The sequence below is a fragment of the Pseudomonas edaphica genome, assembly GCF_965277385.1.
Taxonomy (GTDB): domain Bacteria; phylum Pseudomonadota; class Gammaproteobacteria; order Pseudomonadales; family Pseudomonadaceae; genus Aquipseudomonas; species Aquipseudomonas edaphica.
Genome location: NZ_OZ255725.1, coordinates 6,475,154 through 6,532,824, shown reverse-complemented (window position 1 = coordinate 6,532,824; position 57,671 = coordinate 6,475,154). Strand labels below are relative to the sequence as shown.

The window sequence follows — 57,671 nt, the reverse complement described above, 5'->3', positions numbered from 1 at the left end:
AGGGCGCCAAGTTTCAGCTGTCTTTTAGTCATTTGTTCAATGTTCCTTGAAGCGTTTTGGCCACGGCGGATTGCAAGGCGGCCGCGAATGAATCGTCGAACAGGCTGGCCGCCGAATAGGACTTGACCAGGCCTTGGCTGGCAAAAAAGTCCACGGTCTTTTGCGCTTCCACCGGTGACTGGGCCGTGACCGGCTCAACCGTGGTGCGCGCGCGGGCAAACCAGGCGCGGGCGATGTCGGCATCGGCGCGGGTACGTTTGGCCCAGGCATCCGCATACGCATCGGCATTGGCCGGGCTTTGGCGTGTCCAGTCGCGGGCCTTCTTCAAGCGCTGCAGAAAGTCGCTGATGGGTGCGCGTTTGCTCTCCAAGGCCTTGGTGTTGGCGGCAATAAAGCTCTGCGCAGGTATCAACCCCTCAGCCGTTGCCAGCACCCGTGCGCCTTGGCGTTCCTGCTGGGTAACGTAGGGTTCCCAGGTGGCGATCACATCAACCGAGCCGCCTTCCAACGCATGGGAAGCATCCAGCGCGCTGAGGTACCGCAGCTCCAGCGAGTCATGTGGCACGCCGGCTTTGTCCAGCGCCGTCATCAGCAGTTGCTGGCTCCAGGAGCCTTTCCAGATGGCCGCACGCTTGCCGGCAAGGTCGGCAAGGCTGTGGATCGAGGAGTCTTTTCTAACCAGAATCGCCACGCCTTCGAGGTTCTGACGGCTGATGCCAATCACCTTGATCGGCGCGCCGAGTGCGCCCAGGAACAGCACCGGTGCATCCCCCGGCAGGCCGATGTCTAGGCTGTTGGCATTCAGCGCTTCGGCGACGGGCGAGCCGGCGGTGAATTGTTTCCATTCCAGGGTGTAGGGCAGGTCGTTGAGCACCCCCGCTGCTTCCATCACGGCCTGGGCGTTGTAGCTTTGGTCGCCTACCACCAGCGTTTGCGCGTGCGCAGTCAGGCATAGCAAGGCGGCGGTCATCCCGGCCGTCAGTGTTGTCAGGTAACGCACGTTTTTCTCCAGAAGCCTGTTTATAAGGAGGGAGAAGATGAGGGACTGATCATCCTGTGTAAAATACTGATTATGCATATCCTAATTCTACAAGAATGCGGAATATGCATTTTATAGCCATCAGTGCATCGGAAACTCAGGGGGCGACATTGCATAGCGCCCGGCACCACCTACACTGGTTTGAGTCCAGCGTCCCTGATGCACCTGCAGTCATTGCTCAACAAAAAAACAGTTAGCCAACTGATTAATAGAGTCAACATGAAAGAGCAGCCTCGGCAGCGTGTATCACACGTTCTCGCTCCGCTTAGCCTCCTGTGCCTGGCCCTCGCCGGCTGCACCGTCGGGCCGGATTTCGCCCGACCCGATGTGGCCGCGAACGCCGACTATTCAAAAGAAAAACTCACCACCACTGCCCACGCCGATATCGACACCGGTGGCGCCGCGCAGCGGCTGATCGCCGGGATGGATATTCCTGGCCAATGGTGGACGCTGTTTCGTTCGCCCGCCTTGAACGCATTGGTCGAAGAAGCCTTGAAGGCCAACCCGGATGTGAGCGCCGCGCAAGCCGCGTTGCGCCAGGCCAACGAGCTGATCTATGCCGATCAAGCTTCGTTGTTCCCGTCGGTGAGCGGCAATGTGCAGAAGGCCCGTGAGAAAGTCTCGGGGGTCACCTCCGGCGTGCCGCAATCGCCAATACTCACCGTCAGTTCAGCGTCGCTGAGCGTCTCCTATGCCCCGGATGTGTTTGGCGGTACGCGCCGGCAAATCGAGTCGACCACGGCGCAGGCCGAATACCAGCGCTTCCAACTGGAGGCGACTTACCTGACCCTGACTGCCAATGTGGTCAATACCGCCATCAGCCTCGCGTCTGTACGCGATCAAATCGCGTCTACCGAGGAAATCATTCGCCTGCAGGGCGGCCAGCTTGACCTGCTGCAAGCCCAGCGGCGTTTGGGGGCGATTGGCGATTCCGACGTGCTGACCCAGCAAACCGCACTGGCGCAAACCCGTGCGACCTTGCCGCCGTTGCAAAAGCAATTGGCGCAGACACGCAATCAGTTGATGGCCTACCTGGGGCGCTTTCCCAATCAGGACCAGGGCGAGCGCTTCAACCTGGCGTCCTTGCAGCTGCCCGAAGAACTGCCGGTGAGCCTGCCGTCGGCCATTGTGGGCCAGCGCCCGGATGTGCGTTCCGCCGAGGCTCAACTGCATCAGGCCAGCGCCAATATCGGCGTGGCTGTCGCCAACCAGTTGCCGCAGTTCAGCATTACCGGCTCGCTGGGCTCCACGGTGGCAAGCGGCACCAAGCTGTTTTCATCGGGCTCTGGCGTGTGGAGCCTGGCGGGTTCAATCACCCAGCCGATCTTTGACGCTGGCGCACTCGAACACCGCAAACGCGCAGCCGTGGCCGCTTACGACGAGTCGGCGGCGCGTTATCGCGGCACGGTGGTGACCGCCTTCCAGGACGTGGCCAACGCACTGCGGGCGCTGGAAGCCGACGCCGACGCGCTCAACCAGCAGGTCGTGGCCGAGCGCTCCGCGCAGGCCAACCTGGATCTGGTCCAGGCCCAGTTCCGTCTCGGCGCGGTGGCCTATATCAACCTGCTCACGGCCCAGCAGACCTATCAAAACACTGCACTGTCACGAGTGAAGGCCCAGGCCGCCCGCTACAGCGACACCACCGCCCTCTTCCAGGCGTTGGGTGGCGGCTGGTGGAACCGTACGGATGTGAACCCGGATACCAAGGGCAGCCCGGATCGCTTCGGCCTGCCGTCGTGGCAGGAAATCATGCCGGCCAAGAGCAAAGCCGCGCCGGCCGATGCCGCGCGGCTCAACTGAATCAACAGCGAGAAACCCCATGGCTGAAGTCACCCCTGTCTCTGCCCCACCACCGGCCCCCAATGGTCCGCGCAAGCGGCGACTGTGGCGGCCGATGCTGATCATGATCGTGGTGGTGCTGGTGATTGTCGCGATCATTGCCGGGGTGAAGTTCGTGCAGATCTCGGCGCTGATCGCCCAGTCCAAACAGCCCTTGCCTGCAGCGGTGGTGACGGCGATGCAAGTGCCATTCAGCGATTGGCAACCCAGCGTCTCGGCGGTGGGCTCGATGAAGGCAGTGCGCGGCGTGGATGTGACCACGGAAGTGGGCGGCATCGTGCGCACCATCGGGTTCAAACCCGGCCAGGATGTCGAAGCCCAGGCACTGCTGGTGCAGTTGAATGCCGACTCCGACATCGCGCAACTGCACTCGCTCGAGGCCACAGCCGACCTCGCCGTCATCGTGCTCAAGCGCGACAAGGCGCAACTGGCGGTCAACGCCATCTCCCAGGCCCAGGTCGACACCGATACCGCCGACTTGAAAGCCAAGCTCGCCGCCGCCGAGCAGCAGCGTGCGCTGGTGGCGAAAAAGACCATTCGCGCACCGTTTGCCGGGCGCATCGGTATCACCAGCGTCAACCCCGGCCAATACCTCAACCCCGGCGACAAGATCGCCACGTTGCAGACATTTGATCCTGTCTATATCGACTTCAGCGTACCGCAGACGCAGATGGAAGCTATCGCCATTGGCCAAAGCGTTGCGGTAACGGCTGACGGCCTGTCCAACCAGACGTTCAAGGGCCGCATCAGCACCATCGACACCCAGTTCGATGCCACCACGCGCAACATTACCGTTGAAGCAACCGTGGAGAACCCCAAGCAAAACCTGGTGCCCGGCATGTTTGCCCGTGCCGTGGTCAGCTCGGGCGCCACCCAACGCTACCTCACCGTGCCGCAAACGTCGGTGACCTACAACCCGTATGGCACCACGGTGTTCATTGCCACCTCGAGCAAGAATGACAAGGGTGACGAGGTGCTCACCGCGCAACAGACCTTTATCAAGACCGGGCCGACCCGTGGCGATCAGGTCGCGATCCTGTCCGGCGTCAAGGAAGGCGATCTGTTGATCACCAGCGGCCAGATGAAGCTCAAGAACGGCTCGCCGGTGAAGGTCGACAACAGCGCCGCGCCGCTGAACGACCCGGCGCCGACGCCCCAAGAACATTAAAGGTGTCCCATGAAGCTTACCGATACCTTTATCCAGCGACCGGTGTGGGCCATCGTCGTCTCGCTGTTCATTCTGATCCTGGGGCTGCGCTCGATTTTTGAACTGCCGGTGAATCAATGGCCGCGCACCGAAAATACCGTGGTCACCATCACCACCTCCTACTACGGCGCCGACGCCTCCACGGTCGCCGGTTTTATTACCCAACCGCTGGAATCGGCGATTGCCCAGGCCCAGGGCATCGACTACCTGGCTTCGTCGAGCATCACCGGCATCTCCACCATCACCGCCACGCTGCGGCTGAACTACGACGCCAGCAAAGCCCTTACCGAGATCAACACACAGGTCAATTCGGTCAAGAACCAGTTGCCGGCGCAAGCCCAGGAGCCGGTGCTGACCATTGCCGTGGGGCAGACCACCGACGCCATGTACCTGGGTTTTTACAGCGACACGCTGCCGACCAATAACATCACCGACTACCTGGTGCGGGTGGTCAAGCCCAAGCTGGACTCGATCCAGGGCGTGCAAACCGCCGAGATCCTCGGTGGGCGCCAGTTCGCCCTGCGCGCCTGGCTGGACCCGGACAAACTGGCGGCGCATAACGTCACCGCGCAGGACGTGTCCACGGCGCTGGCCAACAATAACTACCTGTCGGCCGTTGGTTCGACACGCGGACAAACCGTGACGGTCGACCTCACCGCCGGCACCGATTTGCACACAGTGGATGAGTTCAAGCGGCTGGTGATCAAGCAGAAAGGCGATGCGCTGGTGTACCTGGAGGATGTGGCCACCGTCACCCTTGGCGCCGAGAACTATGACAGCAGCGTGGCGTTTTCCGGCAAGCGCTCGGTGTTTATCGGCATCAAGGCGGCGCCCACCGCCAACATCCTCACCGTCGCCAGCAGCGTGCGCGAGGCATTCCCTGAGTTGCAATCGCAACTGCCGGCCGGCGTGCGCGGCGAAATTGTGTATGACTCCACCGCGTTTATTAACACCTCGATTTACGAGGTGGTGAAGACCCTGGTCGAGGCCATGATCATTGTGTCGGTGGTGATCTACCTGTTCCTCGGCTCGTTCCGCGCGGTGATCGTGCCGTTGGTGGCGATCCCGTTGTCGTTGGTCGGCACCTTCTTTGTGATGTACCTGCTGGGCTATTCGATCAACCTGCTGACCTTGCTCGCACTGGTATTGGCCATCGGCCTGGTGGTGGACGACGCGATTATCGTGGTGGAAAACGTCGACCGGCACATCAAGGAAGAAGGCAAAGGCGTGCTGGAGGCCGCGCTGGTGGCGGCGCGGGAGTTGGGCGGGCCGATCATCGCGATGACTGTGGTGCTGATTGCCGCCTATGTGCCGATCGGGCTGCGCAGCGGGCTGACGGGCGCATTGTTCAAGGAGTTCTGTTTCTCGCTGGCGGGCGCTGTGACCGTGTCGGCCGTGGTGGCGTTGACCCTTTCACCGATGATGACCTCCAAGTTGTTCAAACCAGGGCAGGAGGAAGGTCGTTTCGCGCGCAAGCTCGATGACTATTTTGATTGGTTGCGCAAGCGTTACCACCGCGTGCTGGCGGGCGGCCTGAATATCTGGCCGGTGCTGGTGACCTTTGGTTTTGTGCTGTTCTTGCTGGTGGCCGCCAGTGGCATGACGGCCAAGAGTGAACTGTCGCCCACCGAGGACCAAGGGCTGGTGTTTATGCAGATCAAAGGCCCACCCACCGCCTCACCGCAGCAGATGGAGCGGATTGCCGACCAGGCCTTCCAGATCGCCAATAAAGAGCCGGAATACGCGCAGATGTTCCAGCTCACCGGCCTGCCCGCGCTCAACCAGGGCCTGGGCGGCGTGTTGCTTAAAACCTGGGATGAGCGCACACGCTCCCAGGCCCAACTGATTCTGGATTTGCAGCAAAAGTGGAACCAGGTGCCGGGCGCCACCATTGCCGCCTTCCCGCTGCCCTCGCTGCCGGGCGCCCAAGGGCTGCCGGTGCAGTTTGTGATCACCACCACCGATTCGGTGGAAAACCTCAACGAAGTGGCGCAGGCGGTGATGGCCGAGGCACAGAAACAGCAGCTGTTCTGGTTCTCCGACATGGATTTGAAACTCGACAAACCTCAAGCCAAGCTGGTGGTGGACCGCGAAAAAATCGCCGCGCTGGGCATGACCCAAGCCGACGTGGGCGCGGCGCTGTCCGCAGCGCTGGGCGGCAATTATGTGAACTACTTCTCCACCGCTGGGCGCTCCTACAAAGTCATTCCCCAAGTATTGCAGGTGGATCGCCTCAACCCGGACCAGATCCTCGATTACTACATCCGTACGCCCTCGGGCAGCATGATCCAGGCGCGCACGGTGGCGCACATCGAGACCTCGACCCAGCCGGAATCGATCAACCACTTCCAGCAACTCAACTCGGCAACGCTATCGGGCGTCAGCGGCGTGGCCCAGGGCGAGTTGCTGGCCAAGCTCAATACCATCCTCACCAACGTGGCACCGTCGGGCTACACCTCGGATTTCTCCGGCGAGTCGCGCCAGTTCATTCAGGAGTCTGGCGGCTTCGTCGGGCTGCTGTTGTTTTCGATCCTGATCGTTTACCTGGCGCTGGCGTTCCAGTTCGAGAGCTTTCGCGACCCGGTGGTGATTCTGTTCTCGGTGCCGCCTGCCCTGTTCGGCGCCCTGGCCTTTATCACCATGGGCTACGCCTCGATCAACGTGTACACCCAGGTCGGTTTGGTGACGTTGCTGGGGCTGATCACCAAGCACGGCATCCTGATCGTGCAGTTTGCCAACGAATTGCAGCGCGCTGGTCACAGCAAGCGTGAGGCGATTGAAGAAGCGGCGGCGGTGCGGCTGCGGCCGATCCTGATGACCACCGCCGCCATGGTGTTGGGCGTGGTGCCCTTGGTGTGGGCGTCGGGCGCTGGCGCTGCGGGGCGGCATGATATGGGCCTGGTGATCTTCAGCGGGCTGTCGATTGGCACGTTGCTGACGCTGTTTATGGTGCCGGCGATGTATATGTTTATTGGTGAAACCCATCATAAGGACGTCGAACAACCGGGATCCGTGCCCGTGGCGGTGCCTGACCACAGCCGGTAACCTGAGCGCTCACCCACGCTGACCACCGAGGCGGCACTTGGATTATTTCGCTGCGCTAACCGCCTTTGTCGAGGCCGCCGAAGGCAATAATTTCTCCCGGGCGGCTGAGCGACTGGGCATCAAGGCCTCTACCGTCTCGCGCTATGTGAAGGATCTTGAGCAGGACTTGGGCATCGCCCTGTTCAACCGCTCGACACGCACGCTGCACCTGACCGAAGGCGGCCAGACGTTTCTGCTGCACGCCCGCCGTGTGCTGGATGAGCTGGAGCAAGCCAAGGCGGCGACCTCGGCGCTCAACCAGCAACCCCGTGGGGTGCTCAAGCTCAATTTGCCACCGGCGTTTGCCCGGCACCATATCCTGCCGGTCTTGAACGTATTCCTGGCGCGCTACCCGCAAATCAAGCTGGAATTGGTGCTGGATAACGCCCAAGTCAACCTGATTCATGCAGGCGTTGACCTGGCCATTCGGATTGGCGCCCTGCCCGACTCCACGCTCAAGGCGCGCAAGATCTGCGCGGGAAAGTACCTGCTGGTGGCCAGCCCGGGGTTTTGTGCGCAGCACGCGGCCCCGTCGACTCCGGCAGACCTGTCCGGCCTGCCCGCCATCCTGAGCACGCATGATGTTGCCTTCGAGGCCGGTGGTGAAGTCCTGCCGCAGGTATACGGCGACTGTATCCGCATCAACGACCTGGACGCGCAGTTGCTCGCTGCACGCCAAGGCCTGGGCTTTGCCTTGCTGCCTGATTGGCTGGTGAGCAAAAGCGTTGAGGCGGGTGAGTTGCGGGTCTGGTTGCCGCACTGGAGCATTCTGGGGGCTGAACAGGCGTTTGCGGTGTGGTTTGTCTACCCGCCCAAGCGGATCGTGTCGTCCAAGGTGCGCTGTTTTATCGACTTTGTCGTCGAGCAGCTGGGTGAAACGCCCTATTGGAAATAAGGCCGACCTGAGCGGCTGGCACTAAAGCAAAACCTGTGGGAGCTGGCTTGCCTGCGATGCAAGCACCTCGGTACATCAGGCATACCGAGTTGATGCAATCGCAGGCAAGCCAGCTCCCACATTTTGACCGAGTACTGTCAGCTGAAGCGGATATCCAGCGCCCGCAGGTAGGTTTGCAGCCCGGCGTCCTGGATCGGAATCAGGAATGCCTCGGTATCGGATTCGTTAAAATGCGCATGCCAGTAACCCGGCGGTGTCACGAACGCCAGCCCCGGCGACCAGTCCACCCGCACCGGATTACGGATCTGGCCATCAGCGTCCAGCTCAGTGCCCACCAATGAGTAACAGCCCTTGGGGCAGTCGATAATGAAGTCCAGCGCAATCGACTGGTGCCGGTGCGGTTTCTGGATCGAGCCCGCCGGCAGAATGCCGTACATGGCCCAGAGCACATGCGTGACGGTTCGGGTCTGGGGGAAATTGCGGTTGCCCAGCAAAATGCTGATGCGACTGCGGTCCTGGGCGCGCGGGTCATCCGCTGCTTCCCGCAGCTTCTGGTTGGCCAGCGCGGCGGGATACAACGTCGGCACGAAGCGATCAGTGCTGCGGGTCACGCCCAGGTAGCGCAACAGCGGTTCATCATGCACGTAGTACAGGCGTGCATCCTGTGAAGCGCTGAAACGCGCAGGCTGCAGGCCAGGCAGCGCGATAAAGCAACCGCTCGACCATTGGATCTCATGTTCGCCCTGCACCACGCGGCCTTCGCCTGCGATGACATAAAACACCTGTGAGGTCGCATTGGGGTGCAGGTCCAGGGCGTCACCGGCGTTCAAGCGGATAAAGTTGGCGCACAACCCTGGCCCGGTCGCCGGGCCTTCACAGCCCAGCGCTTGGCTGAGGTCCAGCGCGACCACCCGCGAGGCGCCGCTGTCGTAGAGCGAGGCCGGGAAGCTGTGGTAGGGAATCCGGGTAATCAGGTTGGCGCTGATCGGGTTGGCCGCCTTGCTGTACTCGAAGTACTCGGCGTCCACTTGCTCGTTTGGCACTGTATCGGTCAGGTCGGGTTTGAACTCGCTGTTCATGGTTCACCTCAGGCTTGGGCGGTTTTGAATCCACTATAGGCATTGCGCTTGCGGGGATTAAGCACTCCGCCGGCACAGCAGTTGTGCAGGATGGGGCGGCTTTGCCCCGCGACGGTGCAATCGGACTGTCCAGCGCCTGAGCGTGAACCGATGATCCATGTGTTCGGCGCCTGTCTCATGCTCAAACGTCATAATCCCAGGTACCTCTGCGTGGTAATCTTGGCGCCACCACGAATAGACATTGATCGTCACATGACGATGACCAAAGCCAGGAAAGAACATGCCAAAGATTTCTCACTCAGCGTTGCGCCGCAACTTCCGTGAACTGCTTGCAAAACAAATCTGCGTTGAAACCGCCTCCGTCTTCGACCCCATGTCCGCGCGCATCGCCGCCGACCTGGGGTTTGAAGTCGGTATCCTCGGTGGTTCGGTCGCCTCGTTGCAGGTACTTGCAGCCCCCGATTTTGCGTTGATCACACTGAGTGAGTTCGTTGAACAGGCCACCCGCATCGGCCGCGTCGCCCAACTACCGTTTATTGCCGACGCCGACCACGGTTACGGCAACGCCTTGAACGTGATGCGCACCGTCGAAGAGCTTGAGCGTGCCGGCGTGGCCGCGCTGACCATTGAAGACACGCTGTTGCCGGCGCAGTTCGGGCGCAAATCCACCGACCTGATTTCCGTCGAAGAAGGGATCGGCAAAGTGAAGGCGGCGCTTGAAGCGCGTGTCGACCCTGAACTGTCGATCATCGCGCGCACCAACGCCGGTGTGCTGCCGACCGAAGATGTGATCGCACGCACCAAGGCCTATGAGAAAGCCGGCGCCGACGGCATCTGCATGGTTGGCGTCAAAGACTTCGACCACCTTGAGCAGATCGCCGCCAACCTGACGGTGCCGTTGATGCTGGTGACCTACGGCAACCCGCAGCTCAATGACAGTGAGCGTCTGGCGGCCCTGGGCGTGCGCATCGTGGTGGCCGGCCACGGCGCCTACTTTGCGTCGATCAAGGCCACTTACGACAGCCTGCGCGCCCAGCGCAAGCTGACCAGCAGCACATCCAACCTCAGCGCTACGGAGCTGACCCATACCTACACGTTGCCGGAAAGCTATGTGGCGTGGGCTGAAGAGTTCATGGACGTTAAAGAGTAATTCCCGCAACGGTGCTGATTGTTGCAATCAGCACCGGATACTCACGGTGAGGGCTGCTTCAATCAATCCTCCAGCGTTCCCCGCGATTATTACCCGTGCCTTTGTAGCCGCCGTCTCCATCCGGCTCCCAGCCGCCCCCCGCATTCAAGCCGGTGCCGATAAAGCCACCGCGACCATCGGACTCAAGCCCCCTGCCCTCGTTCTTGCCGGTGCCTACATAGCCGCCCCGACCATCGGACTTGTACCCACGCTTGCGGTACTCGCCGGTGCCCTCATACCCGCCGTTGCCATCGGAGCGCCAGCTGGCGCCCGAGGCCTTGCCGTCGCCACGGAAATAGCCTTTGCCGTCAGACCGGTAATCCTCACCCGTGTTAAAACCTGTGCCCTTATAGCCGCCCGAGCCGTCCGGGCTGAAGCCTCGGCCATTGTTGTAGCCGATGCCCTTGAGGCCACCGTCATCGGCGGGAATATAGCCTTTGCCGATATTTTTACCGGTGCCCCTGAGTGATCCATCTTCTTGCAGCGCGTAGTCACCGCCCAGGTTTCCCCCGGTACCTCTAAGGCCGCCGTGGCCGTCTGGCTCATAACCGTTCCCTGTATTGATGCCGGTGCCAATAAAACCTTCGGCCGCCAGCGCTGAGGCACTAAGCCCCAATAAAACGGTAGCGAGCAGGATACATGACGCTTTTTTCATGAGGCCTCTGGTCCTTTCAGAGAGGATGATGGGCGCCATGATAGGGCATGGGTTCTGCGCCGCAACTGCAACCCAAGTAAAACAGGCAACCATTGTGGCGAGGGAGCTTGCTCCCGCTGGGGCGCGAAGCGTCCCTGAAAAACGGGCCTGCTGCGCAGTCCAGCGGGAGCAAGCTCCCTCGCCACAGTGATGGTGTTGCGCCTTGCGTCAGTAATTGGCGTTGGGATTTCCCACGTCCACCTTCTCGCAGTGTGTCTTTAACGCCACTCTGGGAAGGATTATTGGAGCGTAAGTGCACAAACAAATAATTAGACGCGCGCAAGCATATCGCCACTACTGATGGCGACTTAGAAGTATCAACATGGATATATATTTATTGATATCAGCTTAAAAAATCCGCCGCAGAGCCTGCGGCGGCAAACCAAAGGTTTTGTCGAAGCAGAGCGGCTAAGACCCTGTCAACGCTACACCCATGAGACATTAAAAGAGGTGAAGTTTAATTAATCGAGTTTAATCCTCGGCACCGCTGCTGCCCTCGAAAAATATGATAAAAATCAGCTTCGACAACCACGTCGAGCACAATAAAAACAGCATTACGCTCACCTGAAACATCTGCCATACAACCTTAAGCGCAATCCAAGCATGCGGTGTTTCTGTGCACGCGTTAATTATTCCGGGGAACTAACAACATGATCAAACAGTGGAGCCTGTTAACGCTGGCGGTGTGCGCCAGTATCAGCCAAGCGGCCCTCGCCGAGTCAGTCAGTGACCAGGCCGATTCCAAAGGTTTTATCGACGGCAGCAGCATTACCGGGTTATTGCGCAACTATTACTTTGACCGCGACCGCCAAAGTGGCAAGGCCGACAACCGCGACTGGACCCAAGGCGCGATGCTCAACTACGCCTCGGGCTTTACCCAGGGCACCATCGGTTTTGGCGTGGATGCCTACGCCTACGGCGCGATGAAACTCGACGCCACCCACGCCGATGCCGGCACCGGTGAATTACCGACCAACCGCAATGGCGACCCGGAAAATGGCTATGGCTCAGTGGGCGCTGCGGTAAAGATCAAGGTTTCCAAAACCCAGCTTAAATTCGGTGACATGCAACCCACCGCGCCGGTATTCGCCACCGGCGGCACGCGCATTCTGCCGCAGACCGCCACCGGGTTTGACCTGACCAGCAGCGAAATCGCAGGCCTGGACCTGGAAGCCGGGCACTTCACCAGCACCAACAGCGGCATGACCAGCAACCATGACCACGATATCTACGCGACCTACGCCAACGTGGCGGCCAACAGCGCAAGTTTTGTCGGCGGCAAATACACCTTCACCCCATCGTTGAGCGCGACCCTGTATGCGGGCGAACTGGAAGACATCTGGCGCCAGTACTACACCAACCTCAACTACGTGATCCCACTGGGGCACGACCAGTCACTCGCGCTGGACGGCAACCTGTACCGCACCCTCGACACCGGCAGCGCCAAGGCCGGGGCCATCAACAACACCACCTACTCGGTGGCGGCGGCCTACTCGTTCCTGGCGGCGCATACCCTGACGCTGTCGTTCCAGAAAGTCCACGGCGACACGCCGTTCGACTACATCGGCACCGGCAACAATGGCGCGGGCGAAGGCGGCGATTCGGTGTTCCTGGCCAACTCGATCCAGTGGGGCGACTTCAACGGGCCGGGCGAACAGTCGTGGGGCATCCGTTATGACCTGAACATGGCCAGTTACGGCGTACCGGGCCTGAGCTTCATGACCCGCTACGTCAACGGCTCGGACATCAATGGCACCCACACCCCGACCAACAGTGCCTACGCCGGCGACTATGGCGCCGACGGCGACCACCACGAGACCGATGTGGAAGCCAAATACGTGCTGCAAAGCGGCCCGGCGAAGAACCTGTCGTTTCGTGTGCGTGACGCCATGGTTTCATCCAACGCCGACCAACGCGATGGCAAGTTGAATGAGCTGCGGGTGATCGTCGACTATCCGTTTACCCTGTTGTAATCAACCCATTGCGCCGGCGAGCTCATGCGGCTCGCCGGCGCACTGACACTCATATTCTTTTCAAGAAACCCATCAGGGCATCACAACAAATCCACTGTATGCAGTGCAGGGTTGCATTTCGAAGTATGTATTCTTCGGGTTCATCGATGGCGCAGGCCCGTACAGAAACAGCTTTACCAGCTGATCGTTTGCAAAATGGGCAGCCGCAGGATGAGTGCTTTTGATAATTGCCCTGATGGGCTTGTTCTGTGTGTCGAACTTACGTCGTGTCACGAAACACGTCACGTTACTCAGCACTGAGGTTTTCGCCTCAATGTAGCTAATGAGTTGATGACATCCCAATGACTGAATACTTCTTTGGGTGTTGTTCACTTGAGCGAAGGCGTTGAAGTAAGTCAATGGCTGGCCTGCGACTGAAAGCGGGGCTTGCTGACGCTGACTCGGGGTCATTAAAGACCATGCTTCCACTACTTCAGCCAGGGTGCCGGGCTACACAACTGGTTTGACCTTTACCTTTGAAACCAGTGACTGCATCTGTATATCCGTCGGTTTAGTGCCCTTCCTTTTCAATTTATACATGCCCAGATGACTAGGGATGAACGGCGGTGGCACGTAGGCAGGTCGCGGGGTAGACGTACCAGACGCGTTAGCATTTGTAGAGGAAGCCTTTGCGTTTATGCAGCGTTGCAAGTGGGATTGGGGCGCTTTGAAAAAAAAGTTATCCAGTATCGACTTTGCCCCGACTACTCGAACAAAACATTCCGGGCAAAAGTAAAAGAAGCCTTTGGAATAATGATGGGCAAATTTCGCCGATACATTTTCTTCCGAGTCCCAGCACACTGCCGTTGTCATCAATTCAACTGTCATTCGATGTCCTTATCGCTTCTACAGGGGTATTTAAGCCGCCAGTGTAACTGTCGAGCAGGTTATCAGGTATTGAAGATCGCTGGCGTGACCTCCGATGCCCGCCTGTTTAGACTGTGCGCCCCTATTGATTTAATTTTTTACGAGAGCCCCATGGCCAACCACGACCTGTCCTTCACCCCCGACCCGGATGCCGACTCCATCTCCAGCGACGTCATCGGCTTCAATGGCATCCTGGTTTCCACCCAAATCCCGACGCACGCCGACGGCAGCCTGGAACTGGGCGATATCACCCTGCAAAGCGAATGCACCCTGCAAGCGCTGAAGGTCGCGCTGGAGAAAGCCGGCAGCTCCATGGACCGGGTGATGCACCTGACCATCTACCTCACCGACATGGCTGACCGCGCGGCATTCAACGAAGTCTACAAGCGCTTTTTCGCCAAGCCCTGGCCTGTGCGTGCAGCCGTTGGCGTGGCGGCTTTGGCGGTAGAAGGCATGCGTGTGGAAGTCACCGCGATGGCCGCCAAAGCCTGAGTTCCAAGCCTCAGCACACATCCACTGTGGGAGCTGGCTTGCCTGCGATGGCATCACCTCGGTATGCCTGATGTACCGGGTTGCCTGCATCGCAGGCAAGCCAGCTCCTACATGACAGCCCTGCGGTAGATGCCGGTCAGGCATTTCACAGCTACAATGCGCGCCTCAACCGTGACAAGCCTGACTAAAAAAACTATGTCCTTGCCCAAGCACCACCTGGAATTGCTCAGCCCTGCCCGTGATGTCGCCATCGCGCGCGAGGCTATCTTGCATGGCGCCGACGCCATCTACATTGGCGGCCCAAGCTTCGGCGCACGCCATAATGCGTGCAACGAGGTGAGCGATATCGCTCAACTGGTGGAATTCGCCCGCCGTTACCACGCCCGCGTGTTCACTACCATCAACACCATCCTGCATGACAACGAGCTGGAGCCTGCGCGCAAGCTGATCCATCAGCTCTACGACGCCGGTGTCGATGCCTTGATCGTGCAAGACCTGGGCGTGATGGAGCTGGATATTCCGCCCATCGAGCTGCACGCCAGCACCCAGACCGATATCCGCACCCTGGCCCGCGCCAAGTTTCTCGACCAGGCCGGTTTCTCGCAGTTGGTATTGGCCCGTGAGCTGAACCTGCAAGAGATCCGCGCCATCGCCGACGAGACCGATGCCGCCATCGAGTTCTTCATTCACGGTGCGCTGTGTGTGGCGTTCTCCGGGCAGTGCAATATCTCCCACGCACAAAATGGCCGCAGCGCCAACCGTGGCGACTGCTCCCAGGCCTGCCGCCTGCCGTACACCTTGAAAGATGACCAGGGCCGCGTCGTGGCCTTTGAAAAGCACCTGCTGTCGATGAAAGACAATAACCAGAGCGCCAACATCCGCGCCCTGGTCGAAGCCGGCGTGCGTTCGTTCAAGATCGAAGGTCGCTACAAAGACATGGGCTATGTGAAGAACATCACCGCCTATTACCGCCAGCGCCTTGATGATGTGCTCGAAGACCGCACGGACCTGGCCCGTGCCTCCAGCGGCCGTACCGCGCACTTCTTCCTGCCCGACCCGGAAAAAACCTTCCACCGTGGCAGCACCGACTATTTCGTCAGCGACCGCAAGATCGACATCGGCGCCTTCGACACCCCAACCTTTACCGGCCTGCCGGTGGGTGTGGTGGAAAAAGCCGGCAAGCGCGACTTGCAGGTGGTCACCCATGAGCCGCTGTCCAATGGCGACGGCCTCAATGTGCTGGTCAAGCGTGAAGTGGTGGGCTTCCGTGCCAACATCGCCGAAGCCAAGGGCGAGTTCGAGGAAGACGGCCAGAAGCGCTATCGCTACCGCGTCGAGCCAAATGAAATGCCGGCCGGCCTGCATCAACTGCGCCCGAACCATCCGCTGAACCGCAACCTCGACCATAACTGGCAACAAGCACTGCTCAAAACCTCCGCCGAGCGCCGCATCGGCCTGGCCTGGGTGGCACGCCTGCGTGAAGACCAGCTTGAAGTCACCGCCACCAGCGAAGAAGGCATCAGCGCCAGCGTCACCCTGCCCGGCCCGTTTGGCGTGGCCAACAAGCCGGAACAGGCGCTCGACACCCTGCGCGACCTGCTTGGCCAACTCGGCACCACCGAGTACCACGCCACGCACATCGAGCTGGATGCGCCGCAGGCGTTCTTCATCCCCAACTCGCAACTCAAGGCCTTGCGCCGTGAAGTGATCGAGGCATTGACTGCCGCACGCGTTGCCGCGCACCCGCGTGGCGGGCGCAAAGCTGAAACCTCACCGCCGCCGGTGTACCCGGAAGCGCACCTGTCGTTCCTGGCCAACGTCTACAACCAGAAGGCCCGCGACTTCTACCACCGTCACGGCGTCAAGCTGATCGACGCGGCCTTCGAAGCCCACGAAGAAACCGGCGAAGTGCCGGTGATGATCACCAAACACTGCCTGCGTTTCTCGTTCAACCTGTGCCCCAAACAGGCCAAGGGTGTGACCGGCGTGAAAACCAAGGTGGCGCCGATGCAGTTGATTCACGGCGATGAAGTGCTGACCCTCAAGTTCGACTGCAAGCCATGCGAGATGCACGTGGTGGGCAAGATCAAGGGGCATATCCTTGGGTTACCGCAGCCGGGCAGTAAGGTGGAGCATTTCAACCCGGAAAACATCATCTTTCAGGGCACGCACTAGCCCTTGGGGCGCGGGGCCACCACCAGCCCCGCTGCAACCCCGCTGCCGCCAGCAGGATTGCGGCCACGCCCAGCCATTGCAGCCAGCCCAGGCGATGGCCGAACGCAATCCAGTCGACGAAAATCGCCGCAATCGGATAGATAAACGACAGTGCCCCGGTGATGGCAGTGGGCAGTTTCTGGATCGCGCCGTACAACAACACGTACATCAAACCGGTGTGCACCACCCCAAGCGTCACCAGTGCTGCCCACGCATTGGTTGACACCGGCAGGCTGTTCCAGGGCACCAGCGGCGCGAGTAACAGTGCGCCGGTTGTCACCTGGATCAACGCCATCAAATGCGGCGGCACTTCCTTCAGACGCTTGATGATCAGTGCGGCAATCGCATACAAAAATGCCGCGCCCAAGGCCAGCGCAATACCTGCCAGGTAAGCCTCGCCACCGCTTTGCTGCTCACCATGGGCGGTGACAATCGCCAACATGCCGAGGAACGCGACGCTCAACCACGCCATTTTCTGCACGGTGATTTTCTCACCGAGAAATACCGCGGCCAGCATCACCAACATAAACGGCTGCACGTTGTAGACCGCCGTGCTGATTGCAATTGAGGCGTGGGAATAGGATTCGAACAACAGCAACCAATTGCCGACGATGGCCACGCCACTGAGCATCGCCAAGCCGAACTTGGCCCAGGTGAGCAATTCAAGCCGCAGATAACCCAGCAGAGCGCAGACCAGCAACAAGGCCAGCGCGCCGATCACGCAGCGCCAGAACACCACCTCGATCACCGACACACCAGAGACCAATACAAACCAGCCAATGGTGCCCGAGATCAGCATGGCGGCGACCATTTCCCACGACCCGCGACGGATAGATGTGTCCACGATGAAAGCTCCTCAAGTGAGGCGCAATTATGGCAATCTGCTGGTCAGCGGCTCCAGCGACTAAAAAAGGCAAAACCCTTTATTCACCTTTTGTTATTAGGCAGGCAGCATGATTGACACCATCGACCAGCAACTGATCAGCGCCTTGATGGACGACTCGCGCCTGTCGCTCAAGGCCTTGGCGGGCATTACCGGGCTGTCATCGCCCAGTGTCGGCGAGCGCTTGCGGCGCCTTGAAGAGCGCGGCGTGCTCACCCACTACACGGTTGACATTGACCCCAAACACTTCGGCTACCTGCTGCAAGCCATCGTGCGTATCCGCCCCCTGCCCGGCAAGTTGCAGGAGGTGGAGCGCCAGATCCAGGCGATCCCCGAGTTCACCGAATGCGACAAGGTCACCGGTGACGACTGCTTTATCGCGCGCCTGCATGTGCGCACCATGGACCAGCTCGACAGCTTGCTCGACCGCCTCAACGCCTATGCCGAAACCAACACCGCCATCGTCAAGAAAACCCCGGTAAAACGCCGTTTGCCGCCTCTCGCCGATTAGTGATTTTTCGTCATTAATGCAGTGACGCAATCGCTATTCTGTCATCACTGGCCGATCTTTATGCTGGGCTCCACTCAATGGAAACCACAGGTATAAAGCTCATGTATGTGATTACGGGTATTACCGGCAAAGTCGGCGGCGCCCTGGCGCGCAACCTCATCAAGGCCGGCCAACCGGTGCGCGCGGTGATGCGCGATGCGGGCAAGGCAGCCTACTGGGCCGACCAAGGTTGCGACGTGGTGTTTGCGCAGATGGACGACGCACAGGCATTAACCGAAGCGTTCATGGGCGCAACCGGCGTGTTTATCCTGCCGCCTCCCGGGTTTGATCCGCAGCCGGGTTTTCCCGAAGCCCGTGCGGTGATTGCCGCAGTCAGCCAAGCGCTGCAGGCAGCTGCGCCGAACAAGGTGCTGTGCCTCTCGACCATCGGTGCCCAGGCTACTGAGGTCAACTTGCTGACCCAGCGTACCCTGATGGAACAGGCCCTGAGCGCACTGGACCTCCCGGTCACCTTCCTGCGCCCCGCGTGGTTTATGGAAAATGTGGCGTACGACCTGATTACTGCGCGGGAAACCGGCGCGATCCACAGCTTTCTGCAGCCTTTGGACAAGTCGGTACCAATGATCGCCACGGCGGATATCGGCACCCTCGCCGCGCAGTTGCTGCAACAGGCATGGGCCGGCCATCGGGTGGTTGAACTGGAAGGCCAATGGGTCAGCCCCAACGACATCGCCCAAGGCTTGTCACAGGTGCTCGGCCGCGACGTGCACGCTGAAGGGGTGGCGCGTGACACCTGGGAAGCCTTGTTGCGCGCCCAGGGCGCTCAGAACCCTCTGCCACGTATGCGCATGGTCGATGGATTCAATGAAGGCTGGATCTGTTTTGAGCATGAGCAGGTGCTTAAGGGGGAAACATCGTTGCTGACGGTGCTGCGTGAACTGGCGGATAACACCCTCTGAGTATTGCAAACAGGCTTCCCGTGGCGAGCAGGCTTGCCCTGCGTTGGGCTGCGCAGCAGCCCTAAAACAGTCACCGCGTATTTCCAGGTGTATTGCATCGTCAGATGCAGGGGCCGCTTCGCGCCCCAACGCAGGGCAAGCCTGCTCGCCACAACAAGCCAATTCAACACAGGGGGATGGGGGTAGAAATATCGGGACACGCAAGTCTCCCGGGCTGGGCCAATTGCACTGCTAGCGTCAAAGTCTCTTATTCATGCAAGGAACAACGGAGTGTCTCCTCAACCCAACTCCCATCTGTTACGTCGTGGCCGCTATTCAGAAACCGGTCGTGCTTATTTGGTCACTGCCGTGGTACATCAGCGTCTGCCCTTGTTTCGGGATTTCCAGCTAGGCCGTTTGTTGGTCGCAGAATTTAAACGAACTCACGAAGCGGGCCAGGTCAACTCACTGGCGTGGGTGGTGATGCCGAATCATTTTCATTGGTTGTTCGACCTGAACAACTCAACTCTGCGCGATGTGATGCGCCAGACCAAGTCGCGCAGCACACTCAGCATCAATCGAGCCCGAGGCAGTCGAGAAAGATTCTGGCAGCGTGGTTACCATGACCGCGCCGTTCGAGCCGATGAAGATGTTCTGAAAATGGCCCGCTATATCATTGCTAACCCGCTAAGAGCCGGGCTGGTGGAACACATTGGCGATTATCCGTTATGGGATGCGGCCTGGTTATAAAAAGCTTACTGGATGCACCGACCTGTTCTAGCAAACAGGCCCCCTGTGGCGAGCAGGCTGTTGTGGCGAGCAGGCTTGCCCTGCGTTGGGCTGCGCAGCAGCCCCAAAACAGTCACCGCGTATTTCCAGGTGTATTGCGTCGTCAGTTATAGGGGCCGCTTCGCGCCCCAGCGCAGGGCAAGCCTGCTCGCCACGGTAGGAACGCTAGCAGGTGCTTAAAGGCAGCACATCGTTGCTGACGGTGCTGCGCGAGCATCCATTTTCGCAAACAGGCTCCCTGTGGCGAGCAGGCTTGCCCTGCGTTGGGCTGCGCAGCAGCCCTAAAACAGTCACCGCGTATTTCCAGGTGTATTGCGTCGTCAGGTATAGGGGCCGCTTCGCGCCCCAGCGCAGGGCAAGCCTGCTCGCCACAACAAGCCTGCTCGCCACAAGAGCTGTGTTCGCAGTGTTAGTCGTGCAACGCTTTTGCAGCAGTCAGCAAGCCTTGGAATTTGCAGTATCGGGCCTTCAGCGTCATTTGTTGCCGGGTATCCGGGATGTAGCGCATTTTCACCCTCATCCCTGCCGCCAACAGGTCTATGCCAATCGCCATAAACCCCAACTTCGCCGCCCCCACACACGCGCTCAATTCACTGCCGTGCAGCGTGAAGACCTCCCGCTGCAGAATGTTGGCCAGCAACTGCGCCCAATACGCACTCCGTGCCCCGCCGCCGACCAAGGCGCAGGCGGTCACGTCGGCACCGGTCGATTGCACCGCACGCAGCGCATCGAGCAAGCCGAAACCTACGCCCTCCATTACCGCATAACCGAGCATCGCCGGGGTGCAGTCATGCCCCAGGCTCATAAACCCACCGCGCAATAACGGGTCGTTGTGCGGCGTGCGTTCACCGGCCAGGTACGGCAGAAACAGCGGCGTCGACAGCGGCACCGGCTGCTCGATGGGCAACTGCGCCTGTACCTGATCCAGCAATGTTTGTTCATCCGGCTGGCCGGTCAAGCGCGTCACCCAGCGCAAGCAACTGGCCCCGGCGAGCATGGCGCCCATGGTGTACCAGCGGTTGGGCAAGGCGTGGCAGAAACTGTGCACGGCACTGGCCGGGTTGCCGGCGGCGTGGTCGGTGATGGCGACGATGGCCGCGCTGGTGCCCAAGGTGATAAAGCCGTCACCGGCATTGACCGCACCGATGCCGACCGCCGCCACCGGGTTATCGCCACCACCACCGGCAATCACCACCTCGGGCGACAGGCCCAACCCGCTTACATTCAGTACACCGCTCGCCGCACCGCCCTCCACCAGCCGGGGCATGTGTGCCAACGTCAGGCCGGTGGCGTGGAGCATCGGCGCAAACCATTCACGCTGCGCGACGTCCAGCCACAGGGTGCCGGCGGCATCCGACATATCGCTGATGCGCTCGCCTGTCAGGCGTAACCGCAGGTAATCCTTGGGCGACAGCACACACTCAATCGCCTTGAATACCTCGGGTTCGTGCTGCTGCAACCACAGCAGTTTAGGCGCCGTGAGCCCGGCCATTGGCAGGCTGCCGGTGGGTTCGGCAAACCCGCTGCCCAGTTGCGCGGCCTGGGCCACCGCGCGTGCGTCATCCCACAGGATAGCCGGGTACAGCACACGATCATCCTTGCCCAGCAATACCGCGCCATGCATCTGCCCGGACAGGCCGATGCACGCCACGCGGGCAAACGCCGCATGCTCGCGCAGCTGTGCCAGCGCTTGCAAACAGGCTTGCCACCAGTCTTCGGGGGCCTGTTCGGACCAGCCGCTGTGGCGCCGTGAAACGCCAAGGCGCACACCGACGTGGGCCAGCACGCTGCCGTCGACGTCCATCAAAATCGCCTTGAGCTCTGACGTGCCGAGGTCTATGCCGAGGGAAACAGGGTTGCGCATACGTAGATTATTCCACTTCAATACAGCCACAAGAGTCACGCCGTTGCAGGCTCGGCGCCAGGCGCACGCTTTGGGTGGGTGCGCCGGGCGTGGCCATGCGTTGCAGCAGCATATGCACCGCGCGGGCGCCCAGTTCCTTGACCGGCTGGGCGATCAGGGTCAGGCGTGGCACGAAGAAATCCGCCCAGTCAAAATCATCAAACCCCACCAGGGCCATCTGGCCGGGCACCTCTATGCGTGCCTCACGCAGGGCGTGCATGGCGCCGAGCGTCATCAGGTTATTGCCGGCCATGATTGCCGTGGGTGGCACCGGTAACGCCAACAACTGCGCGGTTGCTTGTCGCGCAGGCTCGCTGTTGGAACCGCCGTTGACCAGTAACTGTGGGTCGAACACCAGCCCCGCTGCCTGTAACGCCGCACGGTAACCGGCCACGCGTTCATCAGTAGTGCTCAGCCCTTCGCGCCCGGCAATAAAGCCGATGCGCCGGTGCCCATGTTCAATCAAGTGTGCGACCAGCGCCTGGGTGGACTGGGTGTTCTCCACCCCAACCTGGTCAAACTGCTCGCTCATCATGCGGTCCACCAGCACCGTCGGCATCTCGTTGGCCTGCAGATATTCCAACGCGCTGGAGCCGGTCGACGGCGCCAATAAAATCCCGTCGACCCGCCGGTGATGCAGCGCCGTGACCACCCGCAATTCTTGCTCCGGGTCGTCGTGCGGGTCGGCAAACAGCATCATGTAGCCGTGGCGCACGCACTCGGTTTCAATCGCTTGCACGGTTTCGCTGAAGTAATGGTTGGACAGCGCCGAGATCGCCACGCCAATGGTATTGGTGCTCGAACGCGCCAGCGAGCGCGCCAGGGTATTGGGGATATAGCCCAACGCCTGAATCGCGCGCTGCACCGCCTGCACCGTAGCCGGGCTGACCTTGCGGGTGCCGTTCAACACGTGGGACACGGTCGAGGTGGACACCCCGGCCCGGCTTGCCACGTCATCCATGGTGACCACGACGCTTTCCCCTTTAACTCAATGTTTACTCGACCAGCCGCTGTACGTCGCAACGTTGTCGCGGGTGATCAGTTTTGGCGTGAGCAGGGTAACCGCTTCGGCCGGGGCTTTGTCATTGAGAATGTCATTGCCGACGTTGACGGCAGTCTGGGCCATGGCCCAAGGGTCCTGGCTGGCGGAGGCCTGGATTTGGGTGTCGGTCTTCAGCGCGTTTTCGATATCCGGCGCACCGTCCACCGAGGTGATGATAATGCCGCTGCGCTTGAGCTGTTTGGCCGCCAGGTCGCTGCCGATGGCTTGCGGGTCATTGATCGCGAACAAGCCGTCGATTTTCGGGAAGCGCGTGAGGTAACCCTGCATTACATTCAAGCCACCTTCGCGTGAGCCTTTGCCGTCCTGGTCATCGGACAGCACCTTGATGTCCGGTGCAGCGGCCAATGCCGCCTTGCAGCCTTTGACGCGGTCGGTCACGGCGGTCACTTGCGGGCCGTTCTGGATAATCACATTGCCCTTGCCCGCCAGCTTGTCCACCAGGAACTGGCAGGCCAGCTTGCCAGCTTCGACATTGTCAGTTTGCACCGTGGCGTTTACGCCTTTGGCGTCGACATCCACCGCCACCACCACAATGCCGGCATCCCTGGCTTTCTTGATCGCCGAGGCCATGGCCGATGGGTCGACGGCATTGAGCAGGATCAGGTCGACCTTGGAGGAGATGAAGTTGTCGATCTGGGAAAACTGCTTGCTCAAGTCATAGTCGGCCGACACCGAGGTGACCTTCACAGCAGGGTTCAGCTCTTTGGCCCGCGCAGTGGCGCCGTCGGCCAGGGTCACGAAATACGGGTTGCCGAGCGAGCCCATGCTGATGCCCAGGGCTTTGAGTTCGCGGGCCTCTACGCCATGGGACATCAGGGCAGCCAAGGCCATAACGGGAAAGATACGTTTGAAGTTCATACCGGTCTCTCTTGTGATTGTTGTTGAGGTGTATCAGGTTCGTGCGCCGGACTGGCGATAGCGATCCAGCGCCACCGCGCCGATGATCACGATGCCCTTGATGATGTACTGCCAGATATCCGATACCCCCAGCAGCACCAGGCCGTTGGTGAGTACCGCGATAATCAGTGCGCCGATCAGCGTGCCACCGATGGTGCCCACGCCGCCGGTAAAACTGGTGCCACCCAGGATCACCGCCGCAATCGCATCCAGCTCATAGGATTGCCCCAGTTGCAGGCCGTTGGCGGCGAACAGCCGCGAGGCGCTCATCACGGCGCCAAGCCCAGCCAGCGCGCCGGACATGGCATAGACAAACAGCAGCACTTTCCACACCTTGATGCCCGACAGCCGCGCCGCCTCCGGGTTGCCGCCCACCGAATAGATCTGCACGCCCATCACGGTGCGGCGCAATATGAACCAGGACAGCAGCACCACAGCCACGGCGATGATCACCAGCCACGGCACGCCGAGCACGGAGTCGTTGCCGATAAACGCAAACGGCAGGTCGGGGTTGAACACAGTCTTGTCATCGGCCAATAAACGCGCCAGGCCACGCATGGCGGTCAGCGCACCCAGGGTGACGATAAACGGCGGCAGCCGCATGAAAGCGATCAGCCCGCCGTTGACCAAGCCCAGCAACAGGCCAAAACCAATGCCCGCCGCAATCCCGAACATGCCGAACTGCGGCGACATCGATGCCTGCAAGGCCACCACTGCAGACGCCGCCAGAATCGCGCCCACCGACAGGTCAATACCCGCCGTCAGGATCACAAAGGTCATGCCCGCCGCCAACACCACATTCACCGAGGCTTGCTGGGTGATGATCGACAGGTTCTGCACCGTGAGGAAGTTTTCGCTGGCCAGGGCAAAGCCCACCAGCAGCAAGACCAGCACGGGCAGCATGCCGACGGTGCGCATCAGTTCACGCACGCGTTCGGCCTTGCCGGTTGTTGCAATCATTGAATCAGCCATGGGCAGCCACCTGATCGCCACCAGTGGCGAGGTCGATAATTCGTTCCTGGGAAATGACGTGGCCCGAAGCCCCGCCGACTTCGGCCACTAACTGGCCTTCGCGCATGATCAGCACACGGTCGCAGGTGCCGATGATTTCCGGCAGCTCGCTGGAGATCACCACAATGCCCACACCGGCCAGCGCCAGTTGATTGATGATGCGGTAGATCTCGGACTTGGAGCCGATGTCCACGCCGCGAGTCGGCTCGTCGAGGATCAGCACATGCGGCTTGACCTCCAGCAGCCGCGCCAACAGCACCTTTTGTTGATTGCCGCCGGACAGTGCGCCGACATTGACCTTGCCCGACGCCACGCGAATCGACAGTGACTTGATCGCATCATTGGCACGTTGCGCCGCGTGCCCACGGTCCAGCACGCCACCGGCATGCGCATCCGGCACACAGGCGCACACGTTGATGTTGTCGGCCACGCTCATGTCCAGGAACAGGCCTTGAGCCTTGCGGTCTTCGGTGAGGTAGACGACACCTGCGCGAATCGCATCCGCCGGGTTTCGCAGTTGGGTGACGGTCTTGCCGACCACTTCCAGGGTGCCGCAGGTGCGCGGGTCGGCGCCGAAGATCAGCCGTGCCAGTTCCGTGCGCCCTGCCCCGACCAGCCCGGCAATGCCCAGCACTTCACCGGCATGCAGGTCGAAACTGCAATTGCGCACGCGTTTGCCGTCGGCCATGTCGCGCACGCGCATCACCACGTTGCCGGGGTTGTACGCGGCGTGTTCCTTCTTGTAGAAGCCTGACAGATCGCGGCCGACCATCATTTTTACCAGCACCTCGGCCGACAGCGCATCGCGGGTCAGTTCGCCGATGTACTGGCCGTCGCGCAGCACCGACACCCGGTCCGACAGCTCGTAGATCTCGGCCATGCGGTGGCTGATATAGATGATCGCCAGACCCTGGCTGCGCAGTTGTTTGATCAAGGCAAACAGGCGGTCGGTTTCACGCGATGACAGCGGCGTGGTCGGCTCATCCATCACCAGGATGCGTGCATGGGCATGCAGGGCGCGGGCGATTTCGACCAATTGGCGCTCGGCAATCGACAGGCTGCTGACGGGCGTCGCGGGTTTGAACTCGGCGCCCAGGCGTTGCAACACTTCGATGCAACCTTCCTGCATACCTTTGCGGTCGATGGTCCAGCCACGCCGCAGTTCGCGGCCCAGGTAGATGTTCTCGGCCACGCTGAGGTTTGGGCACAGGCTCAGTTCCTGGTAGATCACGGCGATGCCGAGGGTCTTGGCTGTGGCGGGGTCGAAGGTGGCGACGGGCTGGCCGTCGATGCGGATTTCGCCGCCGGGGTCGGCCTGGTAAGCGCCGGAGAGGATTTTCATCAAGGTCGACTTGCCGGCGCCATTCTCACCCATCAAGGCGTGGATTTCACCGGGGTAAACCTTCAGGCCGACATTCTTGAGCACGCGCAAACCATTAAAGGTTTTGCTGATGCCCTGCATCTCAAGCAAGGGTTCAAGGCTCATGGATGAGCTCCTGGATTTATTATTTTTGTAATCGAGTGTTGCCGACTCTATGCCAGATGCATTTCCGTACGCAAGCGCTTGCGCGTGCATTTTTTTGTTTGATTAAACGTTTCATCAAGCGCAAAACGAAGAAATTCGCCCTGCGCGCCCGAAAATGATTACCCGATCACGCCGACGCTCCACGCCCACATTTGACCGGGTCGAGCCAATAGCCTTCAGCCGCGCTCACGCGGGATCAGGCTCTGCAGTTGCGTGGCCAGGAAGTTGGCATCGAAGGCAAAGGTGTCCGGGTCTTTCAAACCATTGGTTTTCTTCCACAGCCAATCGTTTTTATCGGCCGGCAACACCAGCGACACACTGCCGTGCCGAGCAGCGGTAAGGCCCATCACCGACACCGATATCAAACCACCGGCCCCCATCACTTCCGGGACAAACTCCACGGGCTTGCCGGTGATATGCACGGTGAGTTTTTCGGTCTTGAAGGTCGAACTCTCGGCCGGCAGGCCCGGGCCGCTGGCGACGTAGGCTTCACGCTGAACCTCGAGCAAACCAACGCGCTTGACCGGTTCCAGCCACTGTTCGACCTGCCCGAACAACTCACCGAGCTTTTGTGCCCAGCGCGCTGACTGCAGGTCAAATTGCTGTTTTTTATGCGCTTCGCTGTCGGCGTAATGACGAAGCATCTCGCCCAGTTGCTGTACATCGTCCATTGCCATTTTCCTTGGGTTAACCAGGTTGCGAGCGGTGATCATGGCAGATGCGGCGGCTGACCGTTTGATTAACGCCTGCGCAACTGCACCGGTGATTTCGCCGGCAACTGCGTATGACTAATCCGTGGCCTGTGGGTAAGGTGAGGCAACATTTCTGTTCCGGAGCATCGCATGCGCACCATCGGCCTTATCGGCGGCATGAGCTGGGAGTCCAGCGCCGAGTATTACCGCATCATCAACCAGCGGGTGCGCGACCAGCTCGGGCCGCTGCGCTCGGCGCAACTGTTGATGTACAGCGTGGACTTCGGTCCGGTGGAACAAGCCCAGCACGCCGGGCGCTGGGATGACACCGCGCTGATCCTCGAAGACGCCGCGCGCCGCCTGCAAGCGGGTGGCGCCGACTGTGTGGTGCTGTGTACCAACACCATGCATTTGGTGGCGCCGCGTATCGAGGCGGCCGTATCGATTCCGTTCCTGCATATTGCCGATGCAGCGGGAGCGGCAGCGGTCGAAGCCGGCACCCTGACGGTCGGCCTGCTGGGCACCGCGTTCACCATGGAACAGGACTTTCTCAAGGCCCGCCTGGCCGCACAGGGCTTGACCGTACTTGTGCCCGACGCGCACGAGCGCGAGGCCGTGCACCGGATCATTTATGAGGAGTTGTGTGTCGGGGTGATCAGCGAGGCTTCGCGCCAGGTTTATCAACGCGTGATCGAGTCATTGGCGGCACAGGGTGCCCAGGCGATCATTCTTGGCTGTACGGAAATCGGCCTGCTGATCAAGCCACAACACAGCCACCTGCCGTTGCTGGACACCACCGAGCTGCATGCGCAGGCTGCGGTGGCGTTTGCACTGGCGGATTAGGCCGATTGGCGCAGGCGCGCCATGCTGACGGTGTCGACAAACTTGCCATCACGCAAAGCGTAATCGCGCAACAGGCCTTCGACTTCGAAGCCGAACTTTCGGTACAGGCCTTGCGCGGCTTGATTGTCGGCGTACACCGTGAGTTCCACGCGGTGCAGGTTCATCCAGTTGTCCGCCACGTCCAGCGCGGCCGCCAACAACCTGGAACCCACACCCTTGCCCTGCCAGGCCGTGGCCACGCCCATGCCGAACGAGCCGACATGGCTGCGCCGCACCCGCAGGGTCTGCTCCAGGCCAAGCTGGCCGATGACCTCGCCGCCATGCACCGCCACCAGCTGTAGCCGCCGCTCATTATCCAACGCCAGCTTGTTGCGCCAGGCCTCCACCGATTGGTAAGGCATTTGCAGCACCTGACGGCACACGGCCGGTTCGTTATAGAGCGCAGCGACGCCTTCGAGGTGGGCTTCGGTAAAGCGCTGGATCACGATATGGGGTTCAGGTGTGTGCATTGCGTTTCATCCTATGAAAGACAAGTGGCCGGCCAGTGTAGGCGGCAAGGTTGCATGCTGGCTAGGGTGGGAGCTGGCTTGTTAACTGCGCTGGCTGAACGCTGTGCGCCATACCCGCGCTATGTCCGCCGCGCGCTCGCGCAACAGACGCGGCGCCTCGCTGCACGCCTGTTCCAGGCTCATCGGGCCTGATGGCAAGGCGAAGGCGGCGTCCACACCATGGGCGTACATTTGCTCATAGCCTTCGCCCAAGGTGCCGGCAATCACGATGACCGGTACGCCATGACGTTGAGCAATCCGTGCCACACCAAAAGGTGTTTTGCCGCGCAAGGTCTGGGCGTCGAAGCGGCCTTCGCCAGTGATGACCAGGTCCGCACCACGCACGGCCGAGTCCAGGCCGACCAGCTCGGCGACCACCTCCACGCCCGCACGAAACTGTGCGCCGAGAAAGGCCTTGGCGGCAAACCCCAAACCGCCTGCCGCGCCGCTGCCCGGTTCATCGCGCACGTCTTTGGGCAGCACCTGGGCGCAGTGATCGGCAAAGTACCCAAGCGCGGCGTCAAGCTGTTCGACTTGCTGTGGGTTGGCGCCTTTTTGTGGGCCGAAAATGGCAGAGGCGCCCTGCGGCCCGCACAGTGGATTGTTGACGTCGGCCGCGATTTCAAAACGCACCTGGGCCAAACGTCGGTCCAGGTGTTCCAGGCTGATCCGCGCCAGGCCTGCGAGAGCCAACCCGCCCGGTGCAAGTGCATGGCCTTGGGCGTCAAGCAGCTGCACGCCAAGCGCCTGCATCGCACCCGCGCCGCCGTCGTTGGTGGCGCTGCCGCCAATCGCCAGGATGATGCGCTGCGCACCGGCATCCAGGGCGGCGCGGATCAGCTCGCCGGTGCCGAATGTGCTGCTGATGCAAGCATCACGCTGGCGCGTCGGTACACGTTGCAAGCCACTGGCTTCGGCCATTTCGATCATCGCGGTATGGCTGTCGGCAAGCCAGCCCCAGCGTGCCTCCACCGCCTCGCCCAGTGGCCCGCTCACCGTTTCGCGACGCAGCTCGCCATGGCAGGCGGCGAGAACCGAGTCCACCGTGCCTTCACCGCCGTCGGCCATCGGGCACTGGACTACCTGTGCATCCGGCCACACCTGCGCGAGGCCGTCGGCAATCGCCTGGGCTACGCCTTCGGCACTCAGGCTGTCCTTGAATGAGTCGGGGGCGATGATGATTTTCATGGGCTTTCTCCAGTTTTTATAACGCCCATGCTGCCAGTTGCCATCGGCAATGACGCCGGTCCGATGCACAAGTGCGGGAGAGGTTTGTTGTTCATTGCGACAAAGCCTGGGGCAATAGCTGCACGCCAAGGTACAGCGCGAGCATGCCGTCAAGGGTCAGCGGGTCGACGCCGCTGAGTTCGGCAATGCGTTCCATGCGGTAACGCAGGCTGTTGCGATGAATGCCCAGGGCGTCGGCACAGGCCTGGCTTTGGCCATCGTGTTCACACCAGCTGCGCAAAGTAGCCAACAGCTGGCCGTTGGTGTCCCTGGCCAGGACTTTGCGCAAGGGGTTGAGCAGTTCGTCCAAGGCATCGTCGTTGCGATGACGCCAAAGCATCACCGGCAGGCGGTAGCGATTGAGGGTCAACAGCTGCGATTGCGGCAGGATATCGCGACCATAGGCCAGCAAATCCCCCACACGCCGGTAACAACGACGCAGCCCGGCGAGGCCATCGGCCTGCCCGCCGACGGCGACCCGCAAGATATTCCAGCCCAGACCCTGAAGCTTTTCCAGCAGCCTTGGGTTATCCACTTGAGCCAACGCAGGCCGGCACCACAACAACGAGAATTGTGCGGAACTCACGCACCAGCTGTCCGGGTAACGGCTGGTCAGCCAGGCACTCAATGCCTCCGCCGATTGGCCTGCGCCCAACTCGAACAGGTAGGGCGTGCGGGCCAGCTGAGGCTTGAGCCCCAACTGCTGGGCTTCATCCACCAGGCGCGGCGAGTTACCGCTGTCGGCCAGCAGCAAGGCCAGCAGGTCATCACAGCGTTGGCGCCGCCATTGCTGCTCGGCTTGCTGATGGCGATGGCTCACCAGCATTTCGGCGGTCATGCGCACCAGTTGCGCGTAGGTGCGCAGCAACGCCGGCTCGCCAGTAATGCCCAGCACGCCGATCAGGCGCTGGTCGTGCATCAACGGCAAGTTGATACCGGGCTGCACGCCCTTCAGGTGTTTGGCGGTCTGGCCGTCGATTTCCACTACGCGACCATTGGCCAGCACTAACTGCGCGCCTTCATGGCGAGTGTTGATTCGCTCCGGCTCGCCACTGCCCAGAATCAGCCCCTGGCTGTCCATGACGTTGACGTTATAGGGCAGGATCGCCATGGTGCGATTGACGATATCCTGCGCCAGGTCATGATCGAGCTCGAACATGAGGCTAAGTTCCTTGAAAGGCGCGGTTGTTCATGGGGCGTTCATGCTGTTGTTCATCCTGTTGTTCAGAGGCACAGCGCAAAGCCTGCTTGACTGTGCGCGGGCACAAAGACAGCACCCAGCAAGGTGGCCGAGACTCTTTGGGCGATCAACGTTACCCTCGCATCGCGAAAAATCATAATAAAGAGAGACTGCCATGTCACAGAGCGCCGCTGCCACACTGGCCACCGATGACGATAAAAACGCCATCTACAAGCGCATTACCCTGCGCCTGATCCCCTTCATTTTTATCTGCTACTTGTTCAACTACCTGGACCGGGTGAACGTTGGCTTTGCCAAGTTGCAGATGCTCGATGCGTTGAAATTCAGCGAGACCGTGTACGGCCTGGGGGCCGGGATCTTCTTTATCGGCTACGTGCTGTGTGGTGTACCGAGCAACCTGGCGCTGACCAGGTTCGGCCCTCGACGCTGGATTGCACTGATGATGATCGTCTGGGGCACGCTTTCCACCTGCCTGCTGTTCGTCACCACTCCCAGCCACTTCTACGGCTTGCGCCTGTTGACCGGTGCCGCAGAAGCCGGGTTTTTCCCCGGCGTGGTGCTGTACCTCTCGCAGTGGTTCCCGACCTTTCGCCGTGGGCGGATCATGGCGTTGTTCATGTCGGCAATTCCGGTGTCCGGCCTGCTGGGCAGCCCATTTTCCGGCTGGATCCTCAACCACTTCGCCGCCGGCCAGGGCGGCCTTGCGGGCTGGCAGTGGATGTTCCTGCTGCAAGGCATTCCCACGGTGATCCTGGGCGCCCTCGCCTACTTCCTGCTCAGCGACAGCTTTGCCAACGCCAAGTGGCTCACGCCCCATGAACGTGCAGTGCTGGAAGCCGATCAGGCGACGGACCTGGCCAACAAACCGAAAACCACCACCGATTCGCTCGGCGAAGTGTTCAAGAACCCGGCGATCTGGGCGTTCGGCCTGATCTACTTCTGTATCCAGAGCGGCGTGTATGCCATCAACTTCTGGCTGCCATCCATCATCAAGAACCTGGGCTTCAGCGATAACCTGGTGATTGGCTGGCTGAGTGCGATTCCGTACCTGCTGGCCGCCGTGTTCATGCTGTTGGTGGGCCGCTCCGCCGACTTGCGCAAGGAACGTCGCTGGCACTTGGTGGTGCCGATGTTGATGGGTGCGATTGGCTTGGTGATTGCGGTGAACTTCGCCACCACCCCGGCGCTTGCGATTCTCGGCCTGACCATCGCCACCATGGGTGCCCTTACCGGCCTGCCGATGTTCTGGCCGGTACCCACTGCCCTGCTCAGCGCGGGTGCGGCGGCTGGCGGCCTGGCGCTGATCAACTCCATGGGGCAGATGGCAGGGTTCTTGAGCCCGTATATCGTCGGCTTTGTGAAGGATGCCACCGGGTCCACGGACATGGCGCTGTACCTGCTGGCGGCGGTGATTGTGGCCGGCAGTGTGTTGGCGTTGCGCATGACCCGCACCTTGAAGGTATAACGCGGTCTCTTTGAGGGCTGGCTTGCCTGTGATGCGCGTGGGTATCTAGGTAAGTCTTGGCCTCGGCTGGGCTGCTCTATCGCAAGAGTGGCAGGCGTAACCGTTATTGGGGTGATGGCGCAACTCTACGCCGCGGTTACCCCAATACCAGTTATGCACCTCGCCCAACCGCCCACCAGCGCGGCAACAACTGCCGCACACGGGCCTCGCCAAAGCGGTCATCGATCAACATCAGCACGCCTTGGTCCTGCTGGCTGCGGATCACCCGTCCCGCCGCCTGTACGACCTTCTGGATACCCGGATACAAATAGGTGTAGTCATAGCCCGCGCCGAAAATCGCGCCCATGCGCGCTTTCATTTGCTCGTTGACCGGGTTCAGTTGCGGCAAGCCCAGTGTGGCGATAAAAGCGCCGATCAAGCGCGTGCCGGGCAAATCGATGCCTTCGCCAAACGCGCCGCCCAGCACGGCAAAGCCAATGCCCCGGCTGTGCTGGGTGAACTGGTCCAGAAACCCTTGGCGTTCGGCTTCGGCCATGCCGCGTGACTGCAACCACAGCACAATCTGCGGGTGCCGCTCGGCCATCAACTGCGCCACTTGTTGCAGGTAATCAAAACTTGAGAAAAACGCCAGGTAGTTGCCCGGTTGCGTGGCAAATTGCTCGGCAATCAACTCGACAATCGGCGCCAAGGAGGCTTGGCGATGCACAAAACGCGTGGAGATCGCATCGACGATGCGCACCTGCAGTTGCTCGGCCTGGAACGGCGATTCCACATCGACCCACGCGGTATCGGCAGGCAACCCGAGCAAGTCGGCGTAATAGTGGCGCGGGCTCAGGGTGGCGGAGAACAGCACGCTGCTGCGGGCCGCGGTCAGCCTGGGGCGGATGAATTCGGCGGGCACCACGTTGCGCAGGCACAGGGTCGAAGCGCTGCGCTTGCCGAACTGGCGCTGGCTGATATCGAAGATGAAGTGTTCATTGAACAGCTCCGCCACCTTGGCAAACTGCAACGCCTCGAAATAGAAGGTTTGCAGGTCGCCGCTGAGGGCCAAGGGGTGGTCGTTGAAGTAATCGCCCATGGCGCTGGTGCACAGGCTTAAGGCCTGCAGCAGCTTGTCGGGTTTGCTGGCGTAGGCCTGGTACGGTGCGACTTGGTCCTTGTGCACGGCGTTCCATTCGCGGTTCAGGCGCTGCAACGGTTTTTTCAACGGCTCAGGCGCGCTGTCGCGCAGGGTCTTGAGGCTGTACTGATCAAGGCTGGCGCTGTACATCGAGCGGGCGCGCTCCACCAGGTTGTGGGCTTCGTCCACCAGCACGGCGGCGCGCCATTGGTTCAAGTGGGCCAGGCCGAACAGCATGGCGCCGAAGTCGAAATAGTAGTTGTAGTCGGCGACCACCAGGTCGGCCCAGCGCGCCATTTCCTGGCTCAGGTAATACGGGCAGACGTCATGGGCCAACGCCACCTCGCGCAGGTTGCGCTGGTCCAACAGGCGCACCTTGGACGCCGCCACGCGTGCCGCCGGCAAGCGATCATAAAAGCCCTTGGCCAACGGGCAGGAATCACCGTGACAGGCTTTGTCCAGGTGCTCGCAGGCCTTGTCACGCGCCACCAGTTCGAGCACGCGCAGCGGCAAATCGGGGCAGCTGGTGTAGAGCACGTGCGCGGCGTCGAGGGCCAACTTGCGCCCGGGTGTCTTGGCGGTCAGGAAAAACACCTTGTCCAGCTGCTGCGGCGCCAACGCCTTGAGCAGCGGGAAGATCGTGCCGACGGTCTTGCCAATGCCGGTAGGCGCCTGGGCCATCAGGCAGCGGCCCGTGCTGACGGCCTTGTAGACCGACTCGGCCAACGCACGCTGGCCGGTGCGAAACTGCGCATGGGGAAACGCCAGCGCCTGCGCGGCGTCGTTGCGCGCCTCGCGGTGCTGCATTTCCTGGCGCGCCCAGCCGAGGAACAGCGCACATTGCTGGTTAAAGAACAGCTCAAGGTCGGCCGCTTGAAAGCGCTGGTTCAGCAAGGTTTCACCTTCGCCAACAATATCGAAGTACACCAGCGCCAGGTCGATCTCTTGCAGGCCGAGTTTGTGGCACATCAGCCAGCCGTACACCTTGACCTGCGCCCAATGCAATTGGCGATGGTTGGCGGGTTGCGCGTCGAGGTCGCCGCGATAGGTTTTGACTTCTTCCAGGCGATTGCTGTCCGGGTCGTAGCCGTCTGCCCTGCCCCGCACTTTGAGCTGCTGGTATTCGCCTTCCAGGGCCACTTCATTCTGGTAATGGGCACTGCGTCGTGAGGCCACCGTGCGATGGCCGATAATGCCTTCCTGGGCGCTGGGCGACGGCGTAAAGCGCAGGTCCAGGTCGCCGACCTTGGCCGTGAACTCGCACAGCGCGCGCACCGCAACGCTGTAGCTCAAGCGGTTTGCGCCCAGCGCACATAACAGACAGTCACCGGCATCTGGTATTCGCCGCAGAACTCCAGCCAGCGCAGTTGGTTGTCCTGCAGTCGGTCACCAGGGCCTTTGACTTCGATCATGCGGTAGGTCTTTTGCGCCGGCCAGAACTGGATCAGGTCCGGCATGCCGGCGCGGTTGGCGCGGATATCCAGCAGCAGGCGTTCAAACCAGTAACGCAGGTGTTCGGCCGGCAGGCACGTCAGGGCTTGCTCCAGCAGCTCTTCGCTGAGCAGGTTCCAGAACACGAACGGCGACTGGATGCCCCATTTGTCCATGTAGCGCTGGCGGATGGTGGTTTTGTAACGCTCATCCGTAAGCTGTTCGAAGCACGCGGCGAACAACACAGCCCGACGTTGATGAAAGTCTTCGCTGTGCAGGTCCACCGGCCCGCGCTGGAACGGGTGGAAAAACGACCCTGGCAGCGGCGCGAAAATCGCCTCCCAGCACAACAGCCCGAACAGCGAATTGATCAGCCCGTTTTCGACGTAATGCACCGGCGCATCGGGCGCGCTCAGGTGCGCCTGCACGCAGGATTCCACCGACATCAGTGGCGCCTGCACCAGCGCCAGGTCCAGGCGCGAGACCTCACGCGGCTTGACCTTGGGCAGCGCCGGTTCACCGAGCTTGCGCCGCAGGCGTGGCAGCACGCGCAGCAGGTGTTGCTGTTCGGCAGCGCTTTGCGGTGCTTGCTGCGCCGCGCACGCCAGGGCCATGGCTTGAGCGTAATCCTCCTGGCGTTCGAGCACGCGAATCAACCGCGAGCGCGCGCCGGGATAGGTGCAATCACGGTAGATCTGCGCCGCCAATTCCAGCTCGGCACTGCGTTCGCAATAGTGGCCGATCTGGAACAGCAATTTAGCCCGGCGCTTTTCCAGCCAGGGGTTATCGGTGGCAAGCAGCACGATCTGCGCCAGTACCTCGTCCAACGCCTGGCCGGCTTCGAAGGCCTGCTGGCATTGGTGCAGGAACAGAAAACCGTGCACATCGTCACGGCTGCGCAGGCCACGGGACTCGGCGCAGAACTCGACTTTTTCGTAGGTGTAGATGCCCAGGTCAGCCAGCACGAACTCCGACCAGTCCTGGTGCAGGTTGCCGAAGAACATCAGCCGCAGGCGGTCGCACAGGTCCATCACGGTGAGGCTGTAGAGCGTGTCGCTCAGTTCGGGGCACCACTGGGCAAAGCTGCGTGACTCAGTGAACTGCGCCGCCAGCCCTTCCAGCCAGTCGGCCTTCTTGCCTTTGGGCTGGTCAATCCACGGCGCGAAGGCGGCGAGGATTTCGCCTTTTTGCAGCAGTGCGAACAATTCATCAAAACCCAGTTGGCTCTGCTGATCCACCCAGCCCTGCTGCACCAGTGCAAGCGCCGCCGTGTGAGTGCAGCCAATTTCGAGGTAATTGAGTTTGCTCGCACGAAAATGCGCGCCCTTGCGCATCACCATGCGCACCAATAACGCCTGGGACGGCTGCGGTAACCTGTCAAATTGCTGAATAAACTGCATTTCATCCGGGTCGAGCAAATCGGCATATCGCTGCCCCAGCCACAGCAGGACTTGGCGGAAGTTATGCAGGTAATACAAGGGATCGTCGAGGGGATTGGCCATGTCGCGCACTGATCAAATACTGGTTATGCATACAGAGTGCCGCCAGCGGCGCGCTGTTGCAATCAGTAATAGATAAATGGCCCACGCAACTTTTTGTATAAAAGTGATCAGATAGGACAGTTGATGGCGTAACATTTGTGGCCCGAAGCCTTAGGCGCGGGACTTTTCAGGGTTAAAGGTAAGGGTAATGAACATGAAGAATTTGGGTCTGCCGCTGGTTGCACTCACTTTTCTGCTAATGGCCGGTTGCTCCACGCAAACCGTAGTGACATTGCAAAATGGCACGCAGTATTTGACCAAGGACACCCCCAAGACCAAGACAGCCGATGGGTTCTATGAATTCACCGACATCGCCGGCAAGCACATCCGCATCAAGGCTGATGACGTTGCGACGGTACGCAGCGAAAAGTGAAAGCAATCGCCTGAACATAAAAAGCCCCGCAATGCGGGGCTTTTTGTTTAATCGTTCCCACGCTCCGCGTGGAAATGCAGCCCAGGACGCTCCGCGTCCCAAAGCGTGACGCAGAGCATGGGAACGATCAGTACCGGTAGTACGGGTGGTAATACGGGTGATAGTAGGGATGGTAGTAATACGAGTGGTAGTACGGCCGGTAGCAGCATGGGCCAGGATAGGCCGGGTACACCGCGCACCCGCCCAAGCCCAGTAGCACCAAGGCGCACAGTAGCAATCGAAGTCGGGACATGTTCGGTTCCTCACATGACGCGCGAAACAGCTCGCGGGTAGTGATTAAACGCGTGAGGCCTGCCGGACCCGTCGCAGCGTTGCGCCGCTGGTCGGTGAAGATTTATTTACCGAAGGATTTTCGCCAACCCGGCGTTCAACCGATAAGCCGCCTTCATCTTCGAAGGCGGTAGAACGGAGAAAGACGGCCATGGCACTCATGTCCCGGACGGTACGCGCGCTGTTACTCATCCCCCTGAGCCTGGCGGCGCTGGCCAGCGCGCCGGCGTTTGCCGATACCATCATCATTCGTCAGCCGCCGCGGGTCATCGTGGTTGCTCCCCCGCCGCCGCCGGTTTATTACGGGCATTGGGGTTACGCCCCACGGCCTTACTACTACCCCCATCATGTTTACAGCTATGGCTACGGCTACCCCCACCGGCCGTACTATGGTGGCGGCTGGCGGGGGCAACACTGGCATTGATCAGCCGATGCTGACGCCGTCGGCCCACAGGCCGCCATGCCCGACGCCGACCAGGGTCACCGAGTCGGCGCCAAAGGTCAGCACCGTGTCGCCGCCGACCACTTTGGCATGGTCGCGCAGGTCGGTGCTGCCCTCCACGTTCTGGAACACCAGCTTGTCCGTGGTTTGGTAGCCAATCACCCGATCATTGCCAAAATGGCCGCTGAACAGGAAGGTGTTATGCCCGCTGTTGTCGCGGATTGTGTCATTGCCTTTGCCACCTTCGATAAAGTCTGCGCCCTTGCCGCCCTGGATCAGGTCATTGCCGTGGCTGCCGATAATGAAGGTGTTGCCCTTGTGCGGTTCGGCATTGCGGTTGAGGTCCTGCACCCAGGTGGTATCCCGCGCCGGGTCGGACAGGTTGGCGACAATCACTGTGGAGTCGCGGGTCATCTGGTCGTAAAAGCCGGACTCGAGGATGCGCGTCATGCCGTCGCCATAACCGGTGGGCAAATGTGAGACCCAGGTCGGCAGGTTGACGATCGAAAACGGCAGGATATTCCACAACGTCGAGGCGTAGTGGTCGTTGAAGCTGACGATATTGTCGGTGGTCGACTCGTGGGGTTTGTCGTGCACGCCCAGGGACGACAGGTTGAAGGATGAGCCGTCGAGCGCGCGGAACACCGGGTCGTTTTCGTAGCCGATATTGAGCACTTTATCGCCCGCGCTCTGGGTCGGTGAGGCATAGGCCACGTAGTTGGCGTCCTTGTAGAACCCCGACCATTTGTTGTTGCTTAAATCCGCCATGCTGTTGACCGCCAGCCCGCCCAGGCTGTGGCCGCTGACCACCACGTCCTTGCCGCTCAGGCCATGGGCGCCGGCATAGTCGGCGACATTCTTGAGCAAGCCGCCAAAGGCTTCGCCCGCATAGTTCTTTGCATAATCCTTGGGGCCGAAGGCCGCCAGCAGGTCGCTGATTACGTCGCCGATGGAATCTGTGATCAAGCTTTCCCGTGGCCCCGACGTGCCACGAAAGCCGATGCCGATTTCGAGCAGTTTGCCGGCGTCATCGTACTTGCCCAGCACCTCGACCTGGGCGGTGGTGTAACCGGCCTTTTCGCCAAAGAAGGTGCCGCGCGCATCGACCTTGCCGCCATAGCCCAGGTCACTGGCGCTGATAGGCGTCCAGCCGGCTTTTTGCACCGCCTCAAGCGCGGCTTTTTCCGAGTCGGGGTTCCAGGGAATCCCCGGGATCACCCCTTGCGAATTAGTACTGCCCAGCAACGCCCCCACCAGCGTGGCCGGCAAGCCAAGCCCCAGGCCGTTGTGCTGGTAACCCACGGCAAAGCCGTTGTCCAGGTTGTGGTAGGAATACAGCGTGATCGCCATGGCATCGGCGAACAGTGTTTTGGAGCCCTCGGTGCCGAGGTTTTTATAGTCAAAGATACCCATGGTAGTGCCTCTCTGTTGTTGGATTTGTAGAGAAAGCGAAAACACGTGTGGCCCTCGTGGTGAGTGAGCCTATGTGGGAGCTGGCTTGCCTGCGATAGCCTCACCTCGGTACAACTGACCGACCGAGGTGTCTGCATCGCGGGCAAGCCCGGCTCCCACATAAGCCCAAACCCATACAAGGGGTGAAGCCTTTTAGAACGCCCAGTCGAGGCTCAACCCTACCCCGTGGACCTTGTCCTTGCTGGCCAACAGGCCGTTGTAATCAAAATTGATCCGCGCATCCTTGCTCAGCGCCAGGCTGACCCGTGCACCGACCAACGCGGCGTCGCGCACCATCGGCGCACTTTCCACTGCGAACGCAGGGCCGCCCGAGGCGAACGCCAGGTGCTGCTCGGAATCGGTGCTGCTCAGGTTGTGCTGCCAGCCCAGGGTGCCGGACACTTCCAGTTGCTGGTGATCGTTCACGTTAAAGGTCTTCAAGGCGCGCACGCCCAGGGTGCTCAGCACCACATCGCGGGTGTCGTCATGGCCTTTGAGCGCGGCGGCGTCACCCTTTTCGGTGAACCCATCAGTGTCCAGATGCACATAGGCCAGGTTGGCGAATGGCTCCAGGGCCAGCGGTTGCAGGTTGACGCGGTAAGCCGCCTCACCAAACACCTGGGTGCTGCTCGCGTCCACTTTGACCTTCTGCTTGCCGGCCACATCACCGTATTGCAGGTCACGCTTCACATCGGCGCGATGCCAGCTGTAGGTCGCCCCACCGCTCAGGCGCAAGGCACCGATTTCATGCCCGGCATAGGCACCGAAGTGGTAGCTGTCGACCGAGGCACGGGAATGGGTGTCGTTGCCCATGTTCAAGGAGGTGTCACTGTAGCCAGCGACCAAACCGATACGCGTCGAGTCATCCAGTGCGCCATCCACACCGGCGAGCATGCCGCCCAGCGACGTGGTGTAGCCCGCGGTGTCGCTGCGGCTGTCGGTCTTGCCCCACGCGCCCAAGGCCTTGACCCACACGTTGCCACGGCTGTCGATGGTTTCGCTGCTGGCGCCCATCTCGCCATTGCGCAGGCGCTCGCCAACGGCTTCGCGCACGTAACGGCTGTCGTTGATTAACGCACTTTGCAGCGCCGGGTAGATTTCGCCGGAGAGCTGCTGGAACGCGCCTTGGGCCGAGGCCGCATTGGGCGCCAGCAACAGGCTTTCATACACCGCGTTGCCTGCGCCCAATTGGTCCGCCGCCGCCGCGACCGCACGTTGGTTCGGCGTGACCGCCACACTGGCGAAGCTGTTGGTGCGTGCCACGTCCAGTTGCACGCCGTTGGCGGCATAGTTCAGGGTGCCGCCGATAAACAGGTAGTTCGGCAGCACCGCGCCGAAGCTGCCGGTAATACCGCCTGCGGCTTGCAGGATGTTGTACTGGCGGCCAATCAGGCTTTGCGCCTGGGCGTTGGTTAGCAGCGTCGGGCTGTTCTCCAGGGCCAGGGTCACGGTACCGCCATTGAGTGTGGCGGTGCCGCCGGCCACAATGCGGTCGCTGCTGGTGGGCGACAGCTCAACCGCGTAGGTCGAACCCGCATCAAAGGTGACATCGCCTGCCACATTCAAGGTGCCGATGGAGTTGCCCGGCGCCACGGTGCCGCCGCTTTTGGCAGTCAGCGAGCCGATACGGCCCGAGCCACCGAGCACGCCGGCCTGGCTGACGGTGACGTCGGAAGTGACCGAGCCATTAATCGCCAGCAAGCCCTGGTTGACCAGGGTCGGCCCGCTGTAGGTGTTGGTGCCGCTCAGCACCAACGTACCGATGCCTTGCTTGGTCAGGCCGCCATGGCCGGAAATGTCATTGCTCCACACATCCAGGCCGCAATGCACGTCGGTGCACAGACGCTGGGTCGGTTTACCGGCATCCACCACCGCACCAATGCCTGGCAGGTCGGCGACAAACTGGCTGCTGCCATAGGCGCCGTCGATACGGAACTCAGCAGGAATATCCTCAGCGGTCACGAACATCCCTGGCCCGTTGACTGCTTTGCCCAGGTTGATCATGCCCCAGCCATACAGCGCGTCGATGCCCGGCGCGCCAAGGTCGGTGGCGGTGGTTTTGAGCACGGTGGCGACCTGCTCGCCGCTCATGTACGGGAAGCGCTCCATCAGCACCGCCGCTGCGCCGGCCACATGGGGCGCAGCCATGGAAGTGCCGTTTTTGTTGGCCCAGTCGGTGGTCAGGTTGCTCAGGTCGGTGCCGTTGATGATCGAGCTGAAGATTTTGGTACCGGGTGCCGACACACAGAAGCTCGCCGCATAACCGCAACGCGACGAGAAGGTGCTGATCACATACGGGTTGGCACTCGCGGTGTCCGGGTTTTGCTGCAAGGCGGCTACCGACAGCCAGTTCGGTGCAATTTCCGGCACAAAGTACGCAAGACCCGACATCGCGTCCGGGTTGTTGCGGTTGTAGTCGTTACCGGCAGCAAAGATGGTCAGCACGCCGCTGCGGGCCGCATCGATTGCGCCTTGGTAGGCGCCGCCGGCAAGCGTGCCGAGGATCGGCCGGATGTTGTTGAACTGCGCCTGGGCTTCATTGACCGTGAAGTTGGGGTACGCCGGATCGCGGCCGCCCTTGGCGTATTGATCGCCAATGCCGATGCCCCAGCTGTTGTTGATGATGCGTGCGCCGCTGGCCACCAGCCCATCCCAACCGGCCTTGTACACCGCGCCGTCGTTGCCGAGGATGATCCCGTCTTCCGGGCCTGGGTCGCCGTTTTCGGCGCTGAGGATCTGCGCATTGAACGCCACGCCATGCATCGGCCCGCCGTCACGGTTACCGGCGGCAATCCCGCCGACGTGGGTGCCGTGGTTACCCAGCTTGCCGTTGGAGTCCTTGGACGGCGTGCCGTCATAGCGGAACGCATCGCCGGCCTTCACCGGGATATACGGGTCGGTGTATTGGCGGATGCCCTCGGTGACAATCGTCACCACCTTGTTGGGGCTGGCGAACTCCGGGTGCTGCGCATACACCGGCTGGTCAAAGATGCCCAGCTTGACGCCTTTGCCGGTGTAGCCGGCGGCATACGCAGTGTCTGAATGGATGGCGCCCAGCCCCCAATCGGCCTTGAACTCGTTGCTGCGCCAACTGGCGGCATCGCCCAGTTTGCCGGTTTCCACATAGGGTGCGGCCTGGGCGGTCCCCAGACTTGCCAGGCAGCACAGCAACGCGCCGTATGGCACGCAGCTCAAAGCCTTGAGCGGGTAGCCCGGGCCTGTGTGAGTGGCGGTATTTAACCCTGGTTTGCGTTTGTTCACGGTGACCTTCCTTAGTTTTCTTATTGCCGGTATGTGAATCACTTTTCTTCAGCGCCGCAGTGCTCAGGTGGGAGCTGGCTTGCCTGCGATAGCGTCAGCTCAGCCAACCTTTTCATCGACTGACCCACCGCCATCGCAGGCAAGCCAGCTCCCACAGTTAGAACTGCCAGTTCAGGCTCAGCCCCACGCCTTGGGTTTTCGCACGCCCACCCAACTGGCCGTTGTAATCCAGGTTGACCCGCGTGGCCTTGCTCAGCGCCAGGCTGGCCTGCACACCGACCAGCGCGGCATCGCGCAGCAACGGCGAACTGCGCACGGCAAAAGACGGCCCGCCGGCGACAAACGCCAAGTGTTCTTCGGATTCAACCGCCGTCAGGCTGTGCTGCCAGCCCAGCGAACCGGACAGTTCCAGCTGCTGATGGTCATTCAGAGGCAGGGTTTTCAAGGCCCGCACACCGAGGGTGCTGAGCACCGCATCGCGCCGATCACTGCCACGTTCCAGCGCCGCCGCAGCGCCTTTTTCATGAAAGGAATCACTGTCCAGGTGTACATAGGCCAGGTTGGCGAACGGCTCCAGCGCCAGCGGTTGCAGGTGAATGCGGTACGCAGCTTCAGTGAACAACTGCGCCGTGCGCGCATCCAGCTTGGTCTTTTGCTTGCCGCTGACTTCGCCGTACTGCAGGTCACGCTTTACGTCGCCGCGATGCCAGCTGTAGGCACCACCCACGCTGACGCGCCAGTCGCCCAGTTCACGCCCGGCATACGCGCCGAAGTGGTAACTGTCGATGGACGTCGACGAGTGCGTGCCACTGCCCATGTTCAGCGAACTGTCGCTGTAGCCGGCAACCACACCCACGCGGGTCTGCTCGTCCAGCGCGCCGTCCACACCGGCGAGCAAACCGCCAATCGAGGTGGTCGAGCCTGCCGTTTCGCTGCGGCTGTCGGTCTTGCCCCAGGCGCCAAGGGCCTTGATCCACAGGTTGCTTTCGCCGTTCACGGGCACATGGCGCAGGCGTTCACCTACAGCATCGCGCAGCTGCAGGCTGTCGTTGATCAGCATCGCTCCAATCGCCGGGTAGATCTCACCCGACAGTTGCTGCAAGCCCTGGCGGGCCGTGGCCACCGAGTCCGACTGCAACAGGCTTTCATACACCGGGTTGCCGGCGCCCAACTGCTCGGCCGCCGCCGCGACACTGCGCTGGTTGCGCGTGGCGGCAACGCTGGCGAACGCCGCGTTGTTGCGCCCCACATCCAACTGCACGCCGTTGGCGGCGTAGTCGAGGGTGCCGCCGAGGAACAGGTAGTTCGGCAGCACCTGGCCAAACTGGCCCTGAACGCCGCCCGCCGCCTGGAGGATGGTGTATTGGCGGCCGATCAGGCTTTGCACTTGGCTCTGGCTGAGCAGTGTGGGGCTGTTTTCCAGCGCCAGGGTCACGGTGCCGCCGCCCAGCACGGCTTTGCCGCCTGCGACGATGCGGTCGCTGCTGGTGGGCGTGAGTTCCACCGCATAGGTGGAGCCTGCGCCCAGGTTCACATCACCGGCCACCTGCAAGGTGCCTACGGAATTACCCGGTGCCACGGTGCCGCCGCTGTTGACGCTCAAGGCGCCGATGCGTCCGGAGCCGCCGAGGGTGCCGCTGTTGTTGACGGTCACCGCCGAGGTCAGCGAACCGTTGACTGCCAGCAGGCCGCCATTGACGCTGGTGGCACCGCGATACGTGCTGTCGCCGCTGAGCACCAGGCTGCCGGCCCCGGATTTGATCAGGCTGCCTTCATACACGCGGTTGGCTGCGGCCTGATCACGGGCAGTGCCAACGGCGTAATCGGTCTGTTCCTGCTGGCTGGCATTCGCGCCCACGCCGTTCTGCCAACCCTTGTCGATCAGGGTTTGCTGCCAGGCACCGTGCTCGGCGCGGTCTTCGGCCTGGCGCTGAACCAAGGCCTGGTCGGAGATGCCGTTGCTCCACACATCGCCCTGCCCGGCCGCGAGGTTGACGTTCATGTTGCCAAGCAATTGCCCCGGGCCATGCATCGCTCGGCCAAGGTCCGGCACGCCCCAGCCGACGATGGTATTCGGTGCTTGAGTGACAGAGCCATCGAGTTGCGTGGCAGTGGTCAACAGTACCTGCAACGCCTGCTCATTGGTCATGTACGGGTAGCGCTCCATCACCAGCGCCAGCGCGCCGGTGGCATGCGGTGCCGACATCGAGGTGCCGGACTTGACCCCATAACCGCCATCGGGAATGGTGCTGTTGATCAGCGCGCCAGGCGTAGAGATGCACCAGTATTTGGCTATCCCGCATTTGTTGTATTTCTGGTTATTGGCTTTATCCAGGCCGGACACCGCCAGCCAGTGGCCTTCCAGTTCCGGCTGGAAATACGGCAAGGCCGAGCGCACGCTGGCATTCGCATACCCGCTGTTGCCGGCGCTGAACACATTGATCACCCCGGCCTTGGCCACATCCGCCGCGGCATCCAGCCAGGTGCCCTGGTTGTAATGCTGGGCATAGGCGGCGTGCAGATCGCCGAGGGTCTGGTAGCTGACATCCTTGGGCTGGCTGCCCCAGCTGTTGTTGATGGCGCGCACGCCGGAATCCACCAGCGCGGTATACACCGCCTTGAAATACTTGGGGTCCGGGGTCGGGCCAAACAGGAAGCTGTCGTTGGCGTTGGTGTTGCCCACGTAGATTTGCGCGTTGTAGGCCACACCGTGCATGCCCACGCCATCACGGGCTGCGCCCATGGTGCCGGTGACATGGGTGCCGTGGGAATCATTGTTGGGGTTGAGTGCGCCGGTGGTGCTGAACGGCTTGCCATCGACGTAGGTGCCGCTGGCGGTGACAGCGTGGTAGCGGTCTTTGGAAGCTTCAGGGTGGTTGGGGTCAAAACCCGAATCCAGCGCGCCGACTTTGACGCCGTTGCCGGTGATGCCGGCCGCATAGGCTTCATCCGCCTTCATGCGCCCCAGGCCCCAGTCGCTCTGGAATTCGGCGGAGCGCCAACTGGCGGGGTTACCCGCTTGGCCGTTTTCGGTATAGGCCGCCTGTGCCGCAACGGACAGCAGGAGTAACGAGCCTGCGGTAAACGGTTTGAAACGTGGTGAATGGGTGATCATCTAACCCCTCCTTATTCTTCTTATGGATGCTCATTTCACCGGGCCGAAAGCCTCATCGACTTTCGCCAGGTCGGTGTCGCGCAAGTTGCCCGCGTAGTAGTGCAATTTGGTCCAGGCCATCAGGTAGTCGTAGCGGGCCTGGGCCAGGTCGCGACGGGTGCTGTACAGCTGCTGCTCGGCGTTCAGTGCATCGAGGTTGACCCGCTCGCCACCGAGGATGCTTTGCTTGGTCGACACCACCAGCGCCTCGGCCGAGGTCAGTGCCTTTTGGTACGCACGCAATTTGCTCACGCCCGACAGGCACGCACTGAACTGGCGGCGCAGTTCGATCAGGGTTTCGCGGGTCTTGCCTTCCAGCTCGTACTCGGCCTGCTCCATGCCACGGCTGGCCTGGCGAGTGGAGGCGGAGATACCGCCACCGGCGTACAGCGGCAGGCTGACTTCAACGCCGATGGTGTTGGTGTCGTAGCGCTGGTTGTAAGTGTTGCCGCTGTCGGACTCCTGTTTGCGCGAGCTGGCATACGCGGTGATCTTGGGCAAATGCCCGGCGCGGTTGCGCTCCACTTCATAGCGCGCCACTTCCACGGCCTGGCGCTGGGACGCCAGCGTGGGGTTATTGCTCAGCGCCAGTTCATGCCAGGTGTCGTAGTTGGCCGGGGTCAGGGTGAAGGCAGCAAAGCTCTGGTTCAGCGGCGCCAGGTCGTGGATATCGACGCTTTGCACGCCGATCAAAGCCCCCAGTTCGCGCAACGACGCGTCCTGCTCGTCCAGCGCCTGGATCTCTTCGGCGGTGGCCAGCTCATAGCGCGACTCGGCCTCGAGAATATCGGTGCGCGTGCCTTCGCCCTGCTGGAACAGGTGCTGGTTCTGCTGGAACTGCTGCTCGTAGGCCTTTTTCTTGGCGCGGGCGATGTCGATCTGGTCCTGGGCAAACAGCGCCTGGGTGTAATAGCTCAGCACCCGCACCAGCAACGCCTGGCTCTTGTCGCGAAAGCTTTCATCGGCGAACAGCGCCTGGGCCACGCCCTTGCGGTAGTTGGCATAGGCTTCGTAGTCGAACAACGGCTGTTGCAAGCTGAAGGTCGAGCCATAGCTGTTGTAGTTGCGGTCGTCGCGATAACTGCCGCCGCGCCCGTCCGGCAGGTGCGCTTCGGAGTTGTTGCGGCCCTTGTTGTAGTTGTACGAAAGCCGCGGCAGCAGCCCGGCACGGCCGATGGTGCGGTTTTCCAGGCCGGCGTCACGCTCCTTGATGGCGCCGAGAAACACCGGATCGTTACGCAATGCCTGCTCGTACACATCAAACGGGCCCATGGCGGCGTGGGCACTGGTGCAGCTCAATAATAAGGTGATGAACACAACGCGCATGCTCATTCCTCAGTCAACGCAGAACCGGCGCGATCGAGCAGCGGTTTGAACAGGTAGTTGAGCAAGGAGCGTTCGCCGGTGCGTACAAACATCTCGGCGGGCATGCCCGGTTTGATCACCAGGCCGTGGAGTTTTTCCAATGCAGCCTCGCTGACCGTGGTGCGCAGCACGTAGTAAGGCTGGCCGGTCTTTTCATCGAGCATCTGGTCGGCCGAGATCAGGCTGACTTCGCCCGGCACGCGCGGGGTGCGGCTCTGGTTGAAGGCAGTGAAGAGGATATCGACCGGCAGGTGGGTGCCCACTTTATCGACCAGATGCACCGGCAGGCGCCCTTCCACCTCCAGGCGCGTGCCCTGGGGCACGATCTCCAGCAGGGTTTCACCGGCGCGCACCACGGCGCCTTCGGTGTGCACGCTGAGGTTGACCGCAATGCCATCGGCCGGCGCATTGATTTCGCTGTGCTGCAAATCAAAACCCGCAGAGGTCAGTTGCTGTTCCAGGGTCAGGCTGCGCAGTTGTGCGTCGGCCAACTGGCTGCGCACTTCTTTCTGATACTCCTCACTGTGCTGCTGCAATTTGAGGCGTGATTCGAGAATGCCCTGCTCCACGCGGCCACTTTCGCCAGTGTTTTGCGCCAGGTCCTGTTGCACCTGGGACAGTTGGCGCTGGTAGTCCAGCAAGCGGTTGCGCGGGATATAGCCGTTGTCGGCCAGGGGTTGCAGGTTGGCCAGTTGGTCGCGCAGGGATTGCGCCTGGGCAGACAGGTCGGTACGGGCGCGGCGCATGCCGCTCAGTTGCGAGGTGGCACCGTCGATGTTGGCGCGAATACCGGCTTGTTCACGGGCAAAGGCTTCACGGCGGCTGCTGAACAGCTGGCGTTGGCCTTCCAGCACCAGAGCCAGGGCCGAGTCGGGGTTGGCGCTCAGCTCAGCGGGAAAGGTAATCGCCGCTTGGTTATCACGCTCGCTCTGCCAGCGTGCCACGCTGGCCCAGGCCATGCGGTACTGGGCTTGCAGCGACTGCACGTCGGCCTGGTTCTGGGTCTGGTCGAGGCGAAACAGCGGCTGGCCCTGTTTGACCAACTCGCCCTCCTTCACCAGGATCCGGCTGACCACCCCAGGGCTGAAGGTTTGCACGGCCTTGCGCTTGCCCGAGACCACCACCGTGCCTTGCACCGGGATGCCCTGGTCCAAGGGCGCGAGGCTGGCCCAAAGGAAAAAACCACCGGCGCCGACAATCGTCAACCACCAGCCCATCTTTACGAAAAAACCGGCATCACGTTCTTTAAAGCGGGGCTCTACAGTAAGGCTGCTCATGCGCCTGGATTCCTTCCGGTCTGGTACTGACGGCTAAGGCTCACACCGGCCTTTTCCCGTGGCGCTTCCTGCTGTTGCTGGCCCGACAACGCGCGCAGCACTTCCTGGCTGGGGCCGAAGGCCTGCAATTGGCCTTCACTGAGCACCAGCAACTTGTCGGCCTGGGCCAACGCCGAGGAGCGGTGGGTGACCAGCACCACGCTGCTGCCCTGGGCTTTCATCTGCACGATGGCACTGGCCAGGGCGGCCTCGCCCACGGTGTCGAGGTTGGAGTTGGGTTCATCCAGCACGATCAAACGCGGCGCGCCATACAGCGCACGCGCCAGGGCTACCCGCTGCTTCTGGCCGCCGGAGAGGCCGCCACCGTTGTCGCCCAACACGGTGTCGTAGCCTTGCGGCAGACGCAGGATCAGCTCATGCACACCGGCCTGTTGCGCGGCTTTCACCACCAGCTCCGGGTCGGCATCACAAAAGCGCGCAATGTTGTCGGCGATGCTGCCGCTGAACAGTTCGATGTCCTGGGGCAAGTAGCCGATATGCGGGCCGAGATCGTCGCGGTTCCAGCGATGGATATCCGCGCCGTCCAGGCGCACGGTGCCGGCCAGGGTTGGCCACACGCCAACCAGCACGCGGGCCAGGGTCGATTTGCCCGAACCCGAAGCACCGAGCACGCCCAGCACTTCACCGGCGCCGAGGTTGAAACTGACCTGTTGCAAGGTCGCCACACGCCGCCCCGGCGGGCCGGCGCTGACGTGTTCGAAACTCACCTGGCCCTTGGGCGCCGGCAACGCCATTTGCTCGGCTTCGGGTGGGAATTCACGCAGCAGGTCGTCAAGGCGTTGGTAAGCCAGCTTGGCCGAACTCCACTGCTTCCACACCGCAATCAATTGGTCGATAGGGCTGAGTACACGGCCCATCAGGATGGACCCGGCGATCATCATCCCGGCGGTCATCTCGCCTTTGATCACCAAAAAGGCGCCCAGGCCCAGCACCAAGGATTGCAGGCACAGGCGCAGGGATTTGCTCAGCGAGGTAATCACCGAGCCGGTGTCGCTGGCCCGGTTCTGAAACCCGAGGAACTGCGAATGCACGGCGAACCAGCGTTTACGCAACGCGCCGAGCATGCCCATGGCCTGAATGGTCTCGGCGTTGTGCAGGTGGCTGGTAGCCAGCTGGGTTGATTGTTGGGAAAAAACACCCGCCTCGCCCAGTGGTTTTTTGGTCAGGTATTCATTCAGGCACGCCAGCGCGATCAACAACACAGCGCCCGCCGTGGCCAACACGCCCAGCCACACGTTGAACAGGAAAATCACAAACAGGTAGATGGGAAACCACGGCGCATCGAAGAACGCGAACAACGCAGGCCCGGTGATGAATTGGCGAATCACGGTCAAATCGCCCAGCGATTGCCCGGCATGCCCCTGCCCGCGTTGCAGGTTGCGTTCAAACGCGGCTTTGTACACGCGCAAGTTGAAGCGCCGCTCCAACTGGCTGCCGATGCGAATCACGACAAAACTGCGCAGCACTTCCAGCGTGCCGATGAAGACAAAGAAACCCACGACCATCAGCGTCAACATCACCAGGGTGGTTTCATTCTGGGAGGACAACACACGGTCGTACACTTGCAGCATGTAAATCGACGGCACCAGCATCAACAGGTTAATCAAGGCGGTAAAGCAGCCGATGCTGATCAAAATACCCTTGTATTCACCCAGCGCCCTAAATAAGGGCGCAACCACATTGGACTTCGCCATAGTGTCTGTTCTTCCCCGAAGCCAATGACGCGCAATAGTTGCCCGTGCCCTGAAGTGGGCGGCCAACTATTAAACTCTTGTTATAAGCTTATAACTTTTTAATTAAGGTGTTCGTTGCAGCACAACTTCCGGTATTGAAGGCGTGCGCCCTTTGTATTCACCGTCTTTCTCGCGATTCAAATGAATAATCCCGCTGCCCTCTGCATTAAACAGCCAGATACCGTCCGGGGTCGGCGACCAAGTCAGGGGCTTTTCCCTCAGCCATAGCTCGGCGCAGGCGACATCACCGGCCACGGCGTTGGGCTCATCCAACAGGTCGAGCGCACACACTTGGTCCTGTTGCTGCAATTGCCAATGGCCGGCCAATTGCGCGGTGGTGGGTAAAACCAGACTGCTCGCCATGACGTGGGCTCCTGCCGAAACGAACAACACCTGTGAAGCACAGGCGATCAAATGGGAAAAACGCGGCATCTGCTGCTCCATCCTGAGAGCGCGGCGCCGGGGCGCCGCGCGCTTTACATCAGGCTACGATGTCGCTGGCCACTGCCTGGCCGACGGTGGTGACGAGGAAGTCCGCCACGCCGTGCCCGGAGAAGTCCACCGCCAAGGTGCCCAGGTTGGTACCCGAGGCATAGCTCAGTACAGCATCGCCGGCATGCCCGGTGAATGCATTGACGAAGCTCAAGCCTGCACCTTTGGTGATCCCGGACAGGTCGATCTTGTCCGAACCGGAGGTGAAGTCAAAGATCTTGTCCGCCGCACCCGGCTTGGAGTCGGAACTGGCACCGTACACGAAGGTGTCATTGCCGGCGCCGCCCCATAGTTGGTCCGCACCGCCACCGCCGTAGATGATGTCGTTGCCGGCACCGCCTTTGATGATGTTGGCGGCGTTGTTGCCGATGATCAGGTCATTGCCCGAACCGCCGAACGCGTTCTCGATGGTAACGCCCTTGGCGATGGACACGTTGCCCACCAGGCCGCCAACATCGGAGAACGAGGCCTCATTGAGGTTGATCTTCTGGTTTTGGGTGAAACCGGAGAAGTCCAGGGTGTCGTTGCCGCCACCGTCCCATACCGAAAACACCAGCTTGTCGGCATTGGACGTGGCGCTGAGGAAGTCACGCCCGGTGTTGGAGTTGAAACCGTAGGTGGTGTCGCCGGCGCGGGTGGCGTAGTTGGCGCCGTAGAGCTTCTGGATCGCGGCAATGTCGTCGATCAGCGGGCCGGACGAATAGGCTTCGACCCCGCCTTTACTGAAGTTCTGGTTGGTGTTGCTCTCGCTCCAGTAACTCATGACGCTGTAGCCACGCGTGTCCTGTCCATAGTCCGCGTCTTTGTACGAAGGGTTGCCGGTCCCGGCGTTGTAGTCGCCAGGGTGATCCAGGCCCAGGGTGTGCCCGATTTCGTGGGTCAGGGTCTGCCGGCCATAGTTGTTCAGGTCCGGGGTCTTGTTCGGTGTGTAACTGTTGTTGGTCAGGTACCAGGAAGTACCGTCCAGCCCGCTCTCGTTGTACTTGGCATTGGTGCCTGGCAGGTAAGCGAAGGCCGCTGCGCCATCCTGGCCGCTGCTGTAGTTGCCAAAGGTCATGTGGAAGTCACCGCCCGAGGCTTTCTCGGTGAAGGTGACGTTGGCCACATCCGCCCAGGATTGCATGGCCAATGCGGCCTGTGCTTTCTGCTGGGTGTTGAATTGGCTGAACCCGGAGATGCCATGTTTGTTCATGGTGGCCGAGGAAGCCGAGGTCAGGAAGGTGTAGGTGAGGTCGATCTTGCCGTTGCCATCAATGTCCCGATACGCAGCATTCTCGCGCAACAGGTGGTCGGCGGCCTGGTCCACTGTGAACGAGGGCTTTCCATTGACCGTGAGGTTACCGCCACGGTCATACAGATGGCTGAAGCTATCGATTTGCGAGTAAGCAGTGCTGGCTTGCGCGGCAGATACAATAGCTTTGTCTTTTACTTTTGACATAAACGTACTTCCTTGTTTGCAAGTGCATCAGTCTTTGTTCGATAGGAACCTCGCGGGCGAGGATCGTCCTATCACTCGCCTCTTTTGAAGGCGTATCGAAACTGACACAACTTGAAATCTTTCGTCTACAAATATTTACGCAACAAAAATGTGACGTAGATTCAACTTAAGGAAGTCGCACACAGCGTTTGCTGGGGGTAATTGCGCTAGCGCCGCAAATCGCCGCCGACTGTTATTTAAATATTAAATAGCGGTAAAGCCGCTCTTGCTGAGCGGCCCTCTTTAATAATGGATCCAATATATTGACACGGTGTCATAGTTCAATATTAAAGAGCCACCACCCGCACTATTAAAGTGCGTGTCCCCCATTACCGGGACAGACTCCAGCCGCACTTGTTTAACGCGCCGATTAATACTTCGTCGGCAAGTCCGGGCACCGTGATGCCGTCTTCCGTCGTCATGTCCTCGCCCGCCAGGATCGCGTTGATAATCGCCTCCTCCACCGCCTCTGCGGCGGCACTGAACAAGGGCGAAATATGGTCGTTGTTGACCATGCGCAATACGCTGCTGAGTGCCAGGTCCTTGCGCCCGTAATCTGCCGGTGGCAGGCCGTGATTGCCGGTGGCGAAGGCCAGGAACAGGTCGCCACTGGAATCCTCGGTACCGCCGCCCGTGCGCGCGATACCGATGGAGGCGCGTTGCGCCAGGCGCTGGCATTGATGGGGCAGCAACGGCGCGTCGGTGGCGATGATCACCACGATCGAACCCATGCCCGGCGTGCCGCGCTCGGCGAAGGGTGATGGAATGTCCATCAACTGGCGCCCGACCGGGTAGCCATCCACGCGCAGCTCCTGGCGCTTGCCATGGTTGGCCTGCACCAGCACGCCGACGGTCCAACCGCCCTGCTCCTCTGGCACACGCCGGGATGCGGTGCCGATGCCGCCCTTGAACTCATGGCAGATCATGCCGGTGCCGCCGCCGACGGCGCCCTCTTGCACCGGGCCACCCTCGGCCGCGTCCAGCGCCTGGCGCACATGTTCAGGCTTGACGTGCTGGCCCCAGATATCGTTGAGCAGGCCGTCGTAGGTTTCCATCACCACCGGCATGCACCAGTACACCGCCGGGTCCGCCAGGCGCTCGCGCTCCAGGGCGATCAGGCTGTCACGTACAATCCCGATGCTGTGGGTGTTGGTGATAGCGATGGGTGTGGTCAGCAGCCCCGCTTCGCTGATCCACTCAAGGCCGGTGGCGTCGCCATTGCCGTTGAGCACGTGGTAGCCGGCGAAACACGGTTGCTGTCGCGCCTCCCCGGCGCGCGGCTGGATCACGCTGACGCCGGTGCGCACCTGCTTGCCGTCGATGCTGGTCTTGAGCGTGGCGTGCCCCACCCGGACACCGGGAACATCGGTGATGGCGTTCAATTTGCCGGGCGTGCCCAGCCCTAACGTAATGCCCAGTTGACGTGCTCGCATACCCACTCCTTACAATTTCTGAAACGCCGGACTCGTCCGGCCAGTGATGCAATACAAAATCACCGACAAGGCCAGCAAGCCGATGATGATCATGATGTCGCGCACCGACGCCGCGGCGATCAGGGTCACCAGCAGGTAACCGGCGCCCAGTACCGCCAGCACTGCCGGCAGCGGCCATAACGGCATGCGATAAGGGTGCTCGCGATCACGCAGCAGCACCCGGCTCATCAGCGCGCTCAACGCCACCACCAGGTACACCAGGATGATCAGCAATACACTGAAGGACGTCAGGTCCGCCAGGTTCGAGCTGAAACTCAACAGCGCCGAAGGCACCGCCAGGAACAGCGTCGCCAGCCATGGGGAATCCCAGCGCGGGTGAATACGCGTGAACAGCGCGTTGATGCGCGGCGTCCACAGCGCATCGCGACCGCTGCTGAACACCACTCGGCCAATCTGGATGACGATGGCGACAATCGCGTTGAACACCGACAGGAAGATCCCGGCACTGACCAAGCGTGACAGGGTTTCATTGCCGTGGCTGGTCAGCAGATAGCCAATCGGGTCAGGGCTGCTGATCATCGCGCTCAGCGACGGTGCGCCGATCAGCAGTGCCGTGATCGGCACCAGCTCGATCACCACCACCAACCCCAGCGACCACAACACCGCTTTGTGCACGCCTTTGCCACCGCACTTCATGTCTTCGGCCAGCAATACCGCAGGACCATACCCATTGAACGAGAACAGGCCGATGCCGACGGCGCCAATCACCAATGCCCAGGGCGCCAGGTGCAGCACGCCGTTTTCGACGATCTGCGGCTGGAACAGCACGCTGGCGGGCTGCACGGGATTACCAAAGCCGATAAACACGATCACCAGCAACGCCGCCACTTCCAACAGCAGGCAGGTGCCGGTAATCCAGGCATTGAGCTTGATATTGAGGATGCCCAGGGCGTAGCTGCACACCACGATCACCAGGGCGACGGTTTGCGAGTCGAATTTTGTGCCCAGGGCGTTATTCAGGTACGTCGCGGCCCCTGTGGCCAAGACCGGCGGGATAAACAACAGCATCACCAGCACCGTCAGAAACGTCGCATAACCGGCCATGCCGCCAAACACTCGCTTGGCATACACATATTCACCACCGGCGCTGTTATGGGCGCGACCGAGTTCGGCGTAACAGAAGGCGAACATCAGCGCGAGCAAGGCCGCCATCACAAACGCCATGAACACACCACTGCCCGCCTGCTGGATGGCAAACGGCGCAATCACGAATACGGAGCTGGCCGGCGTGACCGCCGAAACCGTAATGGCCACCACATCGAAAACACTCAGCGTTGGCTTGAGCACGCCGTCTGGCGCGGGGGAAGCACTCATATCGTTATCCTCTGTCGTTATTTTTGGTAGGAGGCAGAAACGAAAAAAGTCGGGCGGTTGCGAGATATGTTTCTCGCTGGATGACGGCAAAGTAAACGCTGTGTTTATGCGGGCCAATTCCCCTATTGGCGTACTCCCCTTGACGATACTCGGCAAAAGCCGAACCCTTGGCTGATCTATTGAGGGCTGGAGCCGTGTTTATGAGCCTGTTCAGAGAGGTCGGCATGCACGCAGGCCTGGGCCGCACCGTCGCACACCTGGGCACCGAGCACTTCTGGAAGCAGTTGGTGCTGTTGCTGCACCAATGCCTGCCGTTCGATAACGCCCTGGCGATTTTTTACCCCCTCGATGGCCCGCCCGTGGCCCTGGAAGAATACGACGCCCAGCCGAGCAGCAAACCGGCCTCGATGCTGGTGTACCTCAATGGCCTGTACCTGATCGACCCGTTTTACCAGGCGTACCGCGAAGGTTATGCCAGCGGCGTGTATCGCCTGGAGGAAGTGGCACCGGACCATTTTCGCCAGAGTGAATACTTCCTCAACTACTTCCACGACAACGTATTGGAAGACGAGGTGCAATTCATTCTGCAGTTACCGGGTACAGGCACGCTGTCTTTGTCGCTGGGCATGCAGCGACGCTTCAACTTTGAAGAGACCGGGTTGATGACCACACTGGCGGCCTGGGTGCTGCCGTTGATGCAGCAGCACTGGCAGCAAAGCACCCAGCGTGTACCGGCGATGGACACGCAGATTCGCGATGCGCTGAGCCATTTTGGCAGCGGTGTACTGTCGGAGCGCGAGCTGGAAGTGGCGCGCCTGGTGCTGCGTGGGTTCTCGTCCAAGGCCATGGCCGAGCGTTTGAAAATCTCGCCGGACACCGTGAAGGTGCACCGGCGACACCTGTACGCAAAGCTGGATATTTCGTCACAGCCGGAGCTGTTTTCGTTGTTTATCCAGTCGTTGGGGCATGATCTGGAAAATCCCTGAAAACCGGCATTGCACAGTCAAAATGTGGGAGCGGGCTTGCCCGCGATAGCGGTGTGTCAGTCACCCACTAGCCGACGGACAGGTCGCAATCGCAGGCAAGCCAGCTCCCACAGGGGCTCGGTGTAACCCCTAGCGTCCGGTACGAATGGTGTTCCACACCCGCGTGCGAATCCGGTCGATGTTCAGCGGCATTGCTTCCAGGGCAAACAACTTGCCCATCATTTCCGGGCTTGGGTACACCTTGGTGTCGGCCTTGATTGCAGGGTCTACCAGGCTGTCAGCCGCCGCGTTGCCGTTGGCGTAGTGCACGTAGTTGGTGATGCTGGCCATCACCTCCGGGCGCAGCAGGTAGTTCATGAACGCGTAACCGGCTTTTTCATCCGGGGCGTCGGCGGGCATGGCGACCATATCGAACCAGATCGCGGCGCCTTCCTTGGGAATGTTGTAGCCGATATTCACACCGTTCCTGGCTTCCTTGGCGCGGCTTTCGGCCTGCAGGATGTCGCCGGAGAAGCCGACAGCCACGCAGATGTCGCCATTGGCCAGGTCGGCGGTGTACTTCGAGGAATGGAAGTAGGCCACATACGGACGCACTTTCATCAACAGGCCTTCAGCCTTTTTGTAGTCCTCGGCCTTCTTGCTGTGGGGCGGCAGGCCCAGGTAATTAAGCGCCGCCGGCAGCAGTTCCGGGCCGTTGTCGAGAATCGCCACGCCACATTTTTGCAGCTTGGCCATGTTCTCGGGTTTGAAGATCAAGTCCCAGGAATCCACCGGCGCGTTGTCGCCGAGCACCGCCTTGACCTTGTCGATGTTGTAGCCGATGCCGGTGCTGCCCCACAGGTACGGGAAACCATGCTCGTTGCCCGGATCGTTGTTTTGCAGAGCCTTGAGCAGCACCGGGTTGAGGTTTTTCCAGTTGGGCAGCTGGCTCTTGTCGAGTTTTTTAAGGGCGCCGCCCTGGATCTGCCGAGCCATGAAGTGGTTGGACGGAAACACCACGTCATAGCCGGATTTGCCGGTCATCAACTTGCCGTCGAGGGTTTCGTTGCTGTCGTATACGTCGTAGGTAAAACCGATGCCGGTTTCTTTCTGGAAGTTCTTGGTGGTGTCCGGCGCGATGTAGTCCGACCAGTTGTAGATCTTCACCGTCTCGGCGGCCTGACTGATAGAGGCCACCAACATCAAGGGCAACAGGGCAATGGCTTTCATGGTTCGATTTCCTGGCGGTTTTAGGGCTGTTTTTATGGCAGGAGGTAGGGAGGCAGCTGCAAGTTTCGAGCTGCAAGCTGTCAGCTTTTATTCTTGTGGCTTGTGGCTTGTTGCTTGCCGCTTATGCCAGCATCAACACGTAGGTCTTGCGCACGGTCTCGTGGATGTCCCAGATACCGGTGCTGTTGGCCGGCAACATCAATGCATCGCCGGCGTGTAGGTGAACGACTTCACCGTTGTCGGGGGTGAAGGTGCAGCGGCCCTGGATAAAGTGGCAAAACTCCTGGGATTTGATCTGCCGACGCCAGCGGCCTGGGGTGCATTCCCAAATGCCGGTTTCGACGCCATCGTTGCGCTCAACGCTTAAGGTCGAGGCTACGGCGATAGGCTCGCCCAAGGGCACGGCCACCGGTGACGAGTCCGGCAGGTGGGCGTTCAGCGCGTCTTTGAAGTGAGTGATGCTCATGGGTTTTCCCGTGTGAGTGAAACGTCTCAGTGCATGAAACCTTCCATGAACCCGGCCACGCCGGTCGCCAATTTGCGCCGCCACGGCGCGCTGTTGGGGTTGGCCAGCACCTGGTCTTCATGGACAAAACTGCGAATGATCGCGTTGTAACCCAGCCAGCGGCAGGGTTCGGGCTCCCAGGCCTTGAGCGCGTCCAGGCCACGCTCGCGAATCACCCAGGGCTGGGTGGTCAGCGGCGTATCGAGGCCCAGAATCATGTCGGCCAGGGTGCGGCCTCCGAGGTTGGTGGCACCTACGCCCTCCCCGCCATAACCACCGGACAGCGCGATGCCGGTGGTGTGATCGCAGAGCATGTGCGGCCGGAAGTTGCGCGACATGCCGAGGTTGCCGCCCCAGGAGTGGGTAATCCTGACGTGTTTGAGCTGTGGGAAGAGTTCGCTGAACAGGTAGCGGCGCAGCTCCACTTCGTCGCTGGTCAGGTCGAAGTTGTGGCGCAGCTTGCCGGCGAACTGATAGCCGCCCCGGGCACCGAATATCAGGCGGTCATCCGCCGAACGCTGACCGTAGGTGACCTGGCGGCTGCTTTCG

Annotated in this window: 46 protein-coding genes (2 of these 46 running past the window's edge); 16 read left to right on the top strand and 30 right to left on the bottom strand. The window is 61.0% G+C overall.

Annotated features, from left to right (window positions below; all coding sequences use genetic code 11):
• Positions 1-32, bottom strand: partial view of an LLM class flavin-dependent oxidoreductase gene (locus ACQY47_RS29625; protein WP_428554382.1) — the 5' portion only. 1,312 nt of this gene lie to the left of the window's left edge; only the first 32 of its 1,344 coding nucleotides appear in the window; the start codon lies at positions 30-32; its stop codon lies beyond the left edge, outside the window.
• Positions 29-1,000 carry an ABC transporter substrate-binding protein gene (locus ACQY47_RS29620; RefSeq protein ID WP_428554379.1) on the bottom strand — a complete coding sequence of 324 codons (972 nt, stop codon included), beginning with the start codon at positions 998-1,000 and terminating at the stop codon, positions 29-31. The genes ACQY47_RS29625 and ACQY47_RS29620 overlap by 4 nt, the downstream gene beginning before the upstream one ends.
• A gap of 258 nt (positions 1,001-1,258) precedes the next feature.
• Here ACQY47_RS29620 and ACQY47_RS29615 point away from each other — a divergent pair, with 258 nt between their 5' ends.
• From ACQY47_RS29615 to ACQY47_RS29600, 4 genes are all read left to right on the top strand, one after another.
• Complete coding sequence (locus ACQY47_RS29615; RefSeq protein WP_428554376.1) at positions 1,259-2,839, top strand: efflux transporter outer membrane subunit; 1,581 nt, start codon at positions 1,259-1,261, stop codon at positions 2,837-2,839.
• 94 nt (positions 2,840-2,933) lie between these two features.
• On the top strand, positions 2,934-4,046 hold the full coding sequence (locus ACQY47_RS29610; RefSeq protein ID WP_236460658.1) for an efflux RND transporter periplasmic adaptor subunit: 1,113 nt from the start codon (positions 2,934-2,936) through the stop codon (positions 4,044-4,046).
• A gap of 9 nt (positions 4,047-4,055) precedes the next feature.
• Positions 4,056-7,130 carry an efflux RND transporter permease subunit gene (locus tag ACQY47_RS29605; RefSeq protein WP_099549768.1) on the top strand — a complete coding sequence of 1,025 codons (3,075 nt, stop codon included), beginning with the start codon at positions 4,056-4,058 and terminating at the stop codon, positions 7,128-7,130.
• Positions 7,131-7,167: 37 nt separating this feature from the next.
• A complete protein-coding gene (locus tag ACQY47_RS29600) occupies positions 7,168-8,064 on the top strand; it encodes a LysR substrate-binding domain-containing protein (RefSeq protein ID WP_428554372.1) in 897 nt (298 codons plus the stop codon).
• A gap of 137 nt (positions 8,065-8,201) precedes the next feature.
• Here the strand turns inward: ACQY47_RS29600 and ACQY47_RS29595 are convergent, their stop codons facing one another.
• Positions 8,202-9,143 carry a cupin gene (locus ACQY47_RS29595; protein ID WP_169986001.1) on the bottom strand — a complete coding sequence of 314 codons (942 nt, stop codon included), beginning with the start codon at positions 9,141-9,143 and terminating at the stop codon, positions 8,202-8,204.
• A gap of 280 nt (positions 9,144-9,423) precedes the next feature.
• Between ACQY47_RS29595 and ACQY47_RS29590 the strand changes: the two genes are divergently transcribed.
• Positions 9,424-10,293 carry an isocitrate lyase/PEP mutase family protein gene (locus tag ACQY47_RS29590; protein ID WP_017135623.1) on the top strand — a complete coding sequence of 290 codons (870 nt, stop codon included), beginning with the start codon at positions 9,424-9,426 and terminating at the stop codon, positions 10,291-10,293.
• 58 nt (positions 10,294-10,351) lie between these two features.
• Here the strand turns inward: ACQY47_RS29590 and ACQY47_RS29585 are convergent, their stop codons facing one another.
• Complete coding sequence (locus tag ACQY47_RS29585) at positions 10,352-10,987, bottom strand: hypothetical protein (RefSeq protein WP_099549771.1); 636 nt, start codon at positions 10,985-10,987, stop codon at positions 10,352-10,354.
• 689 nt (positions 10,988-11,676) lie between these two features.
• On the opposite strand from ACQY47_RS29585, the gene ACQY47_RS29580 reads away from it, so the two are divergent.
• From ACQY47_RS29580 to ACQY47_RS29570, 3 genes are all read left to right on the top strand, one after another.
• A complete protein-coding gene (locus ACQY47_RS29580) occupies positions 11,677-12,999 on the top strand; it encodes an OprD family porin (protein ID WP_176992218.1) in 1,323 nt (440 codons plus the stop codon).
• Between the two features lie 1,017 nt (positions 13,000-14,016).
• A complete protein-coding gene (locus ACQY47_RS29575; protein WP_017135617.1) occupies positions 14,017-14,397 on the top strand; it encodes a RidA family protein in 381 nt (126 codons plus the stop codon).
• Between the two features lie 195 nt (positions 14,398-14,592).
• Positions 14,593-16,572, top strand: coding sequence for a peptidase U32 family protein (locus ACQY47_RS29570; protein ID WP_176992222.1), 1,980 nt, complete (start codon positions 14,593-14,595; stop codon positions 16,570-16,572).
• On the opposite strand, the gene ACQY47_RS29565 is transcribed toward ACQY47_RS29570, so the two are convergent.
• Complete coding sequence (locus ACQY47_RS29565) at positions 16,550-17,455, bottom strand: DMT family transporter (RefSeq protein WP_138449487.1); 906 nt, start codon at positions 17,453-17,455, stop codon at positions 16,550-16,552. The two genes, ACQY47_RS29570 and ACQY47_RS29565, sit on opposite strands and share 23 nt — an antisense overlap.
• Before the next feature lie 109 nt (positions 17,456-17,564).
• Here ACQY47_RS29565 and ACQY47_RS29560 point away from each other — a divergent pair, with 109 nt between their 5' ends.
• From ACQY47_RS29560 to ACQY47_RS29550, 3 genes are all read left to right on the top strand, one after another.
• Complete coding sequence (locus ACQY47_RS29560; protein WP_177033015.1) at positions 17,565-18,005, top strand: Lrp/AsnC family transcriptional regulator; 441 nt, start codon at positions 17,565-17,567, stop codon at positions 18,003-18,005.
• 101 nt (positions 18,006-18,106) lie between these two features.
• Positions 18,107-18,964, top strand: coding sequence for an NmrA family NAD(P)-binding protein (locus ACQY47_RS29555; RefSeq protein ID WP_428554363.1), 858 nt, complete (start codon positions 18,107-18,109; stop codon positions 18,962-18,964).
• Between the two features lie 270 nt (positions 18,965-19,234).
• Positions 19,235-19,693: an REP-associated tyrosine transposase gene (locus tag ACQY47_RS29550; RefSeq protein WP_428554360.1), complete on the top strand. Its 459-nt coding sequence runs from the start codon at positions 19,235-19,237 to the stop codon at positions 19,691-19,693.
• A gap of 448 nt (positions 19,694-20,141) precedes the next feature.
• Here ACQY47_RS29550 and xylB read toward each other — a convergent pair whose 3' ends face one another.
• From xylB to ACQY47_RS29520, 6 genes are all read right to left on the bottom strand, one after another.
• The gene (xylB, locus tag ACQY47_RS29545; protein ID WP_428554357.1) at positions 20,142-21,596 is read right to left on the bottom strand and encodes a xylulokinase; all 1,455 of its coding nucleotides are present in this window, start codon (positions 21,594-21,596) and stop codon (positions 20,142-20,144) included.
• A gap of 7 nt (positions 21,597-21,603) precedes the next feature.
• Positions 21,604-22,605: a LacI family DNA-binding transcriptional regulator gene (locus ACQY47_RS29540; protein WP_428554354.1), complete on the bottom strand. Its 1,002-nt coding sequence runs from the start codon at positions 22,603-22,605 to the stop codon at positions 21,604-21,606.
• An 18-nt stretch (positions 22,606-22,623) separates the two neighbouring features.
• On the bottom strand, positions 22,624-23,556 hold the full coding sequence (locus ACQY47_RS29535; RefSeq protein ID WP_186616902.1) for an ABC transporter substrate-binding protein: 933 nt from the start codon (positions 23,554-23,556) through the stop codon (positions 22,624-22,626).
• A 33-nt stretch (positions 23,557-23,589) separates the two neighbouring features.
• Positions 23,590-24,567 (bottom strand): ABC transporter permease subunit, encoded by a 978-nt coding sequence (locus ACQY47_RS29530; RefSeq protein WP_017135608.1) that lies wholly within the window; start codon positions 24,565-24,567, stop codon positions 23,590-23,592.
• Positions 24,560-26,092, bottom strand: coding sequence for a sugar ABC transporter ATP-binding protein (locus tag ACQY47_RS29525; protein ID WP_428554349.1), 1,533 nt, complete (start codon positions 26,090-26,092; stop codon positions 24,560-24,562). Before ACQY47_RS29525 ends, ACQY47_RS29530 begins: the two co-directional genes overlap by 8 nt.
• 215 nt (positions 26,093-26,307) lie before the next feature.
• Complete coding sequence (locus ACQY47_RS29520) at positions 26,308-26,802, bottom strand: hypothetical protein (protein WP_138449495.1); 495 nt, start codon at positions 26,800-26,802, stop codon at positions 26,308-26,310.
• Between the two features lie 171 nt (positions 26,803-26,973).
• On the opposite strand from ACQY47_RS29520, the gene ACQY47_RS29515 reads away from it, so the two are divergent.
• The gene (locus ACQY47_RS29515; RefSeq protein ID WP_099549783.1) at positions 26,974-27,666 is read left to right on the top strand and encodes an aspartate/glutamate racemase family protein; all 693 of its coding nucleotides are present in this window, start codon (positions 26,974-26,976) and stop codon (positions 27,664-27,666) included.
• On the opposite strand, the gene ACQY47_RS29510 is transcribed toward ACQY47_RS29515, so the two are convergent.
• The 3 genes from ACQY47_RS29510 to ACQY47_RS29500 form a co-directional block, all read right to left on the bottom strand.
• A complete protein-coding gene (locus ACQY47_RS29510) occupies positions 27,663-28,175 on the bottom strand; it encodes a GNAT family N-acetyltransferase (protein ID WP_017135604.1) in 513 nt (170 codons plus the stop codon). The two genes, ACQY47_RS29515 and ACQY47_RS29510, sit on opposite strands and share 4 nt — an antisense overlap.
• 81 nt (positions 28,176-28,256) lie before the next feature.
• The gene (locus ACQY47_RS29505; RefSeq protein WP_428554344.1) at positions 28,257-29,402 is read right to left on the bottom strand and encodes a glycerate kinase; all 1,146 of its coding nucleotides are present in this window, start codon (positions 29,400-29,402) and stop codon (positions 28,257-28,259) included.
• Between the two features lie 91 nt (positions 29,403-29,493).
• Positions 29,494-30,600 carry a sugar diacid recognition domain-containing protein gene (locus ACQY47_RS29500; protein ID WP_017135602.1) on the bottom strand — a complete coding sequence of 369 codons (1,107 nt, stop codon included), beginning with the start codon at positions 30,598-30,600 and terminating at the stop codon, positions 29,494-29,496.
• 196 nt (positions 30,601-30,796) lie between these two features.
• Here ACQY47_RS29500 and ACQY47_RS29495 point away from each other — a divergent pair, with 196 nt between their 5' ends.
• Complete coding sequence (locus ACQY47_RS29495) at positions 30,797-32,107, top strand: MFS transporter (protein ID WP_017135601.1); 1,311 nt, start codon at positions 30,797-30,799, stop codon at positions 32,105-32,107.
• Positions 32,108-32,258: 151 nt separating this feature from the next.
• Here the strand turns inward: ACQY47_RS29495 and ACQY47_RS29490 are convergent, their stop codons facing one another.
• Together ACQY47_RS29490 and ACQY47_RS29485 are read right to left on the bottom strand one after the other, a co-directional pair.
• Positions 32,259-34,520 carry an ATP-dependent DNA helicase gene (locus ACQY47_RS29490; protein WP_428554339.1) on the bottom strand — a complete coding sequence of 754 codons (2,262 nt, stop codon included), beginning with the start codon at positions 34,518-34,520 and terminating at the stop codon, positions 32,259-32,261.
• Entirely contained in the window at positions 34,517-36,160 is a 1,644-nt protein-coding gene (locus ACQY47_RS29485; protein ID WP_428554336.1) for a VRR-NUC domain-containing protein, read from the bottom strand. Before ACQY47_RS29485 ends, ACQY47_RS29490 begins: the two co-directional genes overlap by 4 nt.
• 187 nt (positions 36,161-36,347) lie before the next feature.
• On the opposite strand from ACQY47_RS29485, the gene ACQY47_RS29480 reads away from it, so the two are divergent.
• The gene (locus tag ACQY47_RS29480; RefSeq protein ID WP_017135598.1) at positions 36,348-36,572 is read left to right on the top strand and encodes a YgdI/YgdR family lipoprotein; all 225 of its coding nucleotides are present in this window, start codon (positions 36,348-36,350) and stop codon (positions 36,570-36,572) included.
• 127 nt (positions 36,573-36,699) lie between these two features.
• Here ACQY47_RS29480 and ACQY47_RS29475 read toward each other — a convergent pair whose 3' ends face one another.
• Positions 36,700-36,864, bottom strand: coding sequence for a hypothetical protein (locus tag ACQY47_RS29475; RefSeq protein WP_164487936.1), 165 nt, complete (start codon positions 36,862-36,864; stop codon positions 36,700-36,702).
• Between the two features lie 198 nt (positions 36,865-37,062).
• On the opposite strand from ACQY47_RS29475, the gene ACQY47_RS29470 reads away from it, so the two are divergent.
• The gene (locus ACQY47_RS29470) at positions 37,063-37,326 is read left to right on the top strand and encodes a hypothetical protein (RefSeq protein ID WP_236460682.1); all 264 of its coding nucleotides are present in this window, start codon (positions 37,063-37,065) and stop codon (positions 37,324-37,326) included.
• On the opposite strand, the gene ACQY47_RS29465 is transcribed toward ACQY47_RS29470, so the two are convergent.
• From ACQY47_RS29465 to ACQY47_RS29420, 10 genes are all read right to left on the bottom strand, one after another.
• Positions 37,327-38,757, bottom strand: coding sequence for a polyurethane esterase (locus tag ACQY47_RS29465; RefSeq protein ID WP_428554331.1), 1,431 nt, complete (start codon positions 38,755-38,757; stop codon positions 37,327-37,329).
• A gap of 192 nt (positions 38,758-38,949) precedes the next feature.
• Positions 38,950-42,057, bottom strand: a complete 3,108-nt coding sequence (locus ACQY47_RS29460) for an autotransporter outer membrane beta-barrel domain-containing protein (protein ID WP_428554328.1) — start codon at positions 42,055-42,057, stop codon at positions 38,950-38,952.
• Positions 42,058-42,214: 157 nt separating this feature from the next.
• Positions 42,215-45,172: an autotransporter domain-containing protein gene (locus tag ACQY47_RS29455; protein WP_428554325.1), complete on the bottom strand. Its 2,958-nt coding sequence runs from the start codon at positions 45,170-45,172 to the stop codon at positions 42,215-42,217.
• Positions 45,173-45,202: 30 nt separating this feature from the next.
• The gene (locus tag ACQY47_RS29450) at positions 45,203-46,537 is read right to left on the bottom strand and encodes a TolC family outer membrane protein (RefSeq protein WP_056859967.1); all 1,335 of its coding nucleotides are present in this window, start codon (positions 46,535-46,537) and stop codon (positions 45,203-45,205) included.
• Between the two features lie 2 nt (positions 46,538-46,539).
• Entirely contained in the window at positions 46,540-47,853 is a 1,314-nt protein-coding gene (locus tag ACQY47_RS29445) for an HlyD family type I secretion periplasmic adaptor subunit (protein WP_428554321.1), read from the bottom strand.
• The gene (locus ACQY47_RS29440) at positions 47,850-49,607 is read right to left on the bottom strand and encodes a type I secretion system permease/ATPase (protein ID WP_428554318.1); all 1,758 of its coding nucleotides are present in this window, start codon (positions 49,605-49,607) and stop codon (positions 47,850-47,852) included. The genes ACQY47_RS29445 and ACQY47_RS29440 overlap by 4 nt, the downstream gene beginning before the upstream one ends.
• Positions 49,608-49,709: 102 nt before the next feature.
• A complete protein-coding gene (locus ACQY47_RS29435; protein WP_026013573.1) occupies positions 49,710-50,078 on the bottom strand; it encodes a protease inhibitor Inh/omp19 family protein in 369 nt (122 codons plus the stop codon).
• 49 nt (positions 50,079-50,127) lie between these two features.
• A complete protein-coding gene (locus tag ACQY47_RS29430; RefSeq protein WP_428554314.1) occupies positions 50,128-51,576 on the bottom strand; it encodes a serralysin family metalloprotease in 1,449 nt (482 codons plus the stop codon).
• A 368-nt stretch (positions 51,577-51,944) separates the two neighbouring features.
• A complete protein-coding gene (locus tag ACQY47_RS29425; RefSeq protein WP_099549790.1) occupies positions 51,945-53,048 on the bottom strand; it encodes a P1 family peptidase in 1,104 nt (367 codons plus the stop codon).
• Between the two features lie 9 nt (positions 53,049-53,057).
• Complete coding sequence (locus tag ACQY47_RS29420; protein ID WP_017135587.1) at positions 53,058-54,422, bottom strand: APC family permease; 1,365 nt, start codon at positions 54,420-54,422, stop codon at positions 53,058-53,060.
• 200 nt (positions 54,423-54,622) lie between these two features.
• Between ACQY47_RS29420 and ACQY47_RS29415 the strand changes: the two genes are divergently transcribed.
• The gene (locus ACQY47_RS29415; RefSeq protein WP_017135586.1) at positions 54,623-55,408 is read left to right on the top strand and encodes a helix-turn-helix transcriptional regulator; all 786 of its coding nucleotides are present in this window, start codon (positions 54,623-54,625) and stop codon (positions 55,406-55,408) included.
• Between the two features lie 129 nt (positions 55,409-55,537).
• Here the strand turns inward: ACQY47_RS29415 and ACQY47_RS29410 are convergent, their stop codons facing one another.
• From ACQY47_RS29410 to ACQY47_RS29400, 3 genes are all read right to left on the bottom strand, one after another.
• The gene (locus tag ACQY47_RS29410; RefSeq protein WP_395599855.1) at positions 55,538-56,617 is read right to left on the bottom strand and encodes a polyamine ABC transporter substrate-binding protein; all 1,080 of its coding nucleotides are present in this window, start codon (positions 56,615-56,617) and stop codon (positions 55,538-55,540) included.
• Positions 56,618-56,738: 121 nt separating this feature from the next.
• Positions 56,739-57,083: a cupin domain-containing protein gene (locus ACQY47_RS29405; RefSeq protein WP_428554308.1), complete on the bottom strand. Its 345-nt coding sequence runs from the start codon at positions 57,081-57,083 to the stop codon at positions 56,739-56,741.
• A 26-nt stretch (positions 57,084-57,109) separates the two neighbouring features.
• Positions 57,110-57,671 carry the final stretch of an NAD(P)/FAD-dependent oxidoreductase gene (locus ACQY47_RS29400; RefSeq protein WP_428554305.1) on the bottom strand. Its footprint extends 845 nt past the window's final position, so only the last 562 of its 1,407 coding nucleotides appear in the window; its start codon lies off the right edge, out of view; the stop codon is at positions 57,110-57,112.

Bases quoted from the DNA above. Each gene is read 5' to 3' on its own strand.
- ACQY47_RS29615 (WP_428554376.1), top strand. From the start codon at position 1,259: ATGAAAGAGCAGCCTCGGCAGCGTGTATCACACGTTCTCGCTCCGCTT.
- ACQY47_RS29610 (WP_236460658.1), top strand. From the start codon at position 2,934: ATGCTGATCATGATCGTGGTGGTGCTGGTGATTGTCGCGATCATTGCC.
- ACQY47_RS29605 (WP_099549768.1), top strand. From the start codon at position 4,056: ATGAAGCTTACCGATACCTTTATCCAGCGACCGGTGTGGGCCATCGTC.
- ACQY47_RS29595 (WP_169986001.1), bottom strand. From the start codon at position 9,143: ATGAACAGCGAGTTCAAACCCGACCTGACCGATACAGTGCCAAACGAG.
- ACQY47_RS29590 (WP_017135623.1), top strand. From the start codon at position 9,424: ATGCCAAAGATTTCTCACTCAGCGTTGCGCCGCAACTTCCGTGAACTG.
- ACQY47_RS29585 (WP_099549771.1), bottom strand. From the start codon at position 10,987: ATGAAAAAAGCGTCATGTATCCTGCTCGCTACCGTTTTATTGGGGCTT.
- ACQY47_RS29580 (WP_176992218.1), top strand. From the start codon at position 11,677: ATGATCAAACAGTGGAGCCTGTTAACGCTGGCGGTGTGCGCCAGTATC.
- ACQY47_RS29575 (WP_017135617.1), top strand. From the start codon at position 14,017: ATGGCCAACCACGACCTGTCCTTCACCCCCGACCCGGATGCCGACTCC.
- ACQY47_RS29570 (WP_176992222.1), top strand. From the start codon at position 14,593: ATGTCCTTGCCCAAGCACCACCTGGAATTGCTCAGCCCTGCCCGTGAT.
- ACQY47_RS29560 (WP_177033015.1), top strand. From the start codon at position 17,565: ATGATTGACACCATCGACCAGCAACTGATCAGCGCCTTGATGGACGAC.
- ACQY47_RS29555 (WP_428554363.1), top strand. From the start codon at position 18,107: ATGTATGTGATTACGGGTATTACCGGCAAAGTCGGCGGCGCCCTGGCG.
- xylB (WP_428554357.1), bottom strand. From the start codon at position 21,596: ATGCGCAACCCTGTTTCCCTCGGCATAGACCTCGGCACGTCAGAGCTC.
- ACQY47_RS29535 (WP_186616902.1), bottom strand. From the start codon at position 23,556: ATGAACTTCAAACGTATCTTTCCCGTTATGGCCTTGGCTGCCCTGATG.
- ACQY47_RS29530 (WP_017135608.1), bottom strand. From the start codon at position 24,567: ATGGCTGATTCAATGATTGCAACAACCGGCAAGGCCGAACGCGTGCGT.
- ACQY47_RS29525 (WP_428554349.1), bottom strand. From the start codon at position 26,092: ATGAGCCTTGAACCCTTGCTTGAGATGCAGGGCATCAGCAAAACCTTT.
- ACQY47_RS29520 (WP_138449495.1), bottom strand. From the start codon at position 26,802: ATGGACGATGTACAGCAACTGGGCGAGATGCTTCGTCATTACGCCGAC.
- ACQY47_RS29515 (WP_099549783.1), top strand. From the start codon at position 26,974: ATGCGCACCATCGGCCTTATCGGCGGCATGAGCTGGGAGTCCAGCGCC.
- ACQY47_RS29510 (WP_017135604.1), bottom strand. From the start codon at position 28,175: ATGCACACACCTGAACCCCATATCGTGATCCAGCGCTTTACCGAAGCC.
- ACQY47_RS29505 (WP_428554344.1), bottom strand. From the start codon at position 29,402: ATGAAAATCATCATCGCCCCCGACTCATTCAAGGACAGCCTGAGTGCC.
- ACQY47_RS29500 (WP_017135602.1), bottom strand. From the start codon at position 30,600: ATGTTCGAGCTCGATCATGACCTGGCGCAGGATATCGTCAATCGCACC.
- ACQY47_RS29495 (WP_017135601.1), top strand. From the start codon at position 30,797: ATGTCACAGAGCGCCGCTGCCACACTGGCCACCGATGACGATAAAAAC.
- ACQY47_RS29485 (WP_428554336.1), bottom strand. From the start codon at position 36,160: ATGGCCAATCCCCTCGACGATCCCTTGTATTACCTGCATAACTTCCGC.
- ACQY47_RS29480 (WP_017135598.1), top strand. From the start codon at position 36,348: ATGAACATGAAGAATTTGGGTCTGCCGCTGGTTGCACTCACTTTTCTG.
- ACQY47_RS29475 (WP_164487936.1), bottom strand. From the start codon at position 36,864: ATGTCCCGACTTCGATTGCTACTGTGCGCCTTGGTGCTACTGGGCTTG.
- ACQY47_RS29470 (WP_236460682.1), top strand. From the start codon at position 37,063: ATGTCCCGGACGGTACGCGCGCTGTTACTCATCCCCCTGAGCCTGGCG.
- ACQY47_RS29465 (WP_428554331.1), bottom strand. From the start codon at position 38,757: ATGGGTATCTTTGACTATAAAAACCTCGGCACCGAGGGCTCCAAAACA.
- ACQY47_RS29455 (WP_428554325.1), bottom strand. From the start codon at position 45,172: ATGATCACCCATTCACCACGTTTCAAACCGTTTACCGCAGGCTCGTTA.
- ACQY47_RS29450 (WP_056859967.1), bottom strand. From the start codon at position 46,537: ATGCGCGTTGTGTTCATCACCTTATTATTGAGCTGCACCAGTGCCCAC.
- ACQY47_RS29445 (WP_428554321.1), bottom strand. From the start codon at position 47,853: ATGAGCAGCCTTACTGTAGAGCCCCGCTTTAAAGAACGTGATGCCGGT.
- ACQY47_RS29440 (WP_428554318.1), bottom strand. From the start codon at position 49,607: ATGGCGAAGTCCAATGTGGTTGCGCCCTTATTTAGGGCGCTGGGTGAA.
- ACQY47_RS29435 (WP_026013573.1), bottom strand. From the start codon at position 50,078: ATGCCGCGTTTTTCCCATTTGATCGCCTGTGCTTCACAGGTGTTGTTC.
- ACQY47_RS29430 (WP_428554314.1), bottom strand. From the start codon at position 51,576: ATGTCAAAAGTAAAAGACAAAGCTATTGTATCTGCCGCGCAAGCCAGC.
- ACQY47_RS29425 (WP_099549790.1), bottom strand. From the start codon at position 53,048: ATGCGAGCACGTCAACTGGGCATTACGTTAGGGCTGGGCACGCCCGGC.
- ACQY47_RS29420 (WP_017135587.1), bottom strand. From the start codon at position 54,422: ATGAGTGCTTCCCCCGCGCCAGACGGCGTGCTCAAGCCAACGCTGAGT.
- ACQY47_RS29415 (WP_017135586.1), top strand. From the start codon at position 54,623: ATGAGCCTGTTCAGAGAGGTCGGCATGCACGCAGGCCTGGGCCGCACC.
- ACQY47_RS29410 (WP_395599855.1), bottom strand. From the start codon at position 56,617: ATGAAAGCCATTGCCCTGTTGCCCTTGATGTTGGTGGCCTCTATCAGT.
- ACQY47_RS29405 (WP_428554308.1), bottom strand. From the start codon at position 57,083: ATGAGCATCACTCACTTCAAAGACGCGCTGAACGCCCACCTGCCGGAC.